Source organism: Microbacterium pseudoresistens (assembly GCF_013409745.1).
In the GTDB taxonomy this organism is placed as follows: domain Bacteria; phylum Actinomycetota; class Actinomycetes; order Actinomycetales; family Microbacteriaceae; genus Microbacterium; species Microbacterium pseudoresistens.
The window spans coordinates 1,742,324-1,797,863 of sequence record NZ_JACCBH010000001.1; the positions used below are offsets into that span (position 1 = coordinate 1,742,324).

The 55,540-nt window shown below is 69.1% G+C and carries 53 protein-coding genes, 1 tRNA gene and 2 pseudogenes (2 of these 56 cut by a window edge); 28 read left to right on the top strand and 28 right to left on the bottom strand.

Features of this window, described 5'->3' with window-relative positions; translation table 11 throughout:
- From rplL to BKA02_RS08675, 5 genes are all read left to right on the top strand, one after another.
- Positions 1-28, top strand: the 3' end of a protein-coding gene (rplL, locus tag BKA02_RS08655; RefSeq protein WP_179433155.1) for a 50S ribosomal protein L7/L12. 362 nt of this gene lie to the left of the window's left edge; only the last 28 of its 390 coding nucleotides appear in the window; its start codon lies off the left edge, out of view; its stop codon occupies positions 26-28.
- A 266-nt stretch (positions 29-294) separates the two neighbouring features.
- On the top strand, positions 295-1,611 hold the full coding sequence (locus BKA02_RS08660) for an ABC transporter substrate-binding protein (RefSeq protein WP_179433157.1): 1,317 nt from the start codon (positions 295-297) through the stop codon (positions 1,609-1,611).
- A gap of 85 nt (positions 1,612-1,696) precedes the next feature.
- Entirely contained in the window at positions 1,697-2,830 is a 1,134-nt protein-coding gene (locus BKA02_RS08665; protein ID WP_343045379.1) for a carbohydrate ABC transporter permease, read from the top strand.
- Entirely contained in the window at positions 2,827-3,789 is a 963-nt protein-coding gene (locus tag BKA02_RS08670; RefSeq protein ID WP_179433159.1) for a carbohydrate ABC transporter permease, read from the top strand. Before BKA02_RS08665 ends, BKA02_RS08670 begins: the two co-directional genes overlap by 4 nt.
- A 269-nt stretch (positions 3,790-4,058) precedes the next feature.
- Complete coding sequence (locus tag BKA02_RS08675; RefSeq protein ID WP_218844840.1) at positions 4,059-5,288, top strand: multidrug effflux MFS transporter; 1,230 nt, start codon at positions 4,059-4,061, stop codon at positions 5,286-5,288.
- Positions 5,289-5,301: 13 nt separating this feature from the next.
- On the opposite strand, the gene BKA02_RS08680 is transcribed toward BKA02_RS08675, so the two are convergent.
- Both BKA02_RS08680 and BKA02_RS08685 read right to left on the bottom strand, forming a co-directional pair.
- Positions 5,302-5,640, bottom strand: a complete 339-nt coding sequence (locus tag BKA02_RS08680) for a cupin domain-containing protein (RefSeq protein ID WP_179433163.1) — start codon at positions 5,638-5,640, stop codon at positions 5,302-5,304.
- 14 nt (positions 5,641-5,654) lie between these two features.
- Positions 5,655-6,710 carry an IS110 family RNA-guided transposase gene (locus BKA02_RS08685; RefSeq protein WP_179433165.1) on the bottom strand — a complete coding sequence of 352 codons (1,056 nt, stop codon included), beginning with the start codon at positions 6,708-6,710 and terminating at the stop codon, positions 5,655-5,657.
- Positions 6,711-7,012: 302 nt separating this feature from the next.
- On the opposite strand from BKA02_RS08685, the gene BKA02_RS08690 reads away from it, so the two are divergent.
- The 3 genes from BKA02_RS08690 to BKA02_RS08700 are packed head-to-tail and all read left to right on the top strand — an operon-like array spanning position 7,013 to position 8,558.
- Positions 7,013-7,669 (top strand): phosphatase PAP2 family protein, encoded by a 657-nt coding sequence (locus BKA02_RS08690; protein WP_246286002.1) that lies wholly within the window; start codon positions 7,013-7,015, stop codon positions 7,667-7,669.
- Between the two features lie 9 nt (positions 7,670-7,678).
- Positions 7,679-8,311, top strand: coding sequence for a GNAT family N-acetyltransferase (locus tag BKA02_RS08695; RefSeq protein WP_179433167.1), 633 nt, complete (start codon positions 7,679-7,681; stop codon positions 8,309-8,311).
- 4 nt (positions 8,312-8,315) lie between these two features.
- On the top strand, positions 8,316-8,558 hold the full coding sequence (locus tag BKA02_RS08700) for a hypothetical protein (protein ID WP_179433169.1): 243 nt from the start codon (positions 8,316-8,318) through the stop codon (positions 8,556-8,558).
- 28 nt (positions 8,559-8,586) lie between these two features.
- On the opposite strand, the gene panB is transcribed toward BKA02_RS08700, so the two are convergent.
- From panB to BKA02_RS08720, 4 genes are read right to left on the bottom strand one after another with little or no spacing between them, the layout of a single operon-like run.
- Entirely contained in the window at positions 8,587-9,456 is an 870-nt protein-coding gene (panB, locus tag BKA02_RS08705; RefSeq protein ID WP_179433171.1) for a 3-methyl-2-oxobutanoate hydroxymethyltransferase, read from the bottom strand.
- The gene (panD, locus tag BKA02_RS08710) at positions 9,453-9,845 is read right to left on the bottom strand and encodes an aspartate 1-decarboxylase (protein WP_179433173.1); all 393 of its coding nucleotides are present in this window, start codon (positions 9,843-9,845) and stop codon (positions 9,453-9,455) included. The genes panB and panD overlap by 4 nt, the downstream gene beginning before the upstream one ends.
- The gene (gene panC / locus BKA02_RS08715; RefSeq protein ID WP_179433175.1) at positions 9,845-10,696 is read right to left on the bottom strand and encodes a pantoate--beta-alanine ligase; all 852 of its coding nucleotides are present in this window, start codon (positions 10,694-10,696) and stop codon (positions 9,845-9,847) included. The genes panD and panC overlap by 1 nt, the downstream gene beginning before the upstream one ends.
- Positions 10,693-11,499 carry a Rossmann-like and DUF2520 domain-containing protein gene (locus tag BKA02_RS08720; protein WP_179433177.1) on the bottom strand — a complete coding sequence of 269 codons (807 nt, stop codon included), beginning with the start codon at positions 11,497-11,499 and terminating at the stop codon, positions 10,693-10,695. The genes panC and BKA02_RS08720 overlap by 4 nt, the downstream gene beginning before the upstream one ends.
- A 461-nt stretch (positions 11,500-11,960) precedes the next feature.
- On the opposite strand from BKA02_RS08720, the gene BKA02_RS08725 reads away from it, so the two are divergent.
- Entirely contained in the window at positions 11,961-13,121 is a 1,161-nt protein-coding gene (locus tag BKA02_RS08725; RefSeq protein WP_370467900.1) for an IS481 family transposase, read from the top strand.
- A 119-nt stretch (positions 13,122-13,240) separates the two neighbouring features.
- Here the strand turns inward: BKA02_RS08725 and BKA02_RS08730 are convergent.
- Positions 13,241-13,327: transfer RNA gene (locus tag BKA02_RS08730), tRNA-Ser, on the bottom strand.
- A 92-nt stretch (positions 13,328-13,419) separates the two neighbouring features.
- Here BKA02_RS08730 and BKA02_RS08735 point away from each other — a divergent pair.
- On the top strand, positions 13,420-14,199 hold the full coding sequence (locus BKA02_RS08735; protein WP_179433179.1) for a tyrosine-protein phosphatase: 780 nt from the start codon (positions 13,420-13,422) through the stop codon (positions 14,197-14,199).
- A gap of 154 nt (positions 14,200-14,353) precedes the next feature.
- A complete protein-coding gene (locus BKA02_RS08740; protein WP_179433181.1) occupies positions 14,354-15,709 on the top strand; it encodes an HNH endonuclease signature motif containing protein in 1,356 nt (451 codons plus the stop codon).
- 34 nt (positions 15,710-15,743) lie between these two features.
- Here BKA02_RS08740 and BKA02_RS08745 read toward each other — a convergent pair whose 3' ends face one another.
- Entirely contained in the window at positions 15,744-17,402 is a 1,659-nt protein-coding gene (locus BKA02_RS08745) for an acyl-CoA dehydrogenase family protein (protein ID WP_179433183.1), read from the bottom strand.
- Positions 17,403-17,521: 119 nt separating this feature from the next.
- On the opposite strand from BKA02_RS08745, the gene BKA02_RS08750 reads away from it, so the two are divergent.
- Positions 17,522-18,832, top strand: coding sequence for an LssY C-terminal domain-containing protein (locus tag BKA02_RS08750; RefSeq protein WP_246286003.1), 1,311 nt, complete (start codon positions 17,522-17,524; stop codon positions 18,830-18,832).
- 27 nt (positions 18,833-18,859) lie between these two features.
- Here the strand turns inward: BKA02_RS08750 and moaC are convergent, their stop codons facing one another.
- The 3 genes from moaC to BKA02_RS08765 are packed head-to-tail and all read right to left on the bottom strand — an operon-like array spanning position 18,860 to position 20,872.
- Positions 18,860-19,342 carry a cyclic pyranopterin monophosphate synthase MoaC gene (gene moaC, locus BKA02_RS08755; protein WP_179433185.1) on the bottom strand — a complete coding sequence of 161 codons (483 nt, stop codon included), beginning with the start codon at positions 19,340-19,342 and terminating at the stop codon, positions 18,860-18,862.
- Positions 19,335-20,609, bottom strand: a complete 1,275-nt coding sequence (locus tag BKA02_RS08760) for a molybdopterin molybdotransferase MoeA (protein ID WP_343045380.1) — start codon at positions 20,607-20,609, stop codon at positions 19,335-19,337. The genes moaC and BKA02_RS08760 overlap by 8 nt, the downstream gene beginning before the upstream one ends.
- A gap of 14 nt (positions 20,610-20,623) precedes the next feature.
- The gene (locus BKA02_RS08765) at positions 20,624-20,872 is read right to left on the bottom strand and encodes a MoaD/ThiS family protein (protein WP_179433189.1); all 249 of its coding nucleotides are present in this window, start codon (positions 20,870-20,872) and stop codon (positions 20,624-20,626) included.
- 109 nt (positions 20,873-20,981) lie between these two features.
- On the opposite strand from BKA02_RS08765, the gene BKA02_RS08770 reads away from it, so the two are divergent.
- On the top strand, positions 20,982-22,133 hold the full coding sequence (locus tag BKA02_RS08770; RefSeq protein WP_179433191.1) for a ThiF family adenylyltransferase: 1,152 nt from the start codon (positions 20,982-20,984) through the stop codon (positions 22,131-22,133).
- Here the strand turns inward: BKA02_RS08770 and moaA are convergent.
- From moaA to BKA02_RS08795, 5 genes are all read right to left on the bottom strand, one after another.
- Positions 22,118-23,239, bottom strand: a complete 1,122-nt coding sequence (moaA, locus tag BKA02_RS08775) for a GTP 3',8-cyclase MoaA (RefSeq protein ID WP_179433193.1) — start codon at positions 23,237-23,239, stop codon at positions 22,118-22,120. The two genes, BKA02_RS08770 and moaA, sit on opposite strands and share 16 nt — an antisense overlap.
- Before the next feature lie 81 nt (positions 23,240-23,320).
- Positions 23,321-24,394: a sulfate/molybdate ABC transporter ATP-binding protein gene (locus BKA02_RS08780; protein ID WP_179433194.1), complete on the bottom strand. Its 1,074-nt coding sequence runs from the start codon at positions 24,392-24,394 to the stop codon at positions 23,321-23,323.
- Positions 24,391-25,182: an ABC transporter permease gene (locus BKA02_RS08785; protein WP_179433196.1), complete on the bottom strand. Its 792-nt coding sequence runs from the start codon at positions 25,180-25,182 to the stop codon at positions 24,391-24,393. The genes BKA02_RS08780 and BKA02_RS08785 overlap by 4 nt, the downstream gene beginning before the upstream one ends.
- A 24-nt stretch (positions 25,183-25,206) precedes the next feature.
- Positions 25,207-26,022, bottom strand: a complete 816-nt coding sequence (gene modA, locus BKA02_RS08790) for a molybdate ABC transporter substrate-binding protein (RefSeq protein WP_179433198.1) — start codon at positions 26,020-26,022, stop codon at positions 25,207-25,209.
- Positions 26,019-26,426, bottom strand: a complete 408-nt coding sequence (locus tag BKA02_RS08795) for a TOBE domain-containing protein (protein WP_179433200.1) — start codon at positions 26,424-26,426, stop codon at positions 26,019-26,021. The genes modA and BKA02_RS08795 overlap by 4 nt, the downstream gene beginning before the upstream one ends.
- A gap of 237 nt (positions 26,427-26,663) precedes the next feature.
- On the opposite strand from BKA02_RS08795, the gene BKA02_RS08800 reads away from it, so the two are divergent.
- From BKA02_RS08800 to BKA02_RS08810, 3 genes are all read left to right on the top strand, one after another.
- Positions 26,664-27,200, top strand: coding sequence for a nucleoside deaminase (locus BKA02_RS08800; RefSeq protein WP_179433202.1), 537 nt, complete (start codon positions 26,664-26,666; stop codon positions 27,198-27,200).
- Positions 27,201-27,396: 196 nt separating this feature from the next.
- Positions 27,397-28,869: an NCS2 family permease gene (locus BKA02_RS08805; protein WP_179433204.1), complete on the top strand. Its 1,473-nt coding sequence runs from the start codon at positions 27,397-27,399 to the stop codon at positions 28,867-28,869.
- 83 nt (positions 28,870-28,952) lie between these two features.
- Positions 28,953-30,170, top strand: a complete 1,218-nt coding sequence (locus BKA02_RS08810) for an MFS transporter (RefSeq protein ID WP_179433206.1) — start codon at positions 28,953-28,955, stop codon at positions 30,168-30,170.
- 18 nt (positions 30,171-30,188) lie between these two features.
- On the opposite strand, the gene BKA02_RS08815 is transcribed toward BKA02_RS08810, so the two are convergent.
- From BKA02_RS08815 to BKA02_RS08840, 6 genes are all read right to left on the bottom strand, one after another.
- Positions 30,189-30,992 carry an SDR family NAD(P)-dependent oxidoreductase gene (locus BKA02_RS08815; RefSeq protein ID WP_179433208.1) on the bottom strand — a complete coding sequence of 268 codons (804 nt, stop codon included), beginning with the start codon at positions 30,990-30,992 and terminating at the stop codon, positions 30,189-30,191.
- On the bottom strand, positions 30,989-31,810 hold the full coding sequence (gene xdhC / locus BKA02_RS08820; RefSeq protein WP_179433210.1) for a xanthine dehydrogenase accessory protein XdhC: 822 nt from the start codon (positions 31,808-31,810) through the stop codon (positions 30,989-30,991). Before xdhC ends, BKA02_RS08815 begins: the two co-directional genes overlap by 4 nt.
- 27 nt (positions 31,811-31,837) lie before the next feature.
- Entirely contained in the window at positions 31,838-34,222 is a 2,385-nt protein-coding gene (xdhB, locus tag BKA02_RS08825; RefSeq protein ID WP_179433212.1) for a xanthine dehydrogenase molybdopterin binding subunit, read from the bottom strand.
- Entirely contained in the window at positions 34,219-35,700 is a 1,482-nt protein-coding gene (locus BKA02_RS08830) for a xanthine dehydrogenase small subunit (RefSeq protein ID WP_179433214.1), read from the bottom strand. Before BKA02_RS08830 ends, xdhB begins: the two co-directional genes overlap by 4 nt.
- 111 nt (positions 35,701-35,811) lie before the next feature.
- Positions 35,812-35,976, bottom strand: coding sequence for a hypothetical protein (locus tag BKA02_RS08835; protein WP_179433216.1), 165 nt, complete (start codon positions 35,974-35,976; stop codon positions 35,812-35,814).
- Positions 35,977-36,281: 305 nt separating this feature from the next.
- Positions 36,282-37,037: an IclR family transcriptional regulator gene (locus BKA02_RS08840; protein WP_179433218.1), complete on the bottom strand. Its 756-nt coding sequence runs from the start codon at positions 37,035-37,037 to the stop codon at positions 36,282-36,284.
- 235 nt (positions 37,038-37,272) lie between these two features.
- On the opposite strand from BKA02_RS08840, the gene BKA02_RS08845 reads away from it, so the two are divergent.
- The 6 genes from BKA02_RS08845 (at position 37,273) to BKA02_RS14400 (ending at position 42,111) form a co-directional block, all read left to right on the top strand.
- On the top strand, positions 37,273-38,712 hold the full coding sequence (locus BKA02_RS08845; protein ID WP_179433220.1) for an NAD-dependent malic enzyme: 1,440 nt from the start codon (positions 37,273-37,275) through the stop codon (positions 38,710-38,712).
- Complete coding sequence (locus BKA02_RS14595) at positions 38,709-38,990, top strand: hypothetical protein (RefSeq protein WP_179433222.1); 282 nt, start codon at positions 38,709-38,711, stop codon at positions 38,988-38,990. The genes BKA02_RS08845 and BKA02_RS14595 overlap by 4 nt, the downstream gene beginning before the upstream one ends.
- Positions 38,987-40,246 carry a DUF6986 family protein gene (locus tag BKA02_RS08855; RefSeq protein ID WP_179433224.1) on the top strand — a complete coding sequence of 420 codons (1,260 nt, stop codon included), beginning with the start codon at positions 38,987-38,989 and terminating at the stop codon, positions 40,244-40,246. Before BKA02_RS14595 ends, BKA02_RS08855 begins: the two co-directional genes overlap by 4 nt.
- Before the next feature lie 56 nt (positions 40,247-40,302).
- A complete protein-coding gene (locus BKA02_RS08860) occupies positions 40,303-41,142 on the top strand; it encodes a bifunctional allantoicase/(S)-ureidoglycine aminohydrolase (RefSeq protein WP_179433226.1) in 840 nt (279 codons plus the stop codon).
- Positions 41,143-41,537: 395 nt separating this feature from the next.
- Positions 41,538-41,927 (top strand): IS5 family transposase, encoded by a 390-nt coding sequence (locus BKA02_RS08865; RefSeq protein WP_179433228.1) that lies wholly within the window; start codon positions 41,538-41,540, stop codon positions 41,925-41,927.
- A gap of 7 nt (positions 41,928-41,934) precedes the next feature.
- Positions 41,935-42,111: a transposase gene (locus BKA02_RS14400; RefSeq protein WP_425487513.1), complete on the top strand. Its 177-nt coding sequence runs from the start codon at positions 41,935-41,937 to the stop codon at positions 42,109-42,111.
- 55 nt (positions 42,112-42,166) lie between these two features.
- On the opposite strand, the gene BKA02_RS08875 is transcribed toward BKA02_RS14400, so the two are convergent.
- The 6 genes from BKA02_RS08875 to BKA02_RS08900 form a co-directional block, all read right to left on the bottom strand.
- Positions 42,167-43,387, bottom strand: coding sequence for an MFS transporter (locus BKA02_RS08875; protein WP_179433232.1), 1,221 nt, complete (start codon positions 43,385-43,387; stop codon positions 42,167-42,169).
- Positions 43,388-43,450: 63 nt separating this feature from the next.
- Positions 43,451-44,404 (bottom strand): polysaccharide deacetylase family protein, encoded by a 954-nt coding sequence (locus BKA02_RS08880; protein ID WP_179433234.1) that lies wholly within the window; start codon positions 44,402-44,404, stop codon positions 43,451-43,453.
- A 3-nt stretch (positions 44,405-44,407) separates the two neighbouring features.
- A complete protein-coding gene (locus BKA02_RS08885) occupies positions 44,408-45,139 on the bottom strand; it encodes an AroM family protein (RefSeq protein ID WP_179433236.1) in 732 nt (243 codons plus the stop codon).
- Positions 45,140-45,209: 70 nt separating this feature from the next.
- Entirely contained in the window at positions 45,210-45,947 is a 738-nt protein-coding gene (locus tag BKA02_RS08890; RefSeq protein WP_343045381.1) for an SDR family NAD(P)-dependent oxidoreductase, read from the bottom strand.
- Between the two features lie 59 nt (positions 45,948-46,006).
- Complete coding sequence (locus tag BKA02_RS08895; protein ID WP_179433240.1) at positions 46,007-46,834, bottom strand: NAD-dependent epimerase/dehydratase family protein; 828 nt, start codon at positions 46,832-46,834, stop codon at positions 46,007-46,009.
- A complete protein-coding gene (locus BKA02_RS08900; protein ID WP_179433242.1) occupies positions 46,834-48,390 on the bottom strand; it encodes an NCS1 family nucleobase:cation symporter-1 in 1,557 nt (518 codons plus the stop codon). Before BKA02_RS08900 ends, BKA02_RS08895 begins: the two co-directional genes overlap by 1 nt.
- 273 nt (positions 48,391-48,663) lie before the next feature.
- Between BKA02_RS08900 and BKA02_RS08905 the strand changes: the two genes are divergently transcribed.
- The 6 genes and pseudogenes from BKA02_RS08905 to allB all read left to right on the top strand — a co-directional run.
- On the top strand, positions 48,664-49,464 hold the full coding sequence (locus tag BKA02_RS08905) for an IclR family transcriptional regulator (protein ID WP_179433244.1): 801 nt from the start codon (positions 48,664-48,666) through the stop codon (positions 49,462-49,464).
- 151 nt (positions 49,465-49,615) lie between these two features.
- Positions 49,616-50,422 (top strand): hydroxypyruvate isomerase family protein, encoded by an 807-nt coding sequence (locus BKA02_RS08910; protein ID WP_179433246.1) that lies wholly within the window; start codon positions 49,616-49,618, stop codon positions 50,420-50,422.
- A 31-nt stretch (positions 50,423-50,453) separates the two neighbouring features.
- Positions 50,454-51,332, top strand: coding sequence for a 2-hydroxy-3-oxopropionate reductase (locus BKA02_RS08915; RefSeq protein WP_179433248.1), 879 nt, complete (start codon positions 50,454-50,456; stop codon positions 51,330-51,332).
- 85 nt (positions 51,333-51,417) lie between these two features.
- Entirely contained in the window at positions 51,418-53,205 is a 1,788-nt protein-coding gene (gcl, locus tag BKA02_RS08920) for a glyoxylate carboligase (RefSeq protein ID WP_179433250.1), read from the top strand.
- Between the two features lie 18 nt (positions 53,206-53,223).
- Positions 53,224-54,348 (top strand): annotated as a pseudogene (locus BKA02_RS14405) (glycerate kinase); the annotation flags it as partial.
- A pseudogene (gene allB, locus BKA02_RS08925) lies at positions 54,322-55,540 on the top strand (allantoinase AllB) (its annotated part continues 146 nt past the right edge of the window); the annotation flags it as partial. The pseudogenes BKA02_RS14405 and allB, both read left to right, overlap by 27 nt.

Below are 55,540 nucleotides of genomic sequence, written 5' to 3' on the forward strand. Positions count from 1 at the left end.
GGCGGGTGCGACGGTTACCCTCAAGTAATCGCGTCAAACGCAGTCACGAAGACCCCGGGTTTCGATCCGGGGTCTTCGTGTGTCTTCTGGGGGTGATGCCCCGTCTGCCGCGTGATTCCGCGGGAGCGCTCCCATGCATGCGGCTCTAGGGGACGCAAAGGTTGCGTTGTTGTGATCCGAGGTCATTGTGCGCGGTCTGGAAGCGCACTAGGTTGGGGCTGAATCGGTTCCCGGAAACACCGTCGCCCTGCGGCGCGCAGCACCGGGGACGTGAACTCGAAGAGGAGAAATCACATGGGTCTGTCACAGCGTCATCGGCGAATCGCGCCGCTCGCTCTGCTCGGAGTCGTGGGCATCGCCCTGGCCGGTTGCGGCGCCCCGGGAGCACCCTCCGGCGGCGACGAATCGGGCGGAGGCGGAGACACCGTCACCATCTACGGCACCATCGTCGACTCCGAGGCCGAACTGCTGCAGGAGTCGTGGAAGGACTGGGCCGACGAGAACGGCATCACGATCAAGTACGAGGGCAGCCAGGACTTCGAGACACAGCTGGGCACGCGCGCGCAGGGCGGCAACCCGCCCGACATCGCGATCTTCCCGCAGCCGGGCCTGTTCGCCGACTTCGCGTCGCGCGACTTCCTCAAGCCCGCACCGGAAGAGGTCGAGAAGAACGCCAACGAGTACTGGACCGAGGACTGGGTGAACTACGGCACGGTCGACGGCACGTTCTACGGAGCGCCGCTCATGGCCAACGTCAAGGGCTGGATCTGGTACTCGCCGGCGAAGTTCGCCGAGTGGGGCGTCGAGATTCCCACCACGCTCGACGAGATGAGCACCCTGACCCAGACCATCCAGAGCAAGATCGGCGGACCGGCATGGTGCGTCGGCTTCGAGTCGGGCACGGCGACCGGATGGCCGGGCACCGACTGGATCGAGGACTACGTGCTCCGCGAAGCCGGCCCCGATGTGTACGACCAGTGGGTCGCGCACGAGGTGCCGTTCACGGATCCGCAGATCAAGGCCGCCTTCGACGCGGTCGGCGCGACCATCCTCGACCCGGCCAACGTCAATGCCGGCTTCGGCGAGGTGCGCTCGATCAACTCCACCGCGTTCGGCGACGTCGCCCCCGCGCTGGCGGAGGGCGCCTGCGCGCTGACCCACCAGGCGTCGTTCCTGTCGGGCTTCTTCCCCGAGGGCACCACCATCGCCGAGGACGGCGACGTGTGGGCGTTCATGCTCCCTGGCAAGACCGCCGACGACAAGGCCGTCACCGGCGCGGGTGAGATCGTGGGCGCGTTCAGCGACTCCGAGGCGACCCAGAAGGTGCTCGCGTACCTGTCCAGCCCCGAGTGGGCCAACAGCCGCGTGAGCCTGGGTGGCGTCACCTCGGCCAACAACGGCCTGGATCCCGACAACGCGCAGGATCCGATCCTTCAGGAGACCATCAAGATCCTGCAGGATGAGGACACCACGTTCCGCTTCGACGCCTCCGACCTCATGCCGGGGGCCGTGGGTGCGGGCTCGTTCTGGAAGGGCATGGTCGACTGGGTCAACGGCACGGCGACCGACGATGTGCTGAAGCAGATCGAGACCGGCTGGCCGTCCAGCTGATGTCTCCGATGGGCGGGTCGCTTTCGAGCGGCCCGCCCATCGCACTCGCCACACCCTCCTTAATCCCGATACCGAAGGGGACTCCGTGACCGCGTTCTTCCAATGGGTCGGCACGATGCATCCGATCCTGCAGGCCGTGGTGGTGGTCATCGCGTTCGCCGTCGTGGTGGCCGTCATCCTCCTGCTCGTCGACATCGCGCCGCGCAAGGGCGCCGTATACACCTGGGTGCGCCTGGCGATGTGCCTGCTTATCCCGCTCGCGGTGATGTGGGTGTTCAACTCGTACTACTGGGCGATGGGCGTCGCCGTCGTCGTCGGCGCGCTGTTCTTCTTCCTCGACTACCGCTCACGCGACGGGGCCGGATACCTCATTCAGCTCGTCGCGTTCATGGCTCCCGCCATGCTCCTCCTGCTCGTCGGGCTGATCCTGCCGTCGATCCAGACGATGTACGCCTCGTTCCTGAACTCCTCGGGCAAGGAGTTCGTCGGCCTGAACAACTACATCTGGATCTTCACGCAGTCCTCCGGGGTCTCTTCCGTCATCAACAGCATCATCTGGGTGCTGCTCGTGCCGACGGTGTCCACCCTGGTCGGCCTTGCCTATGCGGTGTTCATCGACCGCACCCGCGGCGAGAAGATCTACAAGGTGCTCGTGTTCATGCCGATGGCGATCTCGTTCGTCGGCGCCGGTATCATCTGGCGCTTCATGTACGAGTACCGCGGCAAGCAGTACGACCAGATCGGTCTGCTCAACCAGATCGTCGTCTGGCTGGGCGGTGAGCCGCAGCAGTGGCTGCTGAACCAGCCCTGGAACACGCTCTTCCTCATCGTCGTGCTCATCTGGGTGCAGACCGGGTTCGCGATGGTCGTGCTGTCCGCCTCGATCAAGGGCGTGCCTGTCGAGCTGCTCGAGGCCGCCGAGCTCGACGGCGCGAGTGCCTGGCAGAGGTTCTGGTCGGTCACCGTTCCGGCCATCCGCCCCGCCCTCATCGTCGTGCTGACCACGATCTCGATCGCCTCGCTGAAGGTGTTCGACATCGTGCGCACCATGACCGCCGGAAACTACGGCACCTCGGTGCTCGCGAACGAGATGTACACCCAGTTCTCCAAGTTCGAGGCCGGACGCAGCGCCGCCCTGTCGGTCGTCCTGTTCATCCTCGTGCTGCCGATCGTCATCTACAACGCACGCCAGATCAAGAAGCAACGGGAGATCCGATGAGCGACGTGAAGGCGGAGACTCCCGAGAACCTCAGCACGCATGCCGTGCTGACGGGTCGGCTGGACGGTGCGGCCGGGCGCACGCGCAAGAAGCTGAGCCGGCCGTGGGCGAGCATCGCCTCGATCGTCATCGCGTTCCTGTGGACCGTCCCCACTCTTGGTCTGTTCATCTCGTCGTTCCGCCCGCGCGATCAGATCCAGAGCAGCGGATGGTGGGAGTTCTTCATCCACCCCGAGGTGACGGGGGAGAACTATGTGACGGTGCTGCAGTCGGGGACGACGCAGCTGACGATCCTGGAATCGTTCGTCAACTCGATCGCGATCACCATCCCCGCCACGATCGTGCCGTTGATGATCGCGGCGATGGCCGCCTACGCCTTCGCGTGGATCGACTTCAAGGGCCGCAACGCGCTGTTCATCTTCGTGTTCGCCCTGCAGATCGTGCCGATCCAGATGGCGCTGGTGCCGCTGCTCAGCTCGTTCTCGCGCGGCATCAACCTGTTCGGTCTGCAGGTCACCCTGCCGTTGGGTGCGTCGGCCGGCTATGCGCAGGTGTGGATCGCGCACTCGATGTTCGCCCTTCCGCTGGCGATCTACCTGCTGCACAACTTCATGTCGGAGATCCCCGGCGACATCATCGAGGCGGCACGCGTGGACGGCGCCTCGCGCGGCCAGATCTTCCTCCGGATCGTGCTGCCGCTGACCATGCCGGCGATCGCGTCCGTGGCGATCTTCCAGTTCCTGTGGGTGTGGAACGATCTGCTCGTCGCCCTGGTGTTCGCCGACGGGGCGGCGGCGCCCATCACCAAGCTGCTCGCGGAGATCACCGGAACGCGCGGCAACGACTGGTACCTGCTGACGGCCGGCGCCTTCGTGTCGATCATCATCCCGCTCATCGTGTTCTTCTCGCTGCAGCGCTACTTCGTGCGGGGTCTGCTGGCGGGATCGACCAAGGGGTGACCCGACCACCTCGTGCCCGCGGGCGTTGCGGGCACGAGGGAGCGGCGGAGCGAGGGAGTAGCATGGTGTCTTCTCCGCTCGAATCGTTTCGACGCCATCGCGCATCGAGCCGGTGACCGCCCACTCCCCGGAAGCACACCGTGACCGTCACGCCTCCTGACCAGCCCGAGCGCACCTCGACCGGCTCGATCCGCACATCCACCGGCTCTCTCCGCACTGCGACAGGGGCCATCCGCGCGCTCGGATCGAACCCGGCCACGGCGCCGATCATGCTGCACCCGGGAGACGCGCTCTCAGGTGGGCGGCGGTTCGTCTACATCCTCGTGCTCGGGGCGCTCACGGCGCTGGGGCCGTTCACGATCGACCTGTACCTGCCCGCCTTCCCCGTGCTGGAGGAGGACTTCCACACCACGGCGGCCGCGGTGCAGCTCACCCTCACCGGCACGATGATCGGATTCGCGATCGGCCAGCTGCTCGTCGGGCCGCTCAGTGACAAGATCGGCAGGCGCATCCCGCTCATCTCGGTGACCGCCCTGCACGTGCTCGCCAGCATCGCCGCCTCGCTCGCGCCCAGCCTGCTGCTGCTCGGCGGGGCCCGCGTGCTCATGGGCATCGGCGCGGCCGCCGGGGGCGTGGTGGCGATGGCCATCGTGCGCGACCTGTTCGGCGGGCGACGGCTCGTCGTCATGCTCTCGCGGCTCGCGCTGGTCTCGGGCGTCGCGCCCGTCGTCGCGCCGATCATTGGCTCCGCGCTGCTGACCGTGATGCCCTGGCAGGGGATCTTCGTCGTGCTCGCCGGCTACGGGGCCGTGATGTTCTTCGCTGCCCTGTTGCTCATCCCCGAGACGATGCCGAAGGCGCGCCGGCTCGACCGCGGAGCCACGACGGTGTGGCAGCGGTATCGCAGCGTGCTCTCGGACCGCGTCTTCCTCGGGGTGCTCGTCATCGGCGGCATGACCTTCTCGGGCCTGTTCTCGTACCTGTCGGCCTCGCCGTTCCTGTTCCAGCAGACCCACGGACTCGACGCCCAGCAGTACGGGCTGCTGTTCGCCGCGAACTCGATCGGCGTCGTCGTGGGCGTGCAGGTGTCATCGCGCTTGGCCGCCCGGTTCGGCCCGCAGTGGGTGCTGGCCGTGTCCACGGTCGTGCTGCTGCTCGCCGGCACGGCCATCATCGTCACCGATCAGCTCGGGCTGGGGCTGTGGGGCACGGTCGTGCCGCTGTGGTTCTTCATGACCGCGTGCGGCTTCAGCATGCCGTGCGTGCAGGTGCTCGCCCTCGATCGGCACGGCAAAGCCGCGGGCACGGCGGCCTCGATCCTCGGGGCCTGCAACTTCGGCGTCGCCGCGATCATCTCGCCGGTGGTCGGTTGGATCTCCCACGACGCCGGCATCACCGCCACGACCATGGCCTCGGTCATGGTCGGCTGCGCGGTCGTCGGCATCCTCTCTCTGTGGATCGTGGTGCGCCCGCGCTCGGTCGCGATGCTGACGCCCTGAGCCGGGACGCCGCCTAACGGCCGGCGAGCACGAGCAGCACGTGCGACGGCTCGACGGCCTCGAGCTCGTGCGGAACGGATGCGGCGACCTGGATCGTGCCGCCCGGGGCGAGGTCGTGCTCGATGCCGTCGACGCGGAACAGGATGCGCCCGGTGAGCACCTGCACGAGGATCGGCACCGGTGCGCGATGCTCGCGCATCACGACACCGGCATCGAAGGCGAGGGTGCGGACCTTCACGCCCTCGGCATCCAGCGTGCGGTGCGGACGCACCCGCCCCTCTTCGGTCGGGACCGCGTCGATGAGCTCCTGCAGCGAGGAGGCGACGAGAACGGCGGGCTGTGCGGCATCCATGATTATCTCCTATGTCAAGCGGCCTGCGGGATGCAGGTCGCTGATGCTTGTTCGTGTCGTGTGAGGATGTTGAAGACGACGCGGGCGAGGCGTCGTTTCAGTGCTCGGTATGCCTCGGTGGAGGTGTCGCCGTTCGCACGTCGGTGGTCGTAGTAGGCGCGTCCGAGTCCGCCCAGACGGACTTGGGTGATCGCGATGCGGTGCATCGCGGCGTTGAGTTGCCGGTTGCCGCCTCGGTTCAAGCGCACTCGACCTGCGGTGTTGCCGGACCAGACAGGGATGGGTGCGACTCCGGCGTTCATCGCGAAGCAGGCCTCGGATCGGAACCTGGTCGCTCCCGCGGTCTCGGCGAGGATCTTCGCCGCTGTCAGGACGCCGCAACCGGGCAGCGCAAGCAGTTCCGGCGGCGCCTGCTCGAGCGTGAGGCGTTCGATCCGGCTGGTGAGTTCGCGGATCAGGTCGCAGAGCCGGTCGATGTGGTTCAGGACCATGCGGGCCAGGTCTGCGTCGATGCCTTCGCGCATGTCCAGCCAGTGGTGTAGCCGGGCGCGCGTGGTAGCGGTGTTGAACGCGGAGGATGCGGGGTCTTGGGCCGGGTCGAGGGCGTGCAGGTGCCAGCGGATCCGGTTCACTTCTCGGGTGCGTTCGGCGACGAGCTGCTCGCGACGCTCGATCAGCAGCTTCAGCTCGCGGGTCGGCTCATCCAGGCGTGCTGCGGGAAGGTCGGGTTCGGTCAGGGAGGCCCGTGCAACGGAGAGCGCGTCGATCGGGTCGGATTTCCCCGGAGACCGAACCGACCTGCGGGCTCCTGCCATGAGTTTCGGAGGAACCCGCACCACGACCTGCCCTGCGCTCAGCAGCGCGCGTTCGAGCCGACCGGTCAGATGCCGGCAGTCTTCGACTGCCCACCGGTCCGGGAGCCGCCCGAACCGCCTGCGCGCCCAACCGAGCAACTGCCGGTGACCGGAATCCGTCGCCGCAACGACGACCTCACCGACCTTCTTGCCGACACCGTCGACCGCGACTGCCGTGTGGGACTTCTTGTGCACATCGATACCGACCACCAACATGGGAGTTGGCTCCTTTCATGCCCGAGAGGAACAAGGTCGGGCCGGTCGGCGGACACCTATCAGTCGAGGCGAGAGCCACGCTCCTATCAAGTCACGCCGGCCGGTCCTTCACACCGGTCGTCGGCAGTAAGCATGACCGCCAACCCGCGAACGAGCGGCAACGAGACTAAGAGCCAGACAACCAGTGCTCAGGACCCAACCACCGCAACAGCGGCACGTCCACCCTCACACTGACACGAGACTATCGGCGTTGATCGTCCGGGATCCGTCATGGTCGGGTGTGGGCAGGACACAATGGACGGATGACCCGTCGCCGCACGCTGTTCGCCGGACTCCTGTCGCTGGTCGTCTTCGCCGTGCTCGCGATCGTGGTGGGTGTCGCCCCGGGAGCCGTCGACCCGCTCGATCATGCCTGGAACGGCATGATGGCCTCGATCCGCTCCGAGTTCGCGGTGCAGGCGGCGCTGGTGATGAACGCGCTGGGCGGCGGATGGATCGCGACCTTCGCCATACCGCTCCTGCTCGCCGCCGTCGCGGCACTCGTGCGCGGATGGCGGGTGGGCGTCGTGGCGTTGCTCGCGTTCATCGCGAGCGCCCTGGCCGTGCAGGTGCTCAAGCATCTCCTCGGTAGGGAGCGTCCGATCGACCTGCTCGTCGCCTCGGACTTCGGGTCCTTCCCGTCTGGCCACACGGCCAACGCGGCCACCATCGGCGTGGTGCTCTGCCTCATCCTTCCGCGGGTGCTCGGCGTCGCCGTCGCCCTCGCATGGACCGTGCTCATGGCCCTGTCGCGCACGGTGCTCAGCGTGCACTGGCTCAGCGACACCGTCGGCGGCGCGCTGCTCGGCGCCGGCGTCGGCCTCATCGTGGTGGCGCTGTGCCTCGGATGGGTTCGTCCGCGGGTCGAAGGATCGGAGCGAGAAGGTGCGGAGAGAGAAGAGTCGGAGCGAGATGCATAGGCTGGACCCGTGCCGCTGATCCGACCGTACCGCGCCGAGGATGCGCCCGCGCTCGCCGAGATCTGCACGCGCACGGCGCTGTCGGGAAAGGATGCGACAGGCGTGCTCGACGACGACGCCCTGTGGGGCGACCTCTTCGCCCTGCCGTACGCCGAACGCGACCCGGCTCTGTGCTGGGTCGTCGAATCCGACGACGGCCGCACGATCGGCTACATCGTCGCCACCGACGACACGGATGCCTTCGAGACGTGGTTCCGTGACGTGTGGTGGCCGTCACGATCCCGGCGCTACGCCCGCTTGGGGCGCGCCGAGAAGACACGGCAGGACGAACTGCTCGCCTACGCCGACGCGCGCGGTCCTGCCAGGGAGCCGAATGCGGCGACGCATCCTGCGCACCTGCACATCGACCTGCTGCCCGAGACCCAGGGGATGGGCCTGGGCCGGCGCCTCGTGGAGACGCTGCTCGGCGAGCTCGCTCGCCGAGGCGTGCCCGCGCTGCACCTGGGGATGAATCCCGAGAACACACCGGCGGCGGCGTTCTACGCGCGGCTCGGGTTCGAGCCGCTCCCCTCCGCCGAGGGCACGACCGTGCTCGGCCTCTCCACGGGCGCGGATCGGCGCCCGCCAGCCGTGCGAGGATGACGGAATGCTCGTCGTCGCAATCATCGGTGCGGTGCTGCTGCTCCTGGCCATCTGGCAGGTGTTCGTGCACCCGATCAACACGCTCCGCGTGCTCACCCGACTTCTGTGCGGGATCGGAGGCATCCTTCTTCTGATCGGCGGGGTTGGTGTTGTGATCGGCGGGCAGTGGCTCGGCGCCGTTCTTCTGATCATCGCCGTGGGACTGCTCGTGTGCGCTAATCGGCTGAGACCGCGGCAGATTCGCTGACGGCCGCTCTTGGCGAGGTCGCCGCGGGCTATCGGCGAGCGAGCAGCTCCCGCAGTCTCTCGGCTTCGCCGGCGGGCATGCCATAGCCGTGTTCCGGGGCCGGGTATGCGCGGGTGCGCACCTCGTCGGCATAGGCGGCGACGCCCTCGATCGCGGCGGTGCGCAGGTCGGCGTAGCGCTTGACGAAGCGTGCCGCGCCGCCCTCGTACATGCCCAGCAGGTCGTGGAAGACGAGCACCTGGCCGTCGGCGGCGGGCCCTGCGCCGATACCGATGACGGGAACGTCGAGCAGCGGCATGAGCTGCGCCGTCACCTCGCCGGGCACCGCCTCGACGACGATGAGCGAGCATCCGGCCGCCTGCAGCGCCACGGCGCTCTCGCACAGGGCCAGCGCCGCCTCGGCCGTGCGGCCCTGCGCGCGGTAGCCGCCCAGGGCGGTCGCCGTCTGCGGGGTGAGACCTACGTGCCCCACGACGGGGATGCCCGCCGCGACGATCGCGCGGGCGCGGGCGACGGACGTACCGCCGCGCTCGATCTTGACGGCATCGCATCCGGTCTCTTTGACGAAGCGCTGCGCCGTGGCGACGGCCTGCTCATCCGAGACCTCGTACGAGCCGAAGGGGAGGTCGGCGACGAGCACGGGCGTGCGCAGGCCCCGGCGCACAGCCCGGGTGAGCATGATCATCTCATCGACCGACACCGGCACCGTGCTGTCGTACCCGAGCACCGTCATCGCGCCCGAGTCGCCCACGAGCACCATGTCGACACCGGCGGCCTCGGCCACCTGCGCGCCGGGGAAGTCGTACGCGGTGACCATGACGATCGGCTCGCCCAGTGCCTTCTTCTCGGCGAGCGCGGCGAGGGTGACGCGCGGCCGCTCGGCGACGTGCACGCTCATCCCACCGCCTCCGTCAGCAGCTGATCGACGGCGTCGTCGACACGGATGATGTCGTTGCGCCGGTCGACGTGCACGACGGTCGGCTCATAGGACTCGAGATCCTCTCGGTCGTACTCGGCGTAGGAGATCACGATGATCGTGTCACCCGAGTGCACCAGCCGCGCCGCGGCGCCGTTGACCTGGATCACGCCCGAGCCACGCTCGCCGGCGATCGTGTACGTCTCGAAGCGCGAGCCGTTGTCGACGTCGACGACGTGCACCTGCTCGTGCGGGAGGATGTCGGCCGCCTCGAGCAGGTCGGGGTCGATCGTGATCGAGCCGACATAGTTGAGGTCGCTGCCGGTGATGGTGGCGCGGTGGATCTTCGACTTCAGCATGGTGCGTCGCATCAGGCGCTCGCTTTCAGGACGTGGTTGTCGATCAGCCGGGCCGTACCCACGCGGGCGGCGACGGCGAGAAGGGCGTCGGCGTCGAGGCGGTCGACGGTGCGGAGGTCGTCGGCGTCGCGCAGCTCCAGGTACTCGGGTGCGATCCCCGCATCATCGAGCACGCGCTGAGCCGCGGTGAGAAGGCGCGAGGCGTCGCGCTCGCCGGCCTCGGCTGCGGCGGAGGCGGCGTCCAGCGCGCGGTTCAGCGCCGTCGCCTGCGTGCGCGCATCCGCGTCGAGGTAGACGTTGCGCGAGCTCATCGCGAGCCCGTCGGGTTCGCGGACGATGGGGCACGCCTCGATCCGCACATCCAGATTCAGATCGCGCACGACGCGACGCACGACCATCACCTGCTGCGCATCCTTCTGCCCGAAGTAGGCCGTGTCGGGGCAGGCGATGCCGAAGAGCTTGGCGACCACAGTGGCCACGCCGTCGAAATGGTGCGGGCCGCGTTGCGCGCCGCACAGCACCTCGGTGAGCCCCGCGACGTGGATCGTCGTGGCGAAGCCGTCGGGGTAGACCTCGTCTGCTGTCGGGGCGAAGAGGATGTCGACGCCCTCGGCCTCGGCCAGCGCGGCGTCGCGCTGCTCGTCGCGCGGATAGGCCCCGAGGTCTTCGTTCGCGCCGAACTGGGTGGGGTTCACGAACAGCGACACCACGACGAGGCCGTCGCGCTCGCGCGCCCGGCGCATGAGCGAGAGGTGCCCCTCGTGAAAGGCGCCCATCGTCGGCACCAGGCCGATGCTCTTCCCGGCGCCGCGGGCGTCGGCGACGGCGCCGCGCACCTCGGCGATCGTGCGGAGGATCCTCATGCCGGCACGCCTTCTCGGGGAGGAACGGGCTCTCGGGGAGGAACGGATGCCGCGGATGCCCCCGCCGCCGCGATCGTGCGTGTGCGGTCGCAGAGCTCGTCGAACAGGGGGAGCAGCGCGGGCATGCTGGCGGCGACGGCGTCGCGCTGCCGCCTGACGGTCTGCTCATCGCCGCGCGCGATCGGCCCGGTGAGAGCGGCCGCAGCGCCCTGCGCCGTCCAGTTATCCAGCGTTCGGCTGGCGAGCGGGGTGAGCAGTGTGCGCGCCTCGGCCGCCGGGATGCCCGCAGCGCCGGCGAGGCGTTCGGCGGCATCCAGCACGGTGAGCGTGAAGTTCGAGGCGAGCGAGGCCGCGGCGTGGTAGGCGGCGCGGTGCGCATCGTCGATGCGGAAGGGTCTGGCGCCGAGGAGGCGGGCAAGGCCTTCGGCGAGGCCGAGCGCCTGCGGTGTGCGGCCGGCGACCGCGCATCCGATCCCGTGGAAGACCTCTGGCGGCTCGGCGCCGGTGAAGGTCTGCAGCGGATGGATGCCGAAGTCGGCGTCGCCGAGCGTCGTCGCGCCCGAGACGTGGCCGATCAGTCGCACGCGCTCGCGCACGGCCCGGGCGGCGGCGGGGATCTGCGCATCCGGCACACACAGGATCGCGACATCGGCCACGGGGGCCTCGTCGGCATCGTCGCGGCCGAAGGGGCCGTCGACGCGGACACCCGCGGTGCGGAGAGCACGCGTGAGGACGGTGCCGAGTCGACCGGCGCCGATCACGATGACGTGCGCCTCGGAGGCGCGGAGCGGTGTGCTGTTCATGGGGATGATCCGCCTGATCGCGGCGACCTCGCGGATGCTATGAGTATCCGACCGGGAGCGCGAATGGGCCAAATCAGAGGGCAAAGTGCCTAAACAGGGCTCGATTTACGTTGTCAAAATGACACTGATAGGAACAGACGATGGTCGATATGCACTTCACGATTCCATGGGACGCGGTGCGATCGGGAAACCGGAGCGGATGAGATGCGGGTGCCCGCTCGTCCAGTCCTGGCGATCGATGCTTGTCGGCCTCGGATGCGGCGCACCGTAGTGAACGAAAGAAGCGCCGCCCGACGGGCAGCGCTTCGTTCGTTCGGCGGAGGATGGGGTGTCTGGTTTCAGGACATCGTTGACAGATGATCGCGCGGATCGTGCTCGTGATCGTTGACACCTGAGTCGGGTCATCGTCGACGCTCTGCCGGTGATGATCGTTGACCGGTGAGTCGGGTCATCGTTGACGGGTGAAACCAAAGAATCTCGTCATCGTCCGCGCCGTCACCGATCAAGGCCTGACCCATGCTGAAGCCGCTGCGCGCTTCGGGGTGACCCGCCAATGGGTACACACCCTCGTGCACCGTTACGAAGCCGAAGGCCCGGACGGACTCGCGCCACGCTCTCGGGCCCCGAAGAACCGGCCCGGCACCACCCCGCCCGCAATCCGCGACCGGATCGTCCAACTACGCAGCGACCTGACCCACTCCGGAGCCGACGCCGGGCCGGTCACGATCGCCTGGTACCTCGAGCAGGAAGGCCACCGATCACCATCCACGTCCACGATCCGCAGGATCCTGCACGACGCCGGCCTCATCGTCCCCGCACCCCACAAACGCCCCCGCAGCTCTTACATCCGATTCCAAGCCGATCTGCCCAACGAATGCTGGCAAGCCGACATCACACACTGGTTCCTCGCCAACGGCACCCGCGTCGAGATCCTCGACTTCCTCGACGACCACGCCCGCTACCTGCTCGACATCCGGCCCGCGGCGGCGTTCACAGGCCCGATGGTCGTCACCGCGATGACCGAGCTGATCGCCCGCTACGGGCCGCCGTATTCGACTCTCACCGACAACGGCCTCGTGTTCACCACCCGCCTGGCCCGCTTCAAAGGCGCCCGTGGCGGATTCGAGAAACTCCTCACCGCGCACCGCATCACTCAGAAAAACGGCCGCCCCGGTCACCCGCAAACCCAGGGGAAGATCGAACGCTTCCACCGGACACTCAAACGCTGGCTCACCGCACGCCCACTGCCCGACACGATCGAAGACCTCGCCGCCCGGCTCGCACAGTTCCAGACCTGGTACAACACCGCCCGCCCCCACAGAGCGCTCGCAGGCCGCACCCCCGAGCAGGCCTACACCGCGCTCCCGAAAGCCACCCCGACCACGACCACCGACACGACCGAATGGCGCTCCCGCACCGACACCGTCGACCAGCACGGGAAAGTCACCCTCCGCTACGCCGGCCAGATCCGCCACCTCGGCATCGGCCGCGCTCACTCAGGCACCCCGGTGCTCCTACTCACCCACAACCGCGACGTCACCGTCAGCAGCATGAACACCGGAGAAATCATCGCCGAGTTCACCATCGACCCCGACAAGAACTACCAGGCCAAGAACCCGTGACCCCCACCGTCAACGATGACCCGACTCACCAACCCCGCGTCACACGTCAACACCCCACACAACAAAAAAGCCCTGAGCCGCGACCAGTTCGTAAACTATGTCGCGACTCAGGACATCGGCGGAGGATGGGGGATTCGAACCCCCGAGGGGTTTCATCCCCAACACGCTTTCCAAGCGTGCGCCATAGGCCACTAGGCGAATCCTCCTGGGGGCCCCGGAGGGCCGCAGACCATCCTACCCGACGCAATACCGCGCGCCGATCCACCCGCGGGCGCTACGCTCGCAGCGGAGGGGAGCCATGACGACGCTGATCGACGGAACCTACAACTCGCGCGACACCGGCGGCACGCCGCTGGTCGGCGGTGGGGCAACCCGAACCGGCGTTCTATACCGCTCGGATGCGCTGATCGACGTCACCGTTGCCGGCGAGCGGACCCTCGCCGACAGCACCATCGGCACGGTCGTCGACCTCCGCACCGAGGCCGAGCGGGTCTCTGCGCCCAACCGACTGCCGAACGGGCGCCCGTTCCGCACCGAGGCGCTGTCGATCATCGAGGGCGCGATGGCGATCCCGGCCGGCCTGGACCTGCGCGCGTTCGATCCCGACGCGATGGCCCAGATGCTCACCGAGATCCCCACCCTCGCCGACCTCTATCTCGGGATGCTCGCCCATGCTGCGTCGTCGTTCGCGCAGGTCGCGCGTCTCGTGGCCGCTCCCGAGGACTCGCAGCACGGCGGTGTGCTCATCCACTGCACCGCCGGCAAGGACCGCACGGGGGTCGCCACGGCCCTGTTGCTGGATGCCGTGGGCGCGGACCGCGATGCGGTGATCGCGGACTATGCCGCGAGCGAAGTGAACCTCGCGGGCACCTGGGCGCAAGGGATGCTGGTCAAGTTCGGCGCTATGGGAGTGCCGCCGTTGCCGCCCGTGGTCGCGCTCATGACGAGCACTCCGCCCGATGCGATCGCCACGGCGCTGCGCTGGCTCGATGACCAGGGCGGGTCAGCAGCCTATCTGCGCGGCGGCGGGCTCGGCGACGAGGAGCTCGTCGCGCTGCGCACACGGCTCGCGGGGTGAGAGCGGGGCACGAATGCGCTTCCTTCCCCTTGCTCCTTTCTGGTTGTTGAGCGAGCCGTAGGCGAAGCGAAAACGCGGTGGGATTTTTCGAGATTTGTCCACCGGTCAGGCCGACTGATTCGATTATTTGTTCGATAATTGGTAGGCTTATGCCATGAACTCACTCGGTGATCTGGACGAAGCGCTCGTAGCGGTTCATGCCGTGTGGGAAGCCGCGGAGACGGCGCGGGATGTGCCCCGTGAGCGGTTGGTTGCGGTGAATGAGGCGTTGGGTTCGATGCGTCGCCGGGTGGATGCGGTGCTCGCGGATGTTGCCGCTCGGATCGCGGTTGAGTCTCGGAAAGAGCTGGGGCCCGGGGGTTTGGCGAAGCAGCACGGGTTTCGGACTCCGGCGATGCTGATCGCGTCCGCCACGGGAGCATCCACCGGGGAGGCGAACAAGTTCGTCGCCGTCGGTACCGCCACCGCCCCGCGGATGAGCTTGTTCGGGGCACAGCTCCCGGCGAAGTACCCAGCCGTACGCGACGCGGTGAGTTCTGGTGGCTTGTCGGTGCCGGCGTCGTCGGCGATCATCTCTCTCCTGGACCGGATGCGGTTGAAGACCTCCGCGGAGAGGATTGCGGAGGCGGAGAAGGTCCTTGCCGTACAGGCGTCGGGATTGATGATGGATGAGGTCCGTAAGCTCCTCACCCGCGCCGAAGCATGGCTGGACCCGGACGGTGTGGAACCTCGGGAAGAGCGCGCCCGTGAGAATCGTTCCTTGCAGATGTTCGAGCGGGACGGGATGCTCCACCTCACCCTGCAAACCGATGTCGCCTCGGGTGCGCCGGTGAAGGCGGCGATCGAGGGGTATGTGTCGGCACAGTTCGCCGCCCGCAAGAACGCTGCCGGAGTGACGGATGCGGAAGGCGCCGCCGAGGGCGACACCCGCACCGTCACGCAGATGCGCGCCGACGCGCTCACTCTTTTCGCGGAGCATGTCCTCGGCTGCCGGAACGACACCCTGCCCCTGGCCGGGGCGACCGTGATCGTCCGCGTGAACCTCGAAGACCTCCAGAACGGCACCGGCACCGCCCGGATCGACGGGGTCACCGCACCGGTGAGTATCACCACCGCCCGCCGCCTCGCTGCGGACGGTGGTGTCATCCCCTGGGTGTGCGGGCCGGGCGGGGACATTCTCGACTGGGGACGGAGACGCAGGCTTTTCACCCCGGCGCAGAAACTCGCTCTCACTGAACGCGACGCCGGGTGCGCGATGTGCGGGTTGCCACCGGGGATGACGCAGGTGCACCACATCCAGTGGTGGGAGAGAGATACCGGGCCGACGGATCTGGGCAACGGGATCCTGCTGTGCATGACCTGTCATCATCTGATCCATGACAACGGGTGGGACATCCGTATCGACGGCACCGGCGTCACGGCACAGGTCTGGTTCCTGCCACCCACTGCTGCCGACCCGGAACGGACACCGCGGCCGGCGGTGAACCGGCGACTCACCCCCGCCGCGTAGGAGACGAGTGTCTCCTCACCGCGTTTCGACTCGCTCAGCGCCCCGGAACGGCGGGCGAAGCGGCCGACTCGTGACGCGCGACGATCGCCGCGGCATCCCCGACGGGCTCAGCGCCGTAGAGGAACCCTCGTCCGGTCAGCCGTGTCGCGCAGAAGGCGTCGGCCACGGCATCCGGCGCGTGGCGCACGAGCAACGATGCCTGCAGGGCCACGGCGAGCCGTTCGGTGAGGGCTCGGGCGCGCGCCTGCGCGTCCGTCGACGACGGATCGGCCAGCACGATGCGAGCGAGCGTCTCGGTCTCGGCGACGAAGGCGTCCAGTGTGCCGGATGCGCCTTGGGCCGTGCGCACCTCGTCGAGGTACGCATCCAGCGACTCCGGCTCACGGGCCAGGGCACGCAGCACATCCAGCGCGATGACGTTTCCCGAGCCCTCCCACACCGCCATGACGGGCTGCTCGCGGTAGCGGCGCGCCAGCGGAAAGCCCTCGGTGTATCCGTTGCCGCCCAGGCACTCCAGCGCCTCGTAGGCGTGGCCGGGGCCGCGCTTGCAGATCCAGTACTTCTGCACGGCGGTCGCCAGTCGTGCGAACGCCGCCTCGCCCTCGGGCGCGTCCGCCTCGTAGGCGGCGGCGACCCGCAGCGCCGTCGCCGTGGCCGCCTCGGTCTCCACAGCGAGGTCGGCGAGCACCTGGGTCATGGCGGGCTGCTCCGACAGCAGGGCGCCGAACGCTGCGCGGTGCTGTGCGTGCCAGATCGCTTCGGCCGTCGACTGCCGCATGCCCGCCGTCGTGCCGAGCAGGCAGTCGAGCCGCGTCTGGTTGACCATCTCGATGATGGTGCGCACCCCGCGGCCCTCGTCTCCGACGAGCCAGCCGCGCGTGCCGTCGAACTCCACCTCGGAAGAGGCGTTCGCCCTGTTGCCGAGCTTGTCCTTGAGGCGCTGGATGAAGAACGGGTTGCGCTCGCCGTCGGGCAGCACGCGCGGCACGAGGAAGCAGCTGAGCCCGCCCGGCGCCTGGGCGAGCACGAGGAACGCGTCGGACATCGGCGCCGAGCAGAACCACTTGTGCCCCGTGAGCACGTATCCGCCGTCGGACGACGGCACCGCCTCGGTGCGGTTGGCCCGCACGTCCGACCCGCCCTGCTTCTCGGTCATCGCCATCCCGAACACCGCCGACGCCTTGTCGCCCGACAGCCGCGGGGCGTAGCTGCGGGAGAACAGCCGAGGCAGCCACTGCTCGCGCAGCTCGGCAGGAGCGAAGGCGGCCAGCGCCGGCACCACCGCATGCGTCATCGACACGGGGCAGGCGTGGCCGGGCTCGACCTGCGCGAACAGCATGAACTGCGCGGCCCTGGCCACCTGCGCGCCGGGGCGAGGATCCGCCCATGCCGAGGTGTGCGCCCCCGCGGAGAGGGCGGCACCGATGATCGCGTGGTAGGCGGGGTGATACTCGACCTCGTCGATGCGCGCGCCGTAACGATCGAAGGCGTGCAGCACCGGCTCGTTGATGTTCGCGAGCTCGGCGTCGTGCTGGAACCCGGCCGTGCCCACGAGGGCGCCCGTCGCGCTCAGCTCGGTCTCGGCCCACGCCGCCCCGTGGCGTTGCACACCCTCGACGAGCGGCAGGTTCGCGGCGTACTCGTCGATCCCCTCGCGCGGCGCTGCCTGATTCGTGACGGTGTGCGTCGGCATCGGATGCTCCTCTCGCGGGCACCGATGCCCTCGGTCGGATCATCGCACACCGCCCGCTGCGATGCCAGGATGAAGGCGGGGGCGTGACACCGATCGCACCCACGATGCGAGGAGGGGCGATGCACGCGCAGAAGACGCCCACGCACGCCTCGCGCCGGTTGTGGGGCGCGCAGCTGCAGCAGCCGATGCCGGCGGCCACGCGCTTCGATCGCATCGCCTTCATCATCGGCACGGCGTCGGCGGTGTGGCTGGCCGTGATCATCGGCATCCAGGGCGTGCGCTCCCCGTGGGCGTGGCTGCTGTTCATCCCCGTCTGGGCGATCGTCGCGTACCTCGCCCTGCCGCGCCTGCATCGGATGCTGTCGGACCTGTACGTGCCCGACTACTTCTTCGGCCGCACCCGCACCGGCGACGGCCTGCTCGGCGACCCGGTCAACCTCGGCGTCGACGGCACCGCCGCCCAGCTCGACACCGTGATGACGGATGCGGGATGGCACCGCGCCGACGAGATCACCGCCGCCGCGACCTGGGGCATCATCGTCTCCACCCTCACCCGCCGCAGCTACCCGACGGCGCCCGTCTCGCCGCTGATGCTCTTCGGGCGTCGCCACGACGTCGCCTACCAGCAGGAGGTCGCGGGAAACCCCAAGCAGCGCCACCATGTGCGCTTCTGGCACACCCCTGAGGGCTGGTTGCTGCCCGGCGGCGCCCGCACCGACTGGCTGGGCGCCGGCACGTACGACACGGATGTGGGGTTGTCGTTCTTCACCCTGCAGGTCACCCACCGCATCGACGAGAACACGGATGTGGAGCGCGACTTCGTCGTCGACTCGGTCCGCACCGCCGCCCCCGAGGCCGGCGTGCGGGTGCTGAAGGACTTCACCACCGGCTACCACTCGCGCAACGGCGGCGGCGACCGCTTCGTCACCGATGGCGACCTGCCCATCCTCGACCTCACGCGCGTGTCCGCCGGACACCATCCGTCGCTCGCCCCGCTCGCCCCGGGCGAGACGCCCACCGCCTCCGACGTCATGCGGCGGATGCCGCTGTCGATCGTCGCCGGAGCGCTGCTGGTGATTCTCCTGGGCGCCCTGCAGATCGCCAGCGTCCTGTTCGATCCGGACACGTGGAGCGCGGTCTCCGGGGTGAACGAAGCGGAACGGATCGTCGTGATCGGCGTCGTCGGGGTGTTCACGGCGCTGACGGGCGTGCAGATCGTGCTCGCCGTGCTCGTCCTGAGGCGCGGGCGGCGATCGCGGGCCGTGCTCATCGTGCTGGTGGCGCTCGGCATCGTCTTCGTCGCCACCGACTACCTCGACGGCTCCGCCACCCTCGGCCTCAACGCCACCCTTTTCACCGCCTCGGCGCAGTGCATCGCGCTGCTCGCCCTCTCCAGCGACTCCGCCGGGGCATGGGTGCGGCGCGCGTAGCGCTCTGGTGCAGCCGAGCAGCCGGCGTCAGGACGTCGGCGCCTCGCGCGTCCAGTCGCCGCTCTTGCCGCCGGATTTCGCCAGCACGCACACATCCGTGATGACGGCGCGGTTGTCGACGGCCTTGATCATGTCGTAGAGGGTCAGCGCGGCGATGCTCGCGCCCGTGAGCGCCTCCATCTCCACGCCCGTCACGCCGGTGGTGACGGCCGTCGCCACGATGCGCACGCGGTCGCCCTGCGGCTCGAGATCGACGGCGAGCTTCGTCAGCGGCAGCGGGTGGCAGAGCGGGATGAGCGACGAGGTCTGCTTGGCGCCCATGATGCCTGCCAGGCGCGCCGTGCCCAGGGCCTCGCCCTTGGGCAGCGTGCCGTCGGCGATCTTGGCGACGACCTCCTCGGTCGTGATGAGCACAGCCTGGGCTCGTGCCTCGCGCCGGGTCCGGGCCTTGTCGGTCACGTCGACCATGTGCGCCGAGCCGTCGTCGCGCAGGTGCGTCAGGTCACTCATCAATCCTCCAGATCTCCACCTCGGCGCCCGCGGGCAGCGCATCCACGCCGATCGGCACGTGGGCGAGCACCGTCGCCCTGGCGTAGTCGTGCAGCAGGTGCGAACTGGGCCCGCCCACCTCGACGCTACCGTCTTCGCGCAATGCGCCGCGGCGCACCTGGTGCTTGCCGGCCGGCGAGGTGATCGCGTGCGCGAGCCGGGCCTGCACCGCCGGGCGCAGGGCGGGCCGCTCCGACAGCGCGCACAGGATCGGCCGCAGGAACATCTCGAACGACACGAGCACCGAGACGGGGTTGCCGGGGAAGGCGACGACGGGGAGCTCGCGCTCGCCGATGCGCGCCAGCCCCAGCCCCTGCGGCCCGCCCGGCTGCATCGCGACGTGACCGAAGCGCACGCCGGCAGGCTCGAGCGCATCCCGCACGACCTCGAAGGCGCCGGCGCTCACTCCGCCCATGGTCACGACGAGGTCGGCATCCGGATGCGCGGCGATCAGCGTGAGCAGGGCCTCGGCGTCATCGGGCGAGGTGGCTGTGGTCACATCGACGCCGGTCTCGGCGAGCGCGGCCGACATCGACGAGCTGTTGGCGTCGTAGATCTGGCCGGAGCCCAGCGGCGCGCCCGGCGCGCGCAGCTCGTGGCCGGTGGAGAGCAGCAGCACGTGCGCGCGGGGGCGCACGGCGACCTCTGCGAGACCGGCGGCGGCGATCGAGCCGAGCGCGGCGGGGGTGAGCCGTGTCCCGGCGGGCAGGATGATCGCCCCCGGGGCGAGATCGGTGCCCGTTCCGCGCACGAACGTGCCCGGCTCGACGGGGGCGGCGAAGCCCACGGTCGCGCCGGGGGGCACGTCGTCGGCGTGCGCGGCGGATCCGAGGCCGATGAAGTGCGCCGGGTCGCACTGCTCGATCGGGATCACCGCATCGGCGCCGTCGGGAACCGGTGCGCCGGTCATCACGGGGGATGCCGTGCCCACGACGTGCACGCCGATCGGGTCGCCGGCGGCGCTGGCCGCACCGATCGGCAGGCGCACGGGGGCACCGGCGGATGCCGAGGCGACATCGGATGCGCGCACCGCGTAGCCGTCCATCTGCGAGTTCGCGAACGGCGGCACGGCGACCGGGCTGGTGAGGTCGGCGGCGAGCACGTGACCGGCGGCCCGCGCGATCGGAACGGTCTCCGCGGCGCCGGGCTCGATGAGCCTCGCGCGCAGCGGGGCGAGCAGCTCCGCCACGGCGACGGCGTGCTCCTGCGGGGTGACGGGTGCGCTCACGGTGCCTCCAGATGTCATCCCCCGGCGAACGGGGGGAGGATGTCGACGGTTGCGCCGACGGGATGCGCGCCCGTGCGGCGCACGACGCCGTCGACGAGGTACGAGCCCGAGCGCAGTACGCGATCCATGGCGGCGCCGTAACGGCGGCGCAGCTCGTCGCCGAGAGTCTGCAGGGTGGGGTCGGCGTCGAAGGAGATGTCCTCCTGCTCGCGCCCGGCGGCCTCGGCGGCCGCCGCGAAGTAGCGCACCGTCACGATCGCCATGCGATCAGTCTACGCCACGCGGCCGAGCCTCACCACGATGCGGAAGACAGCATCCGCATGACGGAAGCATTTGAGCCTGGGGCGGCGTGCGCCGCGTAGAATCCGGGGCATGGAACCGCTCGTCGACCCGGGCCCCGCGCTGAGCCCCGAGCGCATCACGCGCTACAGCCGTCAGCTCATGCTGCCCGGCTTCGGCGAAGAGGCCCAGCGCCGCCTGCGCAACGCGCGCGTGCTCGTGATCGGCGCCGGGGGACTGGGCAGTGCAACCGTGCCGGTGCTCGCAGGCGCGGGCGTCGGCACGATCGGCATCGTCGATGACGACGCCGTCGAGCTGTCCAACCTGCACCGTCAACTCAGCCACGGCGTGGCCGACATCGGCCGGGCGAAGGTCGACTCGCTCGCCGACACCGTGCGTGCGCTCGATCCGGAGTGCCGGGTCATCACCCACCCCGAGCGGCTGACCTCGCAGAACCTGCCCGGCATCCTCGCCGACTACGACCTCCTCGTCGACGGCAGCGACAACTTCCCCACCCGCTACCTCGCCAACGACGCCGCCGAGCTCGCCGGCATCCCGCTCGTGTGGGGTGCGATCCTGCGCTTTCACGGGCAGGCCGGCATCGCGTGGCGGGCGCACGGCCCCACCTACCGCGACCTGTTCCCCAGCCCGCCGCCGCCCGACGAGGCGCTCTCGTGCGAGCTGGGCGGTGTGCTACCGAGCCTGTGCACGGCGGTCGGATCGTTTCTCGCGACCGAGGTGATCAAGCTCGTCACCGGCATCGGCGACCCGCTGATCGGGCGCGTGCTCGTGTACGACGCGCTCACCGCCCGCACCCGGGAGATCGCCTACGCGCCCGATGAGGATGCGGATCCGATCACCGGGCTCATCGACTACGACCTGTTCTGCGGGGTCACCCCCGACGAGCCCGCCGAGGATGCGCTCTCGGCCGCGGAGCTGCTGCAGCGGATGCGCGCCGGAGAAGAGGTCGTGCTGCTCGACGTGCGCGAGCCGCACGAGGCCCGTGCACGCCGCATCGAGGGCAGCGCGCTGCTGCCCGTGGGACGGATCGACGCGGGCGAGATGCCCGATGTCGAGGGGAGCATGGTCGTGTACTGCGAGCAGGACCCGCGCTCGCGGCGCGCCGTTCGGGCCCTGCGGGAGCGAGGCATCGACGCCGTGTATCTCACCGGTGGCATCCGCGCCTTCGCCGAGGTCGGCGGCCCGGTCGTCGAGGGCGACCGGTCGCCTCACCCGCCGATGTAGCTCATCTCGATGCGCTTGCGCGCCGCACGCAGCTCGGGGGTGAGGTTCGTGCGGATCTCGGAGTAGCGGTCGTCGCGCGCGGCCCAGATGCCCGCCAGGGCGTCGGCGATGGTCTCGTCGTCGGCACCGCTGCGCAGCAGGGCGCGCAGGTCGTGGCCCTCGTCGGCGAACAGGCAGGTGAACAGCTTGCCGTCGGTGGAGATGCGCGCGCGATTGCAGGTCGAGCAGAATGCCCTGGTCACCGAGGAGATCACGCCGATCTCGCCGCCGCCGTCGGCATAGCGCCAGCGCTGCGCGGTCTCGCCGAGCGTCGCCGGCTCCAGCGGTTCGAGCGGGTGCACGGCCGAGATGCGCTCGACGACCTCGGCCGAGGGCACGACGTCTTCCATGCGCCAGCCGTTGGAGGTGCCCACATCCATGAACTCGATGAACCGCAGGGTGTGCGGGGTGTCCTTGAAGTGCGAGGCCATAGGCAGGATCTCGTGATCGTTGAGACCGCGTTTGACGACCATGTTGAGCTTGACGCCGTCGAAGCCGGCCGCCATCGCGGCATCGATCCCCGCGAGCACGCGCGAGACGGGGAAGCGCACGTCGTTCATCCGCTGGAACAGTGCGTCGTCGAGCGAGTCGAGTGAGACGGTCAGCCGGTCCAGGCCCGCATCGCGCAGGGCCTGCGCCTTGACGTTCAGCGCCGAGCCGTTGGTCGTCAACGCGATCTCGGGGCGTGTGCCGTCGGGGGCGCGCAGGGCCGAGAGCCGGGCGACGAGCTCTTCGATGCCGCGGCGCAGCAGGGGCTCGCCGCCGGTGAGGCGCAGCTTGTGCACGCCGCTGTCGACGGCGATGCGCGCGATGCGTTCGATCTCGTCGAAGCTGAGCAACTGGTCGTGCTCGAGGAAGGCGTAATCGCGACCGAAGATCGCCTTGGGCATGCAGTACGAGCAGCGGAAGTTGCAGCGGTCGGTGACCGAGATGCGCAGGTCGCGCAGGGGGCGTTCGCGGCGATCCAGAAGCAGGCCGGTGGACGGGAGCCGCCGGGCGCCGTCGCCGCGGATGCGCTGATCCCGGCGCGGTGTGCGCGGCGGCGCGTGCACGGGCGAGATCGTCATCATCCGCCTCCCTTCGGATCGTCACGGTATCACCGGCGGCTGGGTGACCGGCCCGAAGGGTGTGCAGAACCGTGGGCGAGCTCAGGCATCGAAGGAGCGCGCCGAGACGTCTTCGACCGCCACCTCGAACGCCATCCGGGCACCGGCGCGCAGGTCGGCCGTCGCGGCGGTCGCCGAGGGGCAGTCGACGAGGATGGGGTATTCCTCCAGGTGCAGCCGCACGGCGCCGGGCACCGGCTCCAGATACGAGATCGTGCCGTGCCAGCGATTCTCCGCCGTGGGGGCCGTGTCGTCGGCCGCACCGCGGATGCGCACCGCGCCCGGGGCGAACACCGCGCTCGCACGGGCGGCGTCGGTAACGGGGGCCGGACCCCGCAGCCGCAGCGTGGCGCCGTTCGCATCGGACACGACGACGGTGCCGTCCACGGGCGCGCCTTCGACGAGGTTGACCCCCGACATCGCGGCCAGGAAGGCCGAGCGCGGATGTCCGAGCACCTCGCCGGTCGATCCCTGCTGCACGATGCCGCCGTCCTGCAGCACGATCATGCGATCGGCGAGGACCACCGCATCCAGCGGGTCGTGCGTGACGAGGACGAGCGGGATGCCTGCACGGTCGCGCTGCTCGGCGATGAGCCGGCGCGCCTGGGCCGCCGTCTGCGCATCCAGCGCGGCGAACGGTTCGTCCAGCAGCAGTGCCTGGGGATCGGCGGCGAGAGCGCGGGCGAGCGCCACGCGCTGCTGCTGTCCGCCGGAGAGCTGCGCGGGGCGTCGCGCATCGTGCTCGGTCAGGCCCACTTCGGCGAGCAGGCGCTGTGCGCGTTCGCGGGCCGCGCCCCGGGGCACGCCCTGTGCACGAGGTCCGAAGGCCACGTTCTCCAGGGTCGACAGGTGCGGGAAGAGCAGGGCGCGCTGACCGAGCAGGCCGATGCGGCGCCGTTGCGGGGTCAGGCGCACCCCGTCGCCGTGCAGCACCCGGCCGTCGAGCGAGATCGTTCCCTCCACGTCGCGCAGGTGACCGGCGATGGCGCCGAGAAGCGTGGACTTGCCCGCGCCGTTCGGCCCGATGATGGCGAGGATCTCTCCTGGCCTGGCACTCAGGGCGGCGGTGAGCGTGAATCCGCCGTTGCGCGCGCGGATATCGACGTCGAGGCTCATCGCATCGAATCCGCTCGCCAGCCGCGCATGAGCACGAGCACGGCCACCGCGACGACGATGAGCATGAGCGAGAGGGCGATCGCCGTGTCCTGCCGCACGCCGGCGCCGTTGAAGGCGGTGTAGATGGCCAGCGGCATGGTGCGGGTGACACCGGCGGCGTTTCCGGCGAACAGGGCCGTGGCGCCGAACTCGCCGAGCGCGCGCGCGAAGCACAGCACGGTTCCCGCCACCAGGCCGGAACCGGCGAGCGGCAGGGTCACGCGCCGGAAGGTCGTGAAGCGGCTGGCGCCCAGGCTCGCGGCCACTTGCTCGTGGCCCGTGCCGATCGTGCGCATCGTGCCCTCGACGGAGATCACGAGGAAGGGCAGGGCGACGAACGCCTGGGCGATCACGACGGCGGTGGTCGTGAACGGGATGCGGATGCCCATCACCTCCAGCACGTCGCCGAACATGCCGTTGCGGCCCAGCAGCGCCAGCAGGGCGATGCCGCCCACGAGAGGAGGGAGCACGAGCGGGAGGGTGGCCAGGGTGCGCAGGATCGCCGCGAGCCATGCGGGGCTGCGCGCGATCACCAGGGCCAGCGGAACGCCGAGCAGGATGCACAGGCCGGTGGCGATGGCGGCGGTGACCAGCGACAGCCCGAGAGCCTGCAGAGCCTCGGGAGCCATGATGGCCGCGGGCACCCCCGCCCAGTCCAGTCGTGCGAGAAGCGCGGCGAACGGCAGCACGAGAAGCAGTGCGCCGATGCCGGCGGGCACGGCCAGCCAGGCGGGGATGCGAGCGGTCATCGTCGTTTCAGGTATCCGCGTCGATCAGGGAGCGCCGAAGCCGAAGTCGGCGAGCACCGACTGCCCCTTGTCGGACAGGACGAACTCGACGAACGCCTTGGCGGCATCCGGGTTCTTCGACGCCTTCAGCACGGTGAGCGGATACACGTTGGTCGCGCGCTCGGCGCCGTCGATCTCCACACCCTCGACCTCGTCGCCGCCGGCGGTCACATCGGTGCGGTACACGAGACCGGCATCGGCCTCGCCCGACTTGACCTTGGCGAGCACGGCGGTGACGTTCTGCTCCTCGCTGACGGGGGTCAGCGCCACGCCGTCGGCATCGAGCAGCGTGTGCGAGGCGTTGCCGCAGGGCACCTCGGGGGCGCAGACGACGACGAGCCTGGCCGGGTCGGCCAGGTCGGCGAGGCCGGTGACGTCCGTCGGGTTGCCGGGGGCGACCGCGATCTCCAGCACGTTGGTGGCGAACGCCTGCGGGTCGGCGGCAAGGCCATCGACCTTGTCCATGTTCTTCTCGTCGGCCGAGGCGAAGACATCCGCCTCCGCGCCCTCGAGCAATTGGGTGGCCAGCGTCGAGGAGCCGTCGTAGGTGATCGGCTTGATCACGACATCGGGGTGCTCCGCGGTGAACGCGGCCGACAGCTCGTCGAATGCGCCGCCCAGCGAGGCGGCGGCGAAGATGGTCAGCTCGCCCGTAAGGGTGTCCGCGGCGGTTTCCGTGGGGGCGGAAGTGCTCCCGGGCGCGGGCTCGGCGCCCGCGCATCCGGTGAGGGCGATGCCGGCCGCGGCGGCCGCGGCGAGCAGGATCGAAGCCGCGGTGCGGCGGCGAAGGGGCGTGGTCACGAGTGCTGTTCTCTTTCGGTTTCCAGGATGACCATGGTCGCTTTGACCACGGCGACGCCCTTCGAGCCGACATCGAGTCTGAGCTCGCGGGCGGCTTCGGCCGACATCAGCGACACGACCCGGTGCGGGCCGCACTGCAGCTCGACCTGGGCCATGATGCCGTCGATCTCGACCCGGGTGACGAGTCCGACGAAGCGATTGCGTGCGCTTCGGCGCACGTCGCCGAGATCGGAGGTCTCGGAAGCGAGGGTCTTCGCGTGGGCGGCGAGTTCTGCGCCGTCCACGACCTGGCGTCCTGAGGCGTCCTGCGAGACGGTGAGGATGTCGTCGTGTACCCATCGTCGGACGGTGTCATCGCTCACGCCGAGCAGGTTCGCCGCCTCGCTGATCCGAAAGTGCGTCATAAGCATGACGATACAGACGCAGATGCGGAACTGCAATTCAGAATCTCGCATTGCGGAAGTCAATTTCCAAAATGAGTGGACGGGGCGCCGTTTCCTTGTTACTCTCGATCGCGCCCCTGGGAGCCTCGCATGGCTCCGCGACAGGGGATCGAAGAATCGCACACCGTGGATCGACGAGGATCCGAGCCCGCCAGGGCTCCTCGCCAGGTCGCGAAACACAGCAAGGAAGCTTTCGAGATGAACACCATCGGCCTCACCTCCACCGACAGCCCCGCTGACGGTTCGCAGACCGCCGGGCAGACGCCGGCCGAGTACCTCGCCCGCGCCGTCGCCCTCGCGACCGACAACGTCCGCAACGCGGGCGGCCCGTTCGGCGCCGTCGTCGTGGCCGCCGACGGCCGCGTCTTCGAGGGCGTCAACCGCGTCACCGCGAACCTCGACCCCTCCGCTCACGCCGAGGTCAGCGCGATCCGCAACGCCTGCCAGGGTCTGGGGACGTTCGACCTCAGCGGTGCTGTGCTCTATACGAGCTGCGAGCCCTGCCCGATGTGCCTGGCGACCTCGCTCTGGGCCCGCATCGACAAGGTGTACTTCGCCGCCGACCGCAACGATGCCGCTGCCGCCGGATTCGATGACGCCGTCTTCTACCGCTACTTCGAGGGCGACGCCTCCGACCGCGAGATCATGCCGGTCGCGCGCGAGGAGCTCCCCCCGGTGCAGCGCGTCGAGCCGTTCACCGAGTGGAACGACACCGTCGGTCGCACCGACTACTGACCAGCCTGAAGGGGTGCGGCGACCACCGCACCCCTTCGTTCGGCCCGCTGACCGGCACAACGGGTTCAGCGCACCGATCACACCAAGACCTCCCGGGACGCGCACCTCCACCGTCGCCCCCGGAACACCGCCGGACGCCGTCCGGCATGACCCACGGAGCGACGACGCTCCGCGACCCGAGCAGGAGAGCACTTCTATGTCTCAGACCGCCGAGATCCGCGAGGACGCGGAAATCCCCGATAACGCGCCGCAGACGCGCGGAATCGATCGATTCTTCGAGATCACGAAGCGGGGATCCACGATCCCGCAGGAGATCCGCGGAGGACTGGTCACCTTCTTCGCGATGGCGTACATCGTCATCCTCAACCCCATCATCCTCTCCGGGGGAACCGACGTCGCAGGCAACGCCCTCGACTTCGCGCAGGTCGGCGCCGTCACCGGTCTGACCGCCGGTGTCATGACCGTGCTCATGGGCCTCGTCGCCCGCGTGCCGTTCGCTCTGGCCGCCGGCCTCGGCATCAACTCGTTCCTCGCCGTCTCCGTGGTGGGCGACGTGACCTGGCCCGAAGCCATGGGCCTGGTGATGATCAACGGCGTCCTGATCGTGCTGCTCGGTGCCACCGGCATCCGCACCGCGATCTTCCACGCCGTGCCGCAGGCGCTGAAGGCGGCCATCACGGTCGGCATCGGCCTGTTCATCGCCTTCATCGGAATGGTCGACGCCGGCTTCGTCAACCGCACCCCGGCCGGTCCGCCGGTGCAGCTGGGCGACGGCGGATCGCTGAACTCGGTCCCGACCCTCATCTTCGTCGGCACGCTCGTGCTGATGGGCGTGCTGCTGGCCCGCAAGGTTCCCGGCGCCATCCTCATCGGCATCATCGCCGGCACCGTGGTCTCGGTCATCGTCGAGGCCGTCATGAAGCTCGGCGCGCTCGACCCCGAGGGCAGCAACCCCGGCGGATGGCACATGACCGTGCCGGAGCTGCCCACGCAGTGGCTGAGCATCCCCGACTTCTCGCTGGTGGGTCAGTTCGACCTGTTCGGCTCGTTCGGCCGCATCGGCGCGCTGGCCGCCGTGATGCTCGTCTTCACCCTGCTGTTCACGAACTTCTTCGACGCCATGGGCGCCATGACCGGGCTCGCCCGAGAGGCCGGCATCGCCCGCAAGGACGCGACCTTCCCGCGTCTGCGCAGCGCCTTCGTCGTCGAAGGCGCCGGCGCCGTCATGGGCGGTGGCACGTCGAGCTCGTCTGCGACGGTCTTCATCGACAGTGCCGCCGGAATCGCGGAGGGCGCCCGCACGGGCCTCGCCTCGCTGGTCACCGGTGCTCTCTTCCTGCTGTCGATGTTCCTCACGCCGCTGACGGCCATCGTTCCGATCGAGGTCGCCGCCGCCGCGCTGGTCGTGGTGGGTGCGCTGATGATGTCGCAGATCCGCGAGATCAAGTTCAACAAGTTCGCCGTCGCCATGCCCGCGTTCCTCACGATCGTGACCATGCCGCTGACGTATTCGATCGCCAACGGCATCGGCGCGGGCTTCATCGCCTGGGCCCTCGTCAACGCCCTCGCCGGCCGTGCCAAGAAGGTGCACTGGCTGCTGTGGGTCGTCGCCCTCGGCTTCGCGGTGTACTTCGCGCGCGGCCCGATCGAGACGCTGCTGGCCGGCTGATCGAGGCCGACACCCCTCTGTGCCCGGTGTCCGCTTCGGCGGCACCGGGCACAGGCGTCTTCGGACGATGAAAGGATGGCCGGATGGCTTCCCGCACGACCCCCTCTTCGAACGACCGCTCGGGCGGTGACCCGGTACCGGGATCGGTGTGGCGCGCGCCCGGGATACCGGCCCTCGTCGGCATGGTCGTGGCCGGATTCGCCGGCTATTCGCTGCTGATGCCCGTCGCGCCGTTGTGGGCGGTACGCGGCGGCGCCGACGAGGCCGGTGCCGGGTTCGTCACCGGGGTCTTCATGCTGTTCACGGTGCTGGTGCAGCTGTGCGTGCCCGCCGTGCTTCGCCGCTTCGGCTGGACGCCGGTGCTCATCACCGGTCTCGCCCTGCTGGGGCTGCCGTCGCCGCTGCACCTCGTCTCGGGCGAGCTGTGGTGGATCCTGCTCATCTCGGCCGTCCGCGGAGCGGGCTTCGCCGTGCTCACGGTGTGCGGAGCGAGTGCGGTCGCCGAGCTCGTCGAGCCCGCCCGCCGGGGGCGTGCGATCGGCGTCTTCGGGCTCGGGATCGCCGCGCCGCAGGTGCTGCTGCTGCCGGCGGCGCCATGGCTGGCAGAACACCTCGGCTTCTGGTTCGTCTTCGCGCTGGGGGCCGTGCCCGTTCTGGGCATCGCCGCCGCGGTGCCGCTGGGTCGTCGGCTGGATGGGCTGCCGCCGCATCCGGACCCCGCCCAGGAGGCGCATCACGGCGTGCGCCGATACCTGGGGCTGATCCCGCCCATGTTCGTGCTGCTGGGGGTGACGCTGGCCGGGGGCGCGCTCATCACCTTCGTGCCGCAGCTGTCCGTACCCGCCGTCGTCGTCACGGTGGGCCTGCTGCTGCTCACGGGTCTCGCCGCCCTCACGCGGTGGGGCATCGGCCACCTCGCCGATCGCTGGGGTGCTCAGCGGCTGCTGTGGCCGTTCGTCATCGTGACGGCCGGGGGGATGGCGTTGACGGCATCCGCCGTGCTCGATCAACCGGATACATGGCGACTGCTCGGCGGTATGGCTCTGGTAGGCATCGGATACGGCGCGCTGCAGAACCTCACGCTCGCGGCGTCGTTCTCGGCCGTCGCGCGGCGCGATCAGGTTGTCGCGAGCGCGGTGTGGAACATCGGCTTCGACACCGGCACCGGCGTCGGCGCCGTCGTGGTGGGGATGATCGCCTCGGCGCTGTCGCTCTCGCCGGCGCTGCTGATCGCGGCGGGCCTGTCGCTGCTCACCCTGCCGCTCGCCTTCATCCGCACCGATCGCCCCGGCGCGCACTGACCCGGCGAGGCCGGGTTCTCAGCCGCGGCCGAGGAAGGGCATGGCCGCGGCGGTGACAGTGAGGTGGGGCACGCTGACATCGAGGGGGAGACGGGCCAGACGCACGACGAGACCGGCGACGTGCGCGACGTCCATCGTCGGCTCCGGGCGCACCGAGCCGTCGGCCTGCAGGGCGCCGCCGGCGACCAGGCCGTCGAGCAGCTCGGTGCGGGCGTTGCCGATGTCGAGCTGCGTGGCCGTGATGCCGTGGGGCCTGCCGTCGAGCTCGATCGATTTGGTGAGACCGGCGATCGCGTGCTTCGTGGTCGCGTACGCCACCGAGCGCGGACGCGGGGTCTGCGCCGCGATCGAGCCGTTGTCGATGATGCGCCCGCCCTGCGGATCCTGTGCGCGCATCTGCCGGAACGCAGCGCCGGCGCACAGCACCGAGCCGGTGACGTTGACGGCGAGCACCTGCAGCCACTCGGCGGGGTCGAGATCGCCGACGTCGACGCCAGGGCCCGACATCCCCGCATTGTTGAACAGCACGTCGAGACGTCCGAAGCGGGCGACGTGCTGCGCCATCAGCCGTTCGACGGCATCCGGATCGGTGACATCGGTGGGAACGACGAGGGCGTTCGGATGCAGCGCATCGTCGTTCGCGCCCGCATCGGGGGAGGCGGCCTCCTGCAGTGGCTCTGGGCGGCGGCCCGCGAAGGTCACGCCGAAGCCGTCGGCGAGCAGGGCGCGGGCGACCGCGCGGCCGATGCCGGTGCCGGCGCCGGTCACGATCGCGCTCGGGCGGGCGGTCTCAGGGGCCTCGGGGTCGGAATCCCCGCTCACGAGACGGGGACCTCGACGGCCGCGTGCTCCTCGATGAGCTGGAGGATGCGCGCCGCGACGCTCACCGCGATCGCGGCGGGCTGCTTGCCGCTCACCTCGGGAACGCCGATCGGGGTGGTCACCCGCGTCAGCGCCTCGTCGTCGTGGCCGAGCTCGTGCAGCTTCTTGCGGAACCGCGCCCACTTCGAGGCCGAGCCGATGAGGCCGATCGATGCGAGACCCGGCGTGCGCAGGGCCTGATCGACCACGGCGAGGTCTTCGACATGGTCATGGGTCATCACGAGCACGTGCGCACCCTCGGCGAGATCGGCCAGGGCCGACTCGGGCACGGGGGCGTGGATCGGGCGCACCCGGGCGACGGCGTCGTCGAGCACGCCGATGCGCGCCGGGTCGAGCATCTCGGCGCGCGAGTCGATGAGGTGCAGGTCGAGATCCTGACGGGAAAGGATGCGCGCGAGCTCGAGACCCACATGCCCCAGTCCGAACACGGCGACGGTCGGGGTGACCCGCATCGGCTCCAACAGCATCGTGACCTCTCCTCCGCAACACTGCACACCGTACTCGGTCGTGGCCTTGTCGCTCAGGGTGAGCGTGAGCAGCTCGGGCTCGCCGGTGCCCCGGGCGAGCATCGTCCTGGCCTGATCGATCGCGGTCGCCTCGAGGTTCCCGCCGCCCACCGTGCCGAACACGGCATCCGCGGACACGACCATCTTCGCCCCGCCGTTGCGCGGCGAATGCCCGCGCACCATCGCCAGGGTGACGATCACTGAGGGGCTGCGCTGCGCGCGCAGCCCCTGCAGTGCGTCGATCCAGTCCATCAGTGCCTCATGCGGGGTGCGTGCGACTCAGACGCCGGCGAGAACGCGGTCGGCGTCCTCGCTCGCGCCGGGGGCGTCGCCAGTCGTGCCCGCCTGCTGCGCCGCCTGCACGGCCCAGAACACGGCCTCCGGGGTCGCGGGGGATCCGAGGATCACCTCGTGGCCCTTCGGACCGAACTCGCCGACCGCCTGGCGGATGGCCTCGCGGGCGCTGAACGGGAGCATGAACGGCGGCTCGCCGACGGCCTTGGAGCCATACACCGCGCCGTCTTCACGGGCGTTCTCGAAGAGGCGCACGTGGAACTGCTCGGGCATCTCCGAGAAGCTGGGCAGCTTGTACGTGGACGCCGACTGGGTCTGCAGGCGGCCGCGATGCGGTCCGTCCGACTCGTCCCAGCGCAGCTCCTCCAGCGTCAGCCAGCCGAGGCCCTGCACGTACGCGCCCTCGATCTGTCCGATGTCGAGCATCGGCGAGAGAGAGTCGCCCACGTCGTGCACGATGTCCACGCGGCGCACGCGGTATGCGCCGGTGAACTCGTCGACCTCGACCTCGCTGGCCGCGGCCCCGTAAGCGAAGTACTTGAAGGGCGAGCCCTGCATGATCTCCGGGTTCCAGTGCAGACCCTCGGTGCGGTAGTACCCGGCGGCGAACAGCTGCACGCGTTGCAGGTACGCCGCCTCGGCGACCTCGGCGAAGGGCAGCCGGGTGTCCTTGCCCAGGGCTGCGACGAAGCCGCCCGAGAAGCGCACGTCGCGCTCGTCGACGCCCAGCAGACGTCCGGCGACCTTGGCCATGCGCTCGCGGATCTGCTCGCACGCGTTCTTGACGGCGCCGCCGTTGAGGTCGGCGCCGGACGAGGCCGCCGTCGCCGACGTGTTGGGCACCTTGTCGGTGCGCGTCGGAGCCAGGCGCACCTGGTCCAGTCGCAGGCCGAGCGCGGTCGCGGCCACCTGCAGCATCTTCGTGTGCAGACCCTGGCCCATCTCGGTGCCGCCGTGGTTGATGAGCACCGAGCCGTCCTTGTAGACGTGCACGAGCGCACCGGCCTGGTTGAAGGCGGCGAAGTTGAACGAGATGCCGAACTTGATCGGCGTCATCGCCAGGCCGCGCTTGATGTGCGGGCTGGTGCGGTTGAACTCGGCGATCTCGGCCTTGCGGCGCTCGATGTCGGCCTCGTCGGAGAGCTGGCCCCAGATCGTCTCCAGGCGGTCGGCGTCCTTCACGAGCTGGCCGTAAGGGGTGGACTGACCGGGCTGGTAGAAGTTCTTGCGGCGGAGCTCGATCGCGTCGATCCCCAGCTGCGGGGCGATGCGGCCCAGGATGTCTTCGATGAGGAAGATGCCCTGCGGGCCGCCGAAGCCGCGGAAGGCGGTGTTCGACGTCTTGTTCGTCTTGGCGATCCGGCCGTGCGCGTGCACGTTGGGAATCCAGTACGAGTTGTCGAGGTGGCAGAGAGCGCGGCCGAGCACGGGCTCGGACAGGTCGAGGCTCCATCCGCCGTCGCAGGTCAGCACCGTCTCCAGCGCCTGCAGGTAGCCGTTCTCGTCGACGCCGACCTTCCACGAGATGTGGAAGGGGTGGCGCTTGCCGGTCATCGTGATGTCCTGCGTGCGGTTCAGGCGCACGCGCACAGGGCGGCCGGTGACCTTGGCGCCCAGCGCGGCGATCGCGGCGAAGCCGTGCGACTGCATCTCCTTGCCGCCGAAGGCGCCGCCCATGCGCAGCGACTGCACGGTCACCTCGCTGGAGGTGATGCCGAGCACGTGCGCGGTGATCTCCTGCGCCTCGGAGGGGTGCTGCGTGGAACTCTGGACGAAGTACTGCCCCTCCGAGTCGCGGATCGCGAAGGCCGCGTGCGTCTCGAGGTAGAAGTGCTCCTGGCCGCCGAACTCGCTCACGCCCTCGAAGACGTGCGCGGCCTCGACCATCGCGGCCGCCGCGTCGCCGCGGGCGACCGTGCGGGCGATGCCCTGGAAGGACTCCGCGTCGACGGCATCCTGCACCGTGATCAGCGAGGGCAGCGGCTCGTACTCGACCGTGACCTTCTCGGCGCCCTTGCGAGCCGCCTCCTGCGTCTCCCCGAGCACCCAGACCAGGGCGTGGCCGTAGAACATCGCCTCGGACGGGAACAGCGGCTCGTCGTGCTTGATGCCCGCGTCGTTCACGCCCGGCACGTCGTCGGCGGTGAGCACGTGCACGACGCCTGGTACCTCGTAGGCGCCGGAGACGTCCACGCGCACCTTGGCGTGCGCGTTGGTGGACTGCACGGGCCACGCCGTCAGCGTGCCCGGATGCTGGGTCGCGAGGTCGTCGGTGTACATCGCGGCGCCGGTGACGTGCAACCGAGCGCTCTCGTGCGCGGCGGGGTCTCCGACGATCGGGTTGGCGGGGCGGTCAGCGAGAGCGCTCATGCCGTGGCCTCCTTCGAGTCCGAGTGCTTGGTGGTGCTGTAGAGCTTGAGCAGGGCCGAGCCGAGCATGAGCGAGCGGTAGTCGGCGCTCGCGCGGTGATCGGACATCGGGGTGCCCTCGCCCTTGAGGATGGCCGATGCGGACTGGACCGTGGCGATGTTCCACGGCTTGCCGATCAGCGCCTCTTCGGTGGCGCGGGCGCGCAGCGGGGTGGCGGCGACGCCGCCGAGCCCGATGCGGGCGGCGGTGACGATGTTCTCGTCGTCGATGTCGAGCGCAAACGCGACGGCGACACTGGAGATGTCGTCGAAGCGGCGCTTGGCGATCTTGTGGAACGCGGTGACCTCGGCCAGCGGCAGCGGGATGCGGATGGCGCGGATGAGCTCGTCGGCCGCGCGCACCGTCTGGCGGTAGCTGGTGAAGTACTCCGACAGCTCGACCTCGCGCTCGCCGAGCACCGAGGCCAGCACGACTCGCGTGCCGAGGGCCAGCAGCGCCGGCGGGGTGTCGCCGATGGGGGAGCCGGTGCCGAGGTTGCCCCCGAAGGTGCCGCGGTTGCGGATGAGGCGAGAGGCGAACTGCGGGAACAGCTGCGCGAGCAGGGGCACGCGGCCGGCGAGGCGGCGCTCGACCTCGGACAGCGGCAGGGCCGCGCCGATCTCGATCATGTCGTCGCCGATCTCCAGCGTGCGCAGCTCCTCGAGCTGCTCGATGGCGACGACGAGCGGCGCGCGGCGGCCGCGGATGTTGACCTCGACGCCGAAGTCGGTCGAGCCGGCGACGAGTACGGCATCCGGCTCGTCGTGGATCAGCTGCAGGGTGTCGGTGAGCGTGGCGGGGCGGATGAAGCGCGCCCCGTCGATCTCGGCGTCGGTGGCCACGGCGACCGGGGCCGGCTTGTCGAGGCGCTGGCGCAGTGGGTCATCGGCCTCGGGGGCACCCAGCGAGTACGCCGCATCGCGGATCGGACGGTAGCCCGTGCACCGGCACAGGTTGCCGCTGAGCGCGTGCAGATCGAACCCGTTCGGGCCATGCTCGGGGTCGTCGTGCGCGTCGTCGTCATGCACGGGGCAGGCGTCGTCATCGGCGGCGACGCGGTCTTCGCGGTAGTACTCGCCCGCCATGCTGCAGGCGAACCCGGGGGTGCAGTAGCCGCACTGCGATCCGCCCGCCTCGGCGAGCTTCTCCTGCACGGGATGCAGATCGTCGATGGTGCCCAGGCCCTCGGCGGTGACGACCTCCTGGCCGTTGAGCGCGTAGACGGGCACGAGGCACGCGTTCACGGGCGTCCAGCTTGTCCCGCCGTCGACGGCGGGGGTGGCCAGCAGCATCGCGCAGGCGCCGCACTCGCCTTCGGCGCAGCCCTCCTTGCTGCCGGACAGGCCGGTGTCGCGCAACCAGTCGAGCGCGGTGGCGTGCGCGGGAACGCCCGCGAGGCCGCGGCGTTCTCCGTTGACAGTGACGGCGATGTCGTTCATGAAACGGGTCTCCTCAGATCCGGCGGTGGTGCTGGCGACGGGTCGTGTGCCGGGCCTGACTCGGTCGCTGTGATTCTACGCTCGCGCACGGGCACGCGGGCAGGGGGAACGTCAAGGGGTTTGCGGGAACAGATTGCGCAGGGCGCGCAGATAGCGACCCGCTCCGCTCTCCCGACCGAGCGGGACGTGGAGGTCCGGATCGATGTGGATGAGCGGGTGGAGTTCGTTCAGGTCGGCCTGGGTCTCTGCGACGACGGCGTTGTCATGATTGCGCATGATCACCCTCCAAAATCTGAGCCGGGTCTTCATCGAACCGACTCTGCTCAGGGAACTTTCGCATTATGAAAGCTAGCTTCTGAGATATGGAAAGAATACGACGCCGAGAGCGTCTCGTCAAGACCTCTCGACCTCGCTGCGCACAGCGATGCACGCGGGTGGCCACGAGTTCTCGGTCGATCCTGTGCTGATCCACAGGTCGAGCACGCGCCGGCGGCCGCACAGGGAGCCGAGGGGCGGCCCTGGTCAGCGGACGCCCTCCGACGGGAGGGAATGAGGAGTGGATGCGCGGGTGATCGCCGACGTCAGGCGCTCATCGCGAGGGCGGAGATCTCGTCGGCCACCTCGCGCAGCACCGGCACCGCGCGGGCGGCGAAGGCCTCGTCGACGCGGGCTACCGGACCCGAGACCGAGACGGCCGTGAGCACCGGCATGTCGGGCACGGCCATGGCGTAGCAGCGCACGCCGAGCTCCTGCTCGTTGTCGTCGATCGCGTAGCCGCGCTCGCGGGTGACCGCGAGGTCGGCGAGCAGTGCGTCGAGGGTGTCGATCGAGCGTTCCGTGTCTCGGGGGAGCCCCGTGCGCGCGATGATCTCGCGCACCTGGTCGTCGTCGAGCTGGGCGAGGATCGCCTTGCCCACGCTCGTGGAGTGCAGGTGCGAGCGCCGACCCACCTCGGTGAACATGCGCATGGCGTGCGGCGACGGCGCTTGAGAGATGTAGACGACCCGGTCGCCGTCGATCGTGGCGAGGTTGGCCGTCTCGCCGAGGCGCTCCACGAGCTGCTTGAGCTGCGGCATCGCGACCTGCCCGAACTTGCGGTTGGCGACCTCGCCGAGGCGTACGAGCCGCGGTCCCAGCGCGTAGCGGCGGTTGGCGAGCTGGCGTGCGTAGCCGCGGGCGACCAGGGTGCGCAGCAGGCGGTGGATCGTCGGCAGCGGCAGATCGGCGGCCGCGGACAGCTCGCTGAGGGTGACGTCGCCGCCGGCATCGGCGATGAGCTCCAGAAGGTCGAAGACGCGGGCGACGGACTTCACTCCATCGGAGGCGGCGGACGCCATGGGCGGTCCTTTCATCGGCGGGCACGACGCGGCGAAGTTATCCGCATCGCGGAAATCATATGCCGGAAAGCGTAGCCGATGGCGCTGTCGCGGCGGTTATCCACGGATTCATAGAGAAGGTTGAAGTTTCCGCATAGTGGAGGTTAGTATCCATAGTGCGTACATATCGTCGACACACTTCCGTGCGACCCCCGTGTCGACCGCACGGATCCCACGCCTCCGAGAGGACAGATCAATGGCGAATCCGAGTCCGGGATACTCCATCCAGCTGCGTGCCGAGGTCTCGGCGCACGTCACCGCGACCGGCGAGCTCGTCGCCGCCGTCACCGAGGCCGGGGCCGTCGTCACGGCCGTCGACGTGAGCGAATCGCGCCACGACCGCATCATGGTCGACATCACCTGCAACACCGCGAGCGCCTCGCACGCCACCGAGATCGCCGAGGCGCTCTCGCGTCGCGAGGGCGTCGTGGTGCACGAGGTCGACGACCGCACCTTCCGCATGCACGTGGGCGGCAAGCTCTCCGTCAACCCGAAGTCTCCGCTGCGCAACCGCGACGACCTCTCGCGCGCTTACACCCCCGGCGTCGCCCGGGTGTGCCAGGCCATCGCCGCCGATCCGCGTGACGCCCGCCGGTACACGGTCAAGGGCAACACGATCGCCGTCGTCACCGACGGCTCGGCCGTGCTGGGCCTGGGAAACATCGGCGCCGCCGCCTCCATCCCCGTCATGGAGGGCAAGGCCGCCCTGTTCAAGCAGTTCGCCGACGTCGACGCATGGCCGGTGGCCCTGGACACGCAGGACACCGAGGAGATCATCCGCACGGTCAAGGCCCTCGCGCCGGTGTACGGCGGGATCAACCTCGAAGACATCGCCGCGCCGCGCTGCTTCGAGATCGAGCGGCGCCTGCGCGAAGAGCTCGACATCCCCGTCTTCCACGACGACCAGCACGGCACGGCCATCGTGACCCTGGCCGCGCTCATGAACGCGCTGAAGATCACCGGACCCAGCCTCGCCGACGCGCGCATCGTGCTCTCCGGCGTGGGCGCGGCGGGCAGCGCCATCATCCAGCTGCTGCAGGCCGAGGGCGCGCGCCACATCGTCGCCGCGGGCCGTTCGGGCATCATCCACCGCGGCCAGGCCCACACCGACGAGCACCGTCGGTGGATCGCCCAGAACACCAACCCCGAACAGCGCACCGGCTCCCTCGCCGACGCCCTCGTCGGTGCCGACGTGTTCATCGGCGTGAGCGCCCCCGACCTCATCGGCGAGGCCGAGCTCGCCTCGATGGCCGAGAACGCGATCGTGTTCGCGATGGCCAACCCCGACCCCGAGGTCGACCCGCTGCTGGCCGCGCGCTACGCCGCCGTCGTCGCCACCGGACGCAGCGACTTCCCGAACCAGATCAACAACGTGCTGGCCTTCCCCGGCTTCTTCCGCGGCCTGCTCGACGCCCACGCGTCGGACATCGTGCCGGAGATGCTCGTGGCCGCGGCCCGCGCGATCGCCTCGGCGGTGCGCGACGACGAGCTCAACGCCAGTTACATCATCCCCAGCGTGTTCGACCCGACCGTCGCCCGCGGCGTCGCCGACGCCGTCGCGCTGGCGGCGGAGCGCGCGCGTCTGGACGCGACCGAGCAGGATGTCCTGGACATCGAGGGAGCCGTGGTCGCTTGAGCATCCGCGTCACCCGGCCCGCGCGCACCGACGGTGCCGAGGCCATCCTGACGCCGGAGGCGCTGGCGTTCGTCGAGGAGCTGCATCAGCGTTTCGACGGGCGCCGGCGCGAGTTGCTCGCTGAAGAGGTCGCGGGCCCGGCCGCGCGCCTGGTCCCGAGCATCTGCCTCGACGACGACGTCGACTTCCTCACCCTTCCGGCCTACGATCTGCTCGAAGAGCCCGGAGCACGAACCCCCGATGAGACCGAAGACGAGATGCAGGAGGTGGCGGCATGAGCGGTGTGCTCGACGACGCCGATCTGGCACGTGTGGACGCGCAGCTGGCCGACACGGATGAACTGCTGCGCACGGCCTACCCGGGCGATGACGGCAGCAGGCAGCCTGTGCACACCGTGTACGTGCCCGCCGACGTGTTCACGACCGACCTCGCAGCCCGCTGGGGCGAGCAGGCACTGAGCGCCGTCGCCGATGCAGGCGGCATGGACGCGCTGGCGGAGTCCGTGGGCATCCCGGATGAGCTCGTCCCGGCCGTCGCCGCGCGCGTCTCGGCCAAGCTCGCTGCGGAGCCGATCGAAGACCTCCGCCTCGACTTCGAAGACGGATACGGCGATCGCGGCGATGCCGAAGACGAGGATGCGCGCCGTGCGGCCTCTCTCGTGGCCGAGGCCGTTGCCGCAGGAACGGCACCGCCGTTCATCGGCATCCGCTTCAAGTGCTTCGAGGAGCCCACTCGCGCCCGCGGATTGCGCACGCTCGACCTCTTCCTCGGCGGTCTCATCGAGGCGGGCGGACTGCCCGACGGGCTCGTGCTGACGCTGCCGAAGGTGTCGACCGTCGCCCAGGTCGAGGCGATGGCCGACGTCGCGGCTGCGATCGAGCGCGGGCACGGCCTCGAAGAGGGGCGCATCCGCTTCGAGGTGCAGGTGGAGACGCCGCCCCTGGTACTGGGCGCCGACGGCCGCTCGCCGCTGGCGCAGCTGCCGCTGGCCGCTCTGGGCCGCATCTCGGCGCTGCACTACGGCACCTACGACTACAGCGCGTCGCTGGGGATCGCCGCCCGCTACCAGTCGATGGAGCACCCGGCGGCCGACCTCGCCAAGGAGATCATGCAGCTCGCCGTGGCCGCCACCGGCATCCGCCTGTCGGACGGCTCGACGAACATCCTGCCGATCGGCGACCGCACGCAGGAGGCATGGTCGCTGCACGCCCGGCTCGTGCGCCGCTCCCTCGAGCGCGGCTACTTCCAGGGCTGGGACCTGCACGCGCACCAGCTGCCCACGCGCTACCTGGCCACCTACGCCTTCTACCGCGAGGGCTATCCTGAAGCGGCCGCGCGTCTGCGCGCGTACCTGGAGAAGACCCCCGGAGCCGTGCTCGACGAGCCGGCCACCGCGCGGGCGCTCGCCTGGTTCGTCCTGCGCGGGGTGCAGTGCGGCGCCATCGGGGCCGAGGAGGTGTCGGCCGACGCCGGCATCGACGAGACCGCGCTCGCGTGTCTCGCACACCCACGGCTCGCGCTCGTCGACGCCTGAGCATCGACGCCGCTCCGCTTCTTCATCCACCACATCACGACACCCACGAGGACACCATGGGCTACTACACCCCCGCCGGCGGGCTGCCGGGTCAGAGCGAGCTGCTCACCGACCGCGCCATCGTCACCGAGGCGTACACCGTCATCCCGAAGGGCGTGCTGCGCGACATCGTCACGAGCAACCTGCCCGGCTTCACCGGCACCCGCTCGTGGATCATCGCGCGGCCGATCGCCGGATTCGCCACCACCTTCTCGCAGCTGATCGTCGAGATCCAGCCGGGCGGCGGCGCCGCGCGCCCCGAGCCCGAGGCGGGCGTCGAAGGCGTCGTCTTCGTCACCACGGGCGAGCTGACGCTGACCATCGCGGGCGAGGAGCACGTGCTGGGCGAGGGCGGCTACGCCTACCTCGCCGCGGGCGAGGAGTGGTCGCTCGCCAACAAGGGCTCCGAGCTCACCAGCTTCCACTGGGTGCGCAAGGCGTACGAAACGGCCGAGGGGATCGACGCGCCCGCGTCGTTCGTCACCCGCGACCAGGACGTGGCGCCGCGTCCAATGCCCGACACCGACGACGCCTGGGCCACGACGCGTTTCGTCGACCCCGACGACCTCGCGCACGACATGCACGTGAACATCGTCACGTTCCAGCCGGGCGGGTCCATCCCGTTCGCCGAGACGCATGTCATGGAGCACGGTCTGTTCGTGCTCGAGGGCAAGGCCGTCTACCGCCTCAACGGTGACTGGGTCGAGGTCGAGGCGGGCGACTACATGCACCTGCGCGCGTTCTGCCCACAGGCCTGCTACGCCGGTGGTCCCGGCCCCTTCCGCTACCTGCTGTACAAGGACGTGAACCGCCAAGTGATGCTGACGCGCGGCGGAGACCCCCGCCCCTGGGGCTGATCCTCGGAGTTTGGATCGCCCCCGCAGCGATAGAGGGTTCTAACGGTGGTCGCAACACGCTGACTTTCAGGAGGTTGCGACTACCGTGTCGTTTACGAAGGAAAAGTGGGCAGCGCTGAGAATTCGGTTCCTCGACCGGAGGGCTGTTGTCGGCTCCGTGACAGTGGTCGCTCGCGAGATGGGTCTGAACTGCAACTCGGTATATGTGTGGGGGCGGCAGGCGGGGCTGACGTCGAAGAGGCCTCCGCATGCGAAGAAAGCTGAGCCTCTCGCGCTCCGCAAGGCCGGCGAGGTCGTCGCACAGCGAATGAATGGTCGGCCTCGCTAAGCTCGTCCTTACGGACTAGGCCGTGTTGATCAAGAGGTTTCGGTGTTCGGTGGGCGAGTCTTGAACCGTGACGCGACAGGAGATCTCTGACGAGGTGTGGGCCGTGCTCGAGCCGTTGATGCCGACGGTGTCCGGGAGGTCTCGGCCGTGGACGGATCACCGTTCGGCGGTGGAGGGTATGGCGTGGAAGTACCGCACAGGTGCGCCGTGGCGCGACGTTCCCGAGCGGTTCGGGAAATGGAACTCGATTTACAAGCGGTTCAACCGGTGGGCCGAGGACGGCACTTGGGAGAAGTTACTCGCCGAGGTGCAGAAGCAGGCCGACGTGGCGGGAAAGATCGACTGGGTGGTCTCGATCGATTCCACGATCGCGCGCGTGCATCAGCACGGCGCGACCCTCGCCCGCGACACAGGGGGCTCCACCGAATCACACGAATCCGCAGATCGAGCCGCCTGATCACGCGATCGGCCGGTCCCGTGGCGGGTTGACAACGAAGCTGCACCTGGTTGCCGATGGGCGCGGCAGACCGTTGGGGATGGTGCTCACCGGCGGCAACGTCGCCGACACCACGATGCTCGCCGCGACGCTCGAAGACATCCACGTGCCTCGCGCGTCACGAGGGCGTTGCGACGACCCCTGAATCCGTCCGATGCGGGAGCGTTCGGTGTTTCGGGATCGGATGCTGCGGAGCACCGTTAGGAACCCGTGCGCGAAGCAGAATAGGGTGAGCGCGGGGACCTGTCGCGTCGGTGATAGAGGCGGCTCGCGAACGGAGTCATCGCTAGCGTCAGTAGGCAGATGCTCGCGACCGCCGCGGAGGGCACGAGGAACACTTCGGCCAGGCGCGTGATCATGACGCCAAGGGGCAGTGTGCCGACAGCCACACTCAGCAGCCCCATGGCCGCGGGACGATCCGGCGCGTCCGCGCTGGCGAGTGCGAGGACGGGCTGCTCGACGGTGAAGCCGGACTGACCGATTCCGGCGATGAGTAGCAGGATGAACGACAATGCCCAGTTGTCTGTGAGCACGAAGGCCGCCAGACCTCCGAGCCCGACGATGGTGCCGATCGTATAGACGAGGTCGGGGCGCCGCGTCGGGCGCAGCGCGAGGTGGATGGAACCGATCAGGCAGCCGAAGCCGAGCGCGGCTGTGAGCCATCCAGCGACGATGGAATCCATCCCGCGATCCTGCGCGAAGTGCGGAATCGCAGGGTTCGCGGCGAAGAAGCCGACGTTCATGAGGACGGTGACGAGCAGCACACCGCGCAGCGGGATGTTGGTGCGCAGGACCCGCGCGTCGTCGGCGATAGAGTGCGCCGGGTGTCGCTCGGAGCACGATCCGACGATGCGGGCCGCGCGCAGCAGGATTGCGGCCGCCATCATCACGATCGCGCAGAGGAACACCGCGCCGGCGGTGCCGGTGAGGGCGATCATGACCCCGCCCAGGATCGGACCGACGAGCGCGCCAGCTGAGGAGGAGATGGCTTCGATCGCCATGTAACGATGGCCCTTCGCATCGCCGACCATGTCTTGTAGGTGCGGCAGGCGGATGGAGATGTTGATGAGGTTGCCAAAGCCGATGAACAGCATGAACGCCATGACGAGGATCGGCGAAGGTCCCAGGAGAACGATGCCGAGGGTAGTGAGGGTGACTAGCGTCGCGACCATTGCGCTGCCCCGTGCGGAGGCGATTTCTGGGGGCTGGTGGCGGGTGAGAAAAGGGATGCGGCGAAAAGCGCTGCCACAGAGCATGGGGAGGAAGTAGAGCGCGCCGCCGATCTCGGTGATCAGCAGCGACGACGTCTCGGCGCTGAGGGCGTACGCGCCGGCGAAGAGACCGATGCCTCGGGCAAGGTTCAGAGCGACCCCGGAGAGCAGCATGGGCAGATAGTTGCCGGGGAGCGCGATGCGAGACATGGAGAGGGCCTTTCCGATGGGAGAGGCGCCCGAATCGCTTCGGACGCCCCTCCCATCCGGGACTCAGTTGGTGGCAAACGAGTCGGAGTTCTCGATCCACCACTTCGCGATCTCGGACCGGGGGGCGAACCAGACGTCTCCGGTGCCGAGGGCGTACTCGATGAACATCTTCAGCGCCGAGGCGCGCGATGCCTGACCGATCCAGTGCGCGTGCACACCGATCGTCATCATCTTGCCGTGGGTTTCGCCCTCGCTGCGCAGGTAGTCGAAGCCGTGCTTGAGGGTCTTGAAGTAGTCCTCCGGCTCCGAGTAACCCTGGCCGATGACGAACCGGTGGTCGTTATACACCGGGCTGTAGGGGATCACGAGGTGCTTCTTGTCGGACACTGTGACGAAGTAGGGCACGTCGTCGTTGATCGCGTCCGAGTCGTAGAGGAAGCCACCCTCCTCCACAACGAGCTCACGGGTGTTCATCGAGGCCGTCCGCGACTGCCAGCCGACCGGGCGCGAGCCGCAGGTCTCCTCGATGATCTGGATGGCCGCCTGCATGCGCTCCTGCTCTTCGCGACGGTCGAGCAGGTGGGCGTACTCCCACCGCCAGCCGTGGCAGCCGGGCTCGTGGCCGGCCTCCTGCACGTAGGCGCCGACCTCGGGGTTGCGCGCGAAGGCGACTGCGCAGCCTGAGATTGTCGTCTTGATGTCGTACTCGTCGAACAGGCGGGCCATGCGCCAGATTCCGGCGCGGCTGCCGTACTCCGAGACGGATTCGCCGGGGAGGTCGCGGTAGCGGTCGTCGATGCCGTACGGGAACTCGAAGATCTTGTCGTTTTGGCGGTCGCCGGACGGCCACGAGGCCTCGGCACCGGTCTCGAAGTTCACGACGATGGGGACGGCGACCTTCTTACCCCCCGGCCATCGGGCCTGGATGCCGTTGCGGCCGTGACCGTAGAGGTCGCGGACCGGGCCGGGGCCGGGCTCGTCCTCGAATCCGCTGACTCGGTCGTTGGAGATTGCCATTTCTTACCCTTCGTTGGTGTTGGAAGCAGTGGACTCGGGCTCCATGTAGGACGCGAACATGCCCGTGGCTCGGCCGGCGACCTCGCGAGCGACGAGGACCGGCACGCCAACAGCGCGGTGCAGCTGCTGACTGTCCGCGGCGCCGAAGCCGAAGCAGTCGAGGACGATTGCCTGAGCGCCGGCGTCGATGAGGGCGCTGCAGCGCTCCAACAGCATGGTCGAGCGGGCTTCGGACGTGGAGTACGGCGGAACCGCGACCACATCGACCGTGAAGCCGTCGGCCTCCCACTTCGCCTGAGCGAACGGGACCTGGCCGACGTTCGGCGTGACGACGGCGATCGGCTGATCGGTGCCGATAGTCGCCTTCACGATGTGGGGGATGAGTTGTCCCGCGATGAGCAGCGGGACGCTGCACGTGAACGCACCGAGGTCGCCCGCGCACAGCACGGCCACGGCATCGGCGCCGTCGGTAACGAGCGCGTCGATCGATCGCTGCACATAGGGGCGGATACGGTCGCGCGGGACGTCGATCCCACCCTCCTGTCCGGCCGGGATGTGGATGGGGTAATCGCCGTTCGGGTCGTGGAGGCTGACAGCCTCCTCATCGCTCACCCCGTCGAGGGCGCCGGTCATCCGAGCGGGGGTGCGGCCCAGATGTGGGGCGAATGCTGCCTCGAAGTCGGGCCGAGGGGTGCGTCCGAGCGTGGCGAGCCCGATGAATCCGGTGTCGGTCATATCGATTCCTTATCTCTTCTGCCTGCCGTTATCTCTTGCCCGTCCTTATCTCTTCTGCGTGAGCGGATGCTCACAGCATCACGTCGCCGCTGTTGGGACCGAGAGTCTGGCCGACGTAGAGCGCGCCGCTGACGTCGCCGGCCAGCAGTAGCACGGTCGGTGCGACTTCGGCAGGGACGCCTGAGCGCCCCAGCGGAAGTGCCTTGGCGGTTTCGCGCAGGGTCTCCTCGCTGAGCGTCGCTTCGAACGGGGTCGAGATCGGACCGGGGGCGACGGAATTTACGAGGATGCGCTCGCCCGCGAGCTCGCGGGCGAGCGCTTTGGTGAGGCCGATGACGCCGGCCTTCGAGGCCGCATAGTGGGTGAGCCGCTCGCGCCCGCGCTGGCCGACCTGGCTGGCGATGTTGATGATGCGCCCGCCGCCGGCCTGGCGCAGGTAGGGGATGGCCTCGCGGCAGGCGAGGAACACACCGGTCAGGTTGAGATCGATGACCCGCTGCCACCGGGCGAACGGCATGTCGGAGAGGGGGACCTCGTCGATCACTCCGGCGCAGTTGACCAGGATGTCGAGGCCACCGAGCAGGCGGGTCGACTCGGCGAACGCCGCCGCGACGGACTCCTCACTGGTGATGTCGATCTGCGCGACGTACACGGTGCCGCCGGTGGACAGACGCTGCGCCAGCTGAGCGGCAGTGTCCACATTGTGGTCGGCGATGACGACGGCCGCGCCCTCGACAACGAGCAGCTCGACGATCGCCTCGCCGATCGCGCCGGCGCCGCCGATGACGATGACTCTCTTGTTCTTCACAAGATCGCTCTGCGGTGACGATGCCATTTCGATGGACCTTTCGTTGATGTTGCCTGTGCCTAGACGAGTCCGGCAATGTGGGGGATCGCGTCGGTCACGAGGAGGGGCTCCGGGACGAGCCCGTGCTTCGCCGACCGCAGCTCGTCGAATCCTTGCGGGTACCACCAGTGCGCACCCGTGTGCGACGTAATCGACGCGCCGAACCGACTGCCGATGAGCTCCGCCATCTCACGGTGAGTCAGCAGCTCGGTGACCGCGTCGTATGTCGGTGCCACCGAGGGGAGCTTGCCGATGGCGACGAGCATGTCCACGCAGTCTCGAATCCAAATCATCGGCTCGCGCTGTTCGGTGTTATATGAGATCTCACCTTCGCGCACCGCGCTGCGGACCATCTCGTGCACCGGGTTGAACGTCTCACGGCCTTCGCCGTAGACCGATCCGATGCGCACCGACGTGAACTCCGTGCTCGTGGCTGAACTGTAGTGCAGCGCGAGCAGCTCGCCGAAGTGCTTGGTGACACCGTAGATCGAGTCCGCGCAAGCGCGGCCGTCGACCGCGGACGCGTACGAGCTGACGGATGCGCCGTAGACGACGCGACGGACCCCGGCGTTCACGGCAGCACGGAAAACCGCGAGCGTGCCGGCGCAGTTGATGTCGATGACTTTCTCGGGCTCATCGGTGAAGAGCATCGGTCCGGAGACCCCGGCGAGGTGGTGGACGACGTCGGGCCGGGCGGCATCGATGGCGCGCTGCACCGCGGGCTCATCGCGGATGTCGATGCGTGTCTCGTCGTCGGAGAGCCCGACGACGTCATGGCCCTCATCGGCCAGGCGCTGCAGGAGTGCCTGGCCGATGAAGCCGGTGTGACCCGTGATGAGGATCCTCATCACGGGTTCTCCGCGCCCGTGACGGCTTCGGTCGAGTCGGCGGCTTCGTTCTGCGGGAGGACGATGACCTTGCCGTTCGAGATGATCAGGTGGAGGATGACTGCGAGTCCGGCGCCGATGAACCAGGAGAAGTCCTTCAGTGGGCCGAAGCCGGGGCCGACGGCGATCACGAGGGCGATGAGACCGGACGGGATGAAGGCCCACAGCGTCTTCAGGCTCACACCGCGGTTGTAGTAGTAGATCGACTCCGGCGTCGGGAGGAACATGTGCCGCAGCACGAAGCGCTGACGACGGACGATGAAGAAGTCCGCGACCATGATGCCGAAGAGCGGTCCTATCAGGGCGCCCAGGCTGCCGAGGAAGTAGCCAACGACGATCGGGCTGTTGAAGTAGTTCCAGGGCGTGACGACCACCGCGATGATCGCGGTGGCGATGCCGGCGCGGCGAAACGAGATGCGGCCAGGGGCGAGGTTGGTCACGTCAAAGGCGGCCGAGACGAAGTTCGAGATGACGTTCACGCCGACTGTGGCTAAGGTGAAGCCGCCGGCGAAGATATAGAACAGCAGGTCGTTCTCGACGTGGGTCATCAGGATGCCTGGGTCCTTGAGCGTCTCGTGGTCGACGACGAGCACCTGCACGGCGGCACCGGTGGTGAGCACCGAGGTGACGGCGAACAGCGTCCAGTTCAGCGGGGCGCCGAGGATGGTGCCGATCTTGACCGTGCGCGAGTCGCGGGTGAAGCGGGCGAAGTCGGAGTAGTTCAGCATGACCGGGGCCAGCTGCGAAACGACCTGCGCGGCGACGAGCGCGATGAGGCCGATCTTGGCGCCGGTGGCGAGTGGGGTGTCACCGGTTCCGCTGAACCAATCGAACTTCCAGTCGGCCTCGTTCAGGAAGTAGACCATGGCGCCGAGCATCGTGATCCAGATGATCGGGCCGGCGAAGCCCTGGACGTGTCGGATAGCCTCCATTCCCCTCTGCACGATGATCAGCTGCAGGAGCGAGAGGAGGAGGAAACAGATCCAGCCGCCCAGGTGGAGCCCGAGGAAGTGGATCGACTCCGGAGCGCTGAGGTCCCCGAACGGCGACCAGATGCGGGTGATCACCGCGTTGAGCGCGATCGAGGCCAGGTAGGTCTGCACACCGTACCAGGCGATGGCGACGACGCCGCGGATGACGGCGGCGATGTTGGCGCCCCAGATGCCCCAGGTGATGCGGCTGATCACCGGGTACGGGCTACCCGTCTTCTGGCCGATGAGGCCCGACAGCACGCAGCCGAGGCTGAGGATGATGCAGCCGACGAAGATGCCGATCGTCATGTCGAAGGCGCTGATGCCCATGGTGAGGAAGATGCCCGCCGCCCAGGTGTAACTCGCCGCGTTGTGAGCGACGTTCATCCAGAGGGATATCAGGTGGTAGGTGTTCCAGGTCCGCTTCTGGGGAGGAACTGGTGCGAGATCCTCGTTGTATAAGCGTCCCTCTGGGTCCGCGGCCTGGAGCGTTTTGAAAGGTTCTTCGTTCCATCGAACCTGGGTGTCGCTGGGGACGTTGTCCATCGTTTACCTCCATTGGTAATGGCTCGCCCCGATTGTCGGGGCGGCGGACAGATGTGTGACGGCTGCGTTGGGTATGGCTGGGACGAGTGAATACGGGCGATTGAGGTGTTTAGAAGTCCGTATCGCGGACTATGATAGTCACGATGTGGACTGCTCGCCATCATGACACCGTCTCGGATCGCTGTCAAGCAGGCTCGAACAGTGGTTCACTCGAGCGCTCGCATGTTGTGGAAGTAGGGTGTGGACGACACTGGATCGATCGAAGGAGCGCGCATGACTGGGACGTCGAACTCGCCCAAGTCGGGTGGGAGTGTTCAGTCGATCGAGCGCATGTTCGAAGTGCTCGAGCTCATTACGGACGCGGGGGGTGACGTCTCTCTGGTGGAACTGACCGGCGCGACGGAGCTTCCTCGGCCGACGATTCATCGAATCCTCCGAACCCTGATCAAGCTGGGGTACGCGCGTCAGCTGCCGAGTCGGCGGTATGCGCTTGGCCCACGGCTCATCCGCATAGGAGCGGGAGCCAACCGGCAGTTTGGTGCCCTTGCTCGCCCACAGCTTGAGCAGCTGGTTGAGGATCTCGGAGAAAGCGTCAACATGGCCATCCTGGACGTCGACCTCATCGTGTATGTTGCGCACGTGTCGTCGCAGCACTCCATGCGCATGTTCACAGAGGTCGGGCGCCGTGCCAGCCTGCACAACACTGGTGCGGGCAAGGCGATCCTCGCTCAGTTGCCGGACGACACGGTGCGCAGCATCATCGGCAGGACCGGTATGGCCGCGCTGACCGAGCACAGCATCACCGATCTCGACGACCTCCTTGCCGAGCTCGAACGCATCCGCGCACGAGGCTATGCGATCGATGAGCAGGAGCAGGAGATCGGCGTTCGCTGCTATGCGATGGCCGTGCCCAATGCCCCGACGCCGACCGCGGTGTCCGTCTCGGGACCGGTCTCCCGAGTCGATGGGGAGTTCGGTGAGCGCGCGGTCCCATTCCTGCGTCGAGCGACGCGTTCCATCGCGGACGAGTCCGGTGCGGGCGCGGTCGCCGACTCCGGAGCCGGTATCCGCTGACCCGGCGGTTGTGCAGTGCCCGAATACCGGGTCTCTTCGTCGACCCGTCGTGGTCTTGACGTCCTCGTGGCTATCGCATAGACTTTCGCTGTACAAAAGTTTTAGTTCATAATGTGGACTTACGGACAGGTAGAAAGAATGTGAGTGAACGATGACGTACACGGTGAACTGCTCCATCCTCCTCACCGAGCTGCCCCTGCTCGAGCGCCCTGCGGCCGCCAAGGCCGCCGGCTTCGACGCCGTCGAGTTCTGGTGGCCTTTCGCCGAGGCCGTGCCCTCGGATGCGGATGTCGACGCCTTCATCGGCGCGATCCGCGACGCCGGCGTCAGCCTGACCGGCCTGAACTTCTTCGCCGGCGACATGCCCGGCGGCGACCGCGGCCTGGTGTCGTGGCCGGCGCGTTCGGGCGAGTTCCGCGACAGCATCGCGGTGCTCACCGCCATCGGCGAGAAGCTCGGCACCAAGGGCTTCAACGCCCTCTACGGCAACCGCGTCGACGAGTCGACGGCCGCAGAGCAGGATGCGATCGCCGTCGAGAACCTGGCGATCGCCGGACGCGCCGTCGCGGCCCTCGGCGGCACCGTGCTGCTCGAGCCCGTCAGCGGCGCCGACCGCTACCCGCTGCTGACCGCGGCCGACGCCGTGGGGGTCATCGAGCGCGTGCGCACCGAGACGGGCGTCGACAACGTCGCCCTGCTCGCCGACTTCTACCATCTCGCCGTCAACGGCGACGATGTCCCGGCTGTCATCGAGGCGCATGCCGCCTCCTTCGGCCACATCCAGATCGCCGACGCCCCCGGCCGCGGTGCTCCCGGCACGGGCGAGCTTGCGCTGGAGGCATGGATCGCCCGCAGCCGCGAGCTCGGCTACGCCGGCCCGATCGGCCTGGAGTACAAGACTCCCGCGGACGAAGCCTTCACCTGGCTGTCTGCTCAGACCACCGACGCCGCGCGCTGACCCGCCGCACCAACGTAAGGGAATCGAAATCATGACGAACATCGCCGTCATCGGACTCGGCATCATGGGCTTGCCCATGGCCACCAACCTCGTCAACGCCGGGCACACCGTCGTCGGCTACAACCGTTCGCAGGAGGCGATCGACAAGCTCGCCGCCGCCGGCGGCGTCGCGGCCTCGAGCATCGCCGACGCCGTCAAGGACGCCGACGTCATCATCACCATGGTCCCCGACTCCCCGGATGTCGCCGCCGTCGTGCAGGGCCCGGAGGGCGTGTTCGCGAACGCCAAGGCCGGCGCCCTGTGGATCGACAACTCCTCGATCCGTCCCGACGTGGCCAAGGAGCTCGCCGAGGAGGCCGTGGCCGCCGGTTTCGGCGCCGTCGACGCCCCCGTCTCGGGGGGCGAGCAGGGTGCCATCGACGGCGTCCTGTCGATCATGGTTGGCGGTTCGGACGAGGACTTCGCCAAGGCCGAGCCCGTGCTGAACGTCATCGGCAAGACCATCGTCCACGTGGGCCCGGCCGGCTCCGGCCAGACGGTCAAGGCCGCCAACCAGCTCATCGTCGCCGTGAACATTCAGGCGCTGAGCGAGGCCGTCGTCTTCCTCGAGGCCTTCGGCGTCGACACCGACGCGGCACTGAAGGTGCTCGGCGGCGGTCTGGCCGGCTCCAAGGTCCTCGACCAGAAGGGGCAGAAGATGCTTGATCGCGACTTCGCCCCCGGGTTCCGCCTTGCCCTCCACAACAAGGATCTGGGCATCGTCACCTCGGCGGCGCGCTCGGCCGGGGTCACCGTCCCGCTCGGCGCTGCGGTCGCGCAGCTCGTGAACGCCCTCGTCGCCCGCGGTGACGGCGGCCTGGACCACTCCGGTCTGTTCAAGCTCACCACGGAGCTCTCCGGCCGCGACTGATCGTCGGCCACCCCACATCTCCACACCTCGGTCGCTGCATTCGACGCGCGTCGCCGGCAGCAGCCGAGAGAACAAAGGACACATCATGACCCGTATGCGTGCAGTGGACGCCATTGTGCAGATCCTGATCAAGGAGGGCGCCGATGAGGCGTTCGGTCTGCCCGGCGCCGCCATCAACCCGCTCTACTCCGCGATGCGCGCCAACGGCGGCATCCGGCACACCCTCGCCCGCCACGTCGAGGGCGCCTCGCACATGGCCGACGGCTACAGCCGCACGGCCGACGGCCGCATCGGCGTATGCCTGGGCACTTCGGGCCCGGCCGGGACCGACATGATCACCGGCCTGTACGCCGCGATCGCCGACTCCATCCCGATGCTGTGCATCACCGGGCAGGCACCGGTGGCGAAGCTCGACAAGGAGGACTTCCAGGCCGTCGACATCGCCTCGATCGCCAAGCCGGTCACGAAGTTCGCCAAGACCGTGCTCGAGGGCGCCCAGGTGCCCGGCGTCTTCCAGACGGCCTTCCAGATCATGCGCTCCGGCCGTCCCGGCCCCGTGCTGATCGACCTGCCGTTCGATGTGCAGATGGCCGAGATCGAGTTCGACATCGACACCTACGAGCCGCTTCCCGTGGCACGGCCCGCGGCCACGCGCGCGCAGGCCGAGAAGGTGCTCGACATGCTCGTGGCCTCCAAGCACCCCGCGATCATCGCCGGTGGCGGCATCGTGAACTCCGGTGCCTCGGACAAGCTCGTCGAGCTCGCCGAGACCCTCGGCGTGCCTGTGTTCCCGACTCTCATGGGCTGGGGCGTGCTCCCCGACGACCACCCGCTGGCGGCTGGGCTGGTCGGCATCCAGACCTCGCAGCGCTACGGCAACGCCAGCTTCCTCGAGTCCGACTTCGTGCTCGGCATCGGCAACCGCTGGGCCAACCGGCACACCGGCGGCCTGGACACGTACCGAAAGGGCCGTACGTTCGTGCACGTCGACATCGAGCCGACGCAGATCGGCCGTGTCTTCGCGCCGGACTACGGCGTCGTCTCGGATGCCGGCGCGTTCATCGACGCCCTGCTCGAGGCCGCCCGCGACCGCGTGGCCGAGTTGCCGGACTACAACGGCTGGGCCGAGGAGTGCCGCGACCGCAAGGCGCGTCTGCTGCGCAAGACGAACTTCGACGACGTGCCGATGAAGCCGCACCGCGTTTACCAGGAGATGCTCACGGCGTTCGACCGCGACACCACCTTCGTGACGACCATCGGTCTGTCCCAGATCGCGGGTGCCCAGCTGCTGCACGTGTACGGCCCCCGCAAGTGGATCAACGCCGGACAGGCAGGTCCGCTGGGCTGGACCGGCCCCGCCGCGCTCGGCGTCGTCCGTGGTAAGCCGGGCGAGCAGGTCGTCGCGCTCTCGGGCGACTACGACTTCCAATTCATGATCGAAGAGCTCGCGGTCGGCGCGCAGCACAAGCTGCCCTACATCCACGTCGTGGTGAACAACAGCTACCTGGGTCTCATCCGCCAGTCGCAGCGCGGCTTCGAGATGGACTACGAGGTCTCGCTCGCGTTCGACAACGTGAACACCCCGCAGGACTCCTCGAGCATCGCCACAGGCTACGGCGTCGACCACGTCAAGGTCGCCGAGGGCCTGGGCTGCAAGGCGCTCCGCGTCGAGCGCCCCGAGGACCTCGCCGCCGGCTTCGCCGAGGCGGCGAAGCTGAGGGATGAGTTCCAGGTGCCGGTGGTCGTCGAAGTCATCCTCGAGCGGGTCACCAACATCGCGATGGGCGCCGACCTCGACTCCATGAACGAGTTCGAGGACCTCGCCACCGTCGCCACGGACGCACCGGAATCCGTGTACGCTCTGCTCGACTGACCAAACGGAGCATCACCCATGCGTGTCCTCATCGCCCCTGACAAGTTCAAAGGTTCGCTGTCTGCGGCAGAGGCCGCGGAGCGGATCGCCGAGGGCATTCATCGCGTCGATCCGTCGACCCAGGTCGTGGTTCTCCCCGTCGCCGACGGCGGGGAGGGCACGGTGGAGGCCGCGCTGGCGGCCGGTTTCGCACGGCACACCGCCGTCGTGGCCGGTCCCGGCGCGGTTCCGGTGGAGGCCTCCTTCGCCCTGCGCGGAACGGATGCCGTGGTCGAGATGGCCCAGGCATCCGGCCTCGACCTCGTGGCCGAGGACGAGCGCGACGCCCGCGCCGCGACGAGCCTCGGCACGGGTCAGCTGCTGCGCGCGGCGCTGGATGCCGGCGCTCGGCGCATCGTGCTCGGGGTGGGCGGCAGCGCCTCCACCGACGGCGGCGCCGGCGTGCTGCAGGGTCTCGGCGCGCGGCTGCTCGATGCCGCAGGCGTCGAGATCGCCCTCGGCGGCGGTGCGCTCGCCGACCTCGACCGCATCGATCTCTCCGAGCTCGACCCCCGCGTGGCCGACGTCGAACTGATCCTCGCCGCCGACGTCGACAACCCGCTGCGCGGAGAGAACGGCGCCCCTGCGGTCTTCGGCCCGCAGAAGGGCGCATCCGAGCGCGATGTCGCGACGCTGGACGACGCGCTCGGACGCTTCGTCGAGGTGCTCGACGCCGTCGGCGACGACCTCGCCATCATCCCCTCCATCGCCGCGGAGATGCCCGGTGCCGGAGCCGCCGGAGGCGTCGGCTACGCCGCGCTCCTCCTCGGCGCCGTGCGCCGACCGGGCGTGGACGTCGTGCTCGAGCTCACCGGTGTCGCCGAGGCGCTGCAGGGTGTCGACGCCGTCATCACCGGCGAGGGAAGCCTGGACGGGCAGAGCCTGGGCGGCAAGACGCCCGTGGGCGTCGCCCGCGCCGCGGCACGCGCCGCCATTCCCACCTATGCCGTCTGCGGCCGCTCCACGCTGAGCGCCGAGGAGAGCGAGAAGGCGGGCTTCGCCGGCGTGCGCGCCCTGGCCGACATCGAGCCGGACGCGAAGCGCAGCATGGCTGAAGCCGGCCCCCTGCTCGCCGACATCAGCGAGGCGCTGGCCGCGCAGATCCGTCCGCTCGGCTTCGACCTCGTGCTGCGCGGTCGCGCGCTGATCGACGGTGCCATCACGTCGGTGGAGATCGGCGTGCGGCAGGGGCGCATCGCCCGCGTCGCCCCCGCAGGAGCCGACCTGGAAGCGCCCGAGATCGTCGATGCCGCCGCCGACGAGCTGATCCTTCCCGGGCTCGTCGACACCCACGTGCACGTGAACGACCCCGGTCGCACCGAGTGGGAGGGCTTCGAGTCCGCCACCCGCGCCGCGGCCGCCGGCGGCGTGACGACCATCGTCGACATGCCGCTGAACAGCATCCCGCCGACCGTCACCGTCGAGGCGCTCGAGATCAAACGCGCCACCGCCGAGGGCAACGTCTTCGTCGACGTCGGCTTCTGGGGCGGCGTGATCCCCGGAAACCTCGAAGACCTCTCCCCACTGCACGAGGCCGGCGTCTACGGGTTCAAGTGCTTCCTGCTCCCGTCGGGGGTCGACGAGTTCCCGGAGGTCTCGGTCGACGAGATGCGCGATGCCATGGGGGTGCTCGCGGGGCTCGGCTCGATGATCATCGTGCACGCCGAAGACGCGCACATCATCGATGAGTCGGGCAAGACCGCGCTGACCGGTCCGGCCTACGCCGACTTCCTCGCCTCGCGCCCGCGCTCCGCCGAGGATGCGGCGATCGCCGAGGTCATCGCCGCCGCTGCCGAGACAGGGGCGCGTGCGCACATCCTGCACCTGTCCAACGGCGACTCCATCGACCGTATCGCGGCCGCGCGGGCGGAGGGCATCGACCTCTCGGTCGAGACCTGCCCGCACTACCTGACGCTGTCGGCCGAAGACATCCCCTCCGGCGCCACGGCGTTCAAATGCTGCCCGCCGATCCGCGAGGACGACAACCGCGGCGCGCTGTGGAAGGGGCTCGAGGACGGCGTCATCGACTACATCGTCTCCGATCACTCGCCCTCCACGCCGGAGATGAAGTACGCCGGAGACGGCGACTTCTCGATCGCGTGGGGCGGCATCGCCTCGCTGCAGTTGGGGCTTCCCGTGGTGTGGACGGAGGCGCGTCGTCGTGGAATCCCGCTCGAGCGCGTGGTCGCCCTCATGTCGCAGGCGCCCGCCGACCGCGTGGGCCTGCGAGACAAGGGCCGCATCGTTCAGGGCGCGGCGGCGGACTTCGCCGTCTTCGCCCCGGAGGAGACGTTCA

Excerpts from the sequence above, each read along its gene's own strand:
- BKA02_RS08735 (WP_179433179.1), top strand. The coding sequence starts at position 13,420 with ATGACGACGCTGATCGACGGAACCTACAACTCGCGCGACACCGGCGGC.
- BKA02_RS08805 (WP_179433204.1), top strand. The coding sequence starts at position 27,397 with ATGTCTCAGACCGCCGAGATCCGCGAGGACGCGGAAATCCCCGATAAC.
- BKA02_RS08810 (WP_179433206.1), top strand. The coding sequence starts at position 28,953 with ATGGCTTCCCGCACGACCCCCTCTTCGAACGACCGCTCGGGCGGTGAC.
- BKA02_RS08835 (WP_179433216.1), bottom strand. The coding sequence starts at position 35,976 with ATGCGCAATCATGACAACGCCGTCGTCGCAGAGACCCAGGCCGACCTG.
- panD (WP_179433173.1), bottom strand. The coding sequence starts at position 9,845 with ATGCGACGCACCATGCTGAAGTCGAAGATCCACCGCGCCACCATCACC.
- panB (WP_179433171.1), bottom strand. The coding sequence starts at position 9,456 with ATGAGCGTGCACGTCGCCGAGCGGCCGCGCGTCACCCTCGCCGCGCTC.
- BKA02_RS08880 (WP_179433234.1), bottom strand. The coding sequence starts at position 44,404 with ATGGCAATCTCCAACGACCGAGTCAGCGGATTCGAGGACGAGCCCGGC.
- BKA02_RS08795 (WP_179433200.1), bottom strand. The coding sequence starts at position 26,426 with ATGACGCACTTTCGGATCAGCGAGGCGGCGAACCTGCTCGGCGTGAGC.
- BKA02_RS08780 (WP_179433194.1), bottom strand. The coding sequence starts at position 24,394 with ATGAGCCTCGACGTCGATATCCGCGCGCGCAACGGCGGATTCACGCTC.
- BKA02_RS08915 (WP_179433248.1), top strand. The coding sequence starts at position 50,454 with ATGACGAACATCGCCGTCATCGGACTCGGCATCATGGGCTTGCCCATG.
- BKA02_RS08770 (WP_179433191.1), top strand. The coding sequence starts at position 20,982 with ATGGAACCGCTCGTCGACCCGGGCCCCGCGCTGAGCCCCGAGCGCATC.
- BKA02_RS08800 (WP_179433202.1), top strand. The coding sequence starts at position 26,664 with ATGAACACCATCGGCCTCACCTCCACCGACAGCCCCGCTGACGGTTCG.
- xdhC (WP_179433210.1), bottom strand. The coding sequence starts at position 31,810 with ATGGACTGGATCGACGCACTGCAGGGGCTGCGCGCGCAGCGCAGCCCC.
- BKA02_RS08855 (WP_179433224.1), top strand. The coding sequence starts at position 38,987 with ATGAGCGGTGTGCTCGACGACGCCGATCTGGCACGTGTGGACGCGCAG.
- BKA02_RS08885 (WP_179433236.1), bottom strand. The coding sequence starts at position 45,139 with ATGACCGACACCGGATTCATCGGGCTCGCCACGCTCGGACGCACCCCT.
- BKA02_RS08845 (WP_179433220.1), top strand. The coding sequence starts at position 37,273 with ATGGCGAATCCGAGTCCGGGATACTCCATCCAGCTGCGTGCCGAGGTC.
- BKA02_RS08660 (WP_179433157.1), top strand. The coding sequence starts at position 295 with ATGGGTCTGTCACAGCGTCATCGGCGAATCGCGCCGCTCGCTCTGCTC.
- BKA02_RS08765 (WP_179433189.1), bottom strand. The coding sequence starts at position 20,872 with ATGGCGATCGTGACGGTGCGCTACTTCGCGGCGGCCGCCGAGGCCGCC.
- xdhB (WP_179433212.1), bottom strand. The coding sequence starts at position 34,222 with ATGAGCGCTCTCGCTGACCGCCCCGCCAACCCGATCGTCGGAGACCCC.
- BKA02_RS08670 (WP_179433159.1), top strand. The coding sequence starts at position 2,827 with ATGAGCGACGTGAAGGCGGAGACTCCCGAGAACCTCAGCACGCATGCC.
- BKA02_RS08910 (WP_179433246.1), top strand. The coding sequence starts at position 49,616 with ATGACGTACACGGTGAACTGCTCCATCCTCCTCACCGAGCTGCCCCTG.
- BKA02_RS08720 (WP_179433177.1), bottom strand. The coding sequence starts at position 11,499 with ATGAACAGCACACCGCTCCGCGCCTCCGAGGCGCACGTCATCGTGATC.
- BKA02_RS08700 (WP_179433169.1), top strand. The coding sequence starts at position 8,316 with ATGCTCGTCGTCGCAATCATCGGTGCGGTGCTGCTGCTCCTGGCCATC.
- BKA02_RS08875 (WP_179433232.1), bottom strand. The coding sequence starts at position 43,387 with ATGTCTCGCATCGCGCTCCCCGGCAACTATCTGCCCATGCTGCTCTCC.
- panC (WP_179433175.1), bottom strand. The coding sequence starts at position 10,696 with ATGAGGATCCTCCGCACGATCGCCGAGGTGCGCGGCGCCGTCGCCGAC.
- BKA02_RS08740 (WP_179433181.1), top strand. The coding sequence starts at position 14,354 with ATGAACTCACTCGGTGATCTGGACGAAGCGCTCGTAGCGGTTCATGCC.
- BKA02_RS08675 (WP_218844840.1), top strand. The coding sequence starts at position 4,059 with ATGCTGCACCCGGGAGACGCGCTCTCAGGTGGGCGGCGGTTCGTCTAC.
- BKA02_RS08690 (WP_246286002.1), top strand. The coding sequence starts at position 7,013 with ATGACCCGTCGCCGCACGCTGTTCGCCGGACTCCTGTCGCTGGTCGTC.
- BKA02_RS08860 (WP_179433226.1), top strand. The coding sequence starts at position 40,303 with ATGGGCTACTACACCCCCGCCGGCGGGCTGCCGGGTCAGAGCGAGCTG.
- BKA02_RS08905 (WP_179433244.1), top strand. The coding sequence starts at position 48,664 with ATGACTGGGACGTCGAACTCGCCCAAGTCGGGTGGGAGTGTTCAGTCG.
- BKA02_RS08895 (WP_179433240.1), bottom strand. The coding sequence starts at position 46,834 with ATGAGGATCCTCATCACGGGTCACACCGGCTTCATCGGCCAGGCACTC.
- moaA (WP_179433193.1), bottom strand. The coding sequence starts at position 23,239 with ATGACGATCTCGCCCGTGCACGCGCCGCCGCGCACACCGCGCCGGGAT.
- BKA02_RS08900 (WP_179433242.1), bottom strand. The coding sequence starts at position 48,390 with ATGGACAACGTCCCCAGCGACACCCAGGTTCGATGGAACGAAGAACCT.
- BKA02_RS08685 (WP_179433165.1), bottom strand. The coding sequence starts at position 6,710 with ATGTTGGTGGTCGGTATCGATGTGCACAAGAAGTCCCACACGGCAGTC.
- BKA02_RS08750 (WP_246286003.1), top strand. The coding sequence starts at position 17,522 with ATGCACGCGCAGAAGACGCCCACGCACGCCTCGCGCCGGTTGTGGGGC.
- BKA02_RS08785 (WP_179433196.1), bottom strand. The coding sequence starts at position 25,182 with ATGACCGCTCGCATCCCCGCCTGGCTGGCCGTGCCCGCCGGCATCGGC.
- BKA02_RS08830 (WP_179433214.1), bottom strand. The coding sequence starts at position 35,700 with ATGAACGACATCGCCGTCACTGTCAACGGAGAACGCCGCGGCCTCGCG.
- BKA02_RS08745 (WP_179433183.1), bottom strand. The coding sequence starts at position 17,402 with ATGCCGACGCACACCGTCACGAATCAGGCAGCGCCGCGCGAGGGGATC.
- BKA02_RS08840 (WP_179433218.1), bottom strand. The coding sequence starts at position 37,037 with ATGGCGTCCGCCGCCTCCGATGGAGTGAAGTCCGTCGCCCGCGTCTTC.
- moaC (WP_179433185.1), bottom strand. The coding sequence starts at position 19,342 with ATGAGTGACCTGACGCACCTGCGCGACGACGGCTCGGCGCACATGGTC.
- gcl (WP_179433250.1), top strand. The coding sequence starts at position 51,418 with ATGACCCGTATGCGTGCAGTGGACGCCATTGTGCAGATCCTGATCAAG.
- BKA02_RS08680 (WP_179433163.1), bottom strand. The coding sequence starts at position 5,640 with ATGGATGCCGCACAGCCCGCCGTTCTCGTCGCCTCCTCGCTGCAGGAG.